This is a genomic window from Candidatus Yanofskybacteria bacterium, from assembly GCA_016181175.1.
In the GTDB taxonomy this organism is placed as follows: domain Bacteria; phylum Patescibacteriota; class Minisyncoccia; order 2-02-FULL-40-12; family IGHO2-01-FULL-4-A; genus 2-01-FULL-44-17.
In genome coordinates this window covers 57,672-115,342 of record JACOZV010000001.1, presented here as the reverse complement: position 1 = coordinate 115,342, position 57,671 = coordinate 57,672, and the positions used below count along the sequence as shown (strand labels likewise).

Sequence of the window (57,671 nt, the reverse complement as noted above, 5' to 3'; positions counted from 1 at the left end):
ATAGTCGAATTTGCATACTGAAATTACTTTCAGTAGGCCCCATGCGGTGTAACGAATACCGCGTTAAGGCAACAGCCCCAGTTAAACTACCCACCAGGCACTGTCTTGATGTAACCCTAGGAAGAGGCAAATAAAACTTGCCTAAAAATAGGGCGACTTAAACTAAAATTGGAAGTTACTATATTCAATTTGAAACGAATTCCATTCTGCTAAAAACTTTTTCCATTTTTCTGGGTCAACTCCTTTTGGACTTCTGTCTTTGATTGAATCTATTAGATATTCAATGTTCGCTCTGGTACTCCTTATCCTTTCTGTCATCAGATCACATTCATGTTTTAGATTCATTAGTTCTTGCATCCAATATTCTATTGGTTTTTTATCAGAAAACATATTTTACCTCCTAGGGTTACACCAGTTAGAATTACAAGTCTTTAAGATGGCTGTTTCATTGTCGCCTCCATCACATCCAAGAACATGACTTCAAAGGCTCGCCACTACACTACGCATAAAAACTCGTTTACTGACATTGCATTTTCACCGGGCTATTGGCTGAGACAGTCCCCCAGTCGTTCCGCTATTCATGCGCGTGGGAACTTACCCCACAAGGAATTTCGCTTAAGTATGTTACTCTGCATGTCGCCATGCAGTTCGGACTATATCTTCCCGCTCAAATTTTTGGACTATTGACACTAAATTTTAATTGATTTATACTTACCACTGGGTTTCTTCGCTCGCATTTACCCCCGAAGTGCAACATCTGATTTGTCCTTATTTTACAATAAAAATCAGCTAAAAGACGAGTAAAGTAAAGGGTTATCCTTATTTTCCTCATCCTTTTACAAATCAGGGCGAGTAGGGCAAACCAGTAAACATTTAGTTTATTGGTGTTGCATTTCAAAGTTCATTTTAAATCACAAAAGAAAGGTGGAAAATTCATGGAAAAATTAACTCTTCGTGTTCATGTACGCTGGGTAGCATCTCTTATTATATATTTTATAGAATATGGCATAGTAGAATTTAATGTTAAACTCAGAAACAATGATATTATGCTGATTCAATGTGAATTACCACGAAATACCATTAGGAAAATCCGTACCGACAGTAGATTTAAAGGTATAGATAAGCGGCACGAACAAGCTCCTATAATTGATTATTAATAGCAAATTCATCGAAACCTCAGTTGAGGTTTTTTTTATTTAAGTCCAAAAATTTGAGCGGGTTCGACGTTTAGTCTCTGAGGATTTCTGAAAACTTGGGTCTTTTTTTACGATTCATCTGCAAAGCTAGAGAGGCAATTTTTCTAAGTCCTTTAAGGTTAAGGTGGTCCTTGCGACCCATCATTTTTAGGATTTCCTTAAAGATTATAAAATCTCTTCGCTTTGCGGTTAGGAGTTTGTTTTGGGTAAAGAATGGCACAATTTTGGTTTCTAGATCCGACAAAGATCTCACACAGTATTTGAACATATCTTCGTGGTGGTTATCGTTCCTTTTATTTTTTATTATATAACCACAGTTGAAGTAGTTCTTGATCAGTTCGAGAACGCTCAAGCTCTTCTCTCCTTGGGAAACTACAAACTCAGGGAATACTTGCCATCCGAGCTTGCGTTGAGCTTTGTAATTCTTGAATATACTGACAGTAAAACATCCTTCCCCATCAACAAAACCTGTTATCCAACCCATCATTTTCAGACTTTCCTGCTGATCGTCTGCACCACTAACATTTTTACTTGGCATAGATATATTTTATCACCAAAGGTAACATCATACCATAGTAGTTGTGGATACTCAGACTTTCCAGCATATGATCGAATATATTTTAAGACATCGCGTAAAACTTTCGTCACGCGATAGGCAGCTACTTTTGTTTATCAATATAAATTCACTACAATCGGCCAAGTCCTTTTGAGAACTTGCCATCTGACAAATTCTCAAAACCTTTGGACGATTATAGTTATCGCCGTCGTTCACTGGCGCTTCGGGCGTTGGCAATACACATTGCTGCATACCACCTCCACCGTTAACGTTCCAGCACTGGACAAGCGTCACCCTGTATACAGCGCCTTTCGGCTTAGCACAGAGTTGTGTTTTAGATAAACAGTCGCCAGGGGTTCGTTAGCTGCGACCCAACCGCGCCTCGCTATGCTCGGCTTGTTAGAATTTTTAATTTCCAATTTTTAATTTTTAAATAAATCTTAATGTTTTTAATTTTTAAACATTAGAAATTATTTATTAAAATTATAAAATTAAAAATTTAAAAATTCGTGCCGAACGCAGTGAGGCACGGTCAGGTAGGCCTTATACCGAAGGTACGGCCACTTTTTTGCCGAGTTCCTTAGCCAATAATCACCCGTTCGCCTTAGTGCACTTACACTAGCCCACCTGTGTCGGTTTTAAGTACGTTTCCCATATGCATAATTTTAGAAGTTTTTCTTGGAAGGCTCTTCACTGGAATCCCACGGTTACCCGTGATTTCTTCAAATTCGTATTTTGACATTAAAGTCAGTCGCCGGATTTTCCAAACGACAATCCTGGAATCCAAAAACAGAAATCCAATAATCTGCTCCAGCTTATATCCTCCGTCGCTCCATCAATACATATGGAAGGGCCGGAATATTAACCGGCTTAGCATCGGCTTCCCATGCCCGTAGGCACGGTTATCCTTAGCGTCGCCTAACCCTCCGGTGATTGACATTGCGGAGGAAACCTTAGGCTTACGGCGGCGAGGGTTCTCACCTCGCTTGTGGTTACTCATTCCAACATTCTCTCCTCCAAGCGCTCCAGCATGCCTCACGACACACCTTCGCAGCGGCTTGAAGTGCTCCCCTACCACTCATCCCGATAAATCGGGACGGTCCACGCATTCGGTACTATGCTTAGCCCCGTTGAATCTTCGGCGCCACTTTCCTCGTCTAACCGAAATTAGAATTCGAGCAGTAAGCTGTTACGCACTTTTTAAATGATGGCTGCTTCTAAGCCAACATCCTACCTGTCTAAGGAAAATGACTTCCTTTAACACTTAGCATAGATTTAGGGACCTTAAGCGGTGGTCAAACGGCTAATCCCGTCGCGACTATGAAGCTTTGCCCTCACAGTCTCACTACCGGCGATTACACCGCGGTATTCGTAGTTTGTTTGGTAAGCCTACCATTGCTGGCACGGCAAACCATTCAGAGCTCTACCCCCGCGACTACTCACCGGCGCTGCCCCTAAAGGCATTTCGGGGAGAACCAGCTATTACCAGGTTCGATAAGCTTTTCACTCCGACCCACAGCTCATCCAATGATATTGCGCTATCAACTAGTTCGGACCTCCATTTGTCTTTCGACAAACTTCATCCTGGCCATGGGTAGCTCACCTGGCTTCGGGTCTTTTACAAGCGATTAAGTCGCGCTTTTAACACTCGGTTTCCCTACGGATGCACCCTATACGGGCTTATCCTTAATCCAGCCTCACTTTTGGTTTTAACAATGAATTGCTGATTCTCTTCTTCAATTCATGTTTAGAACTACCGTGGTCTTTGAGTTTTGACTCCCGTCGAAAAGCATCTTCTTTGCTTCTATAAGCTTCCGCGTATATCAAAATCCATTGACCGATAAGTCGTCTTGTATAACCTTTATTTGTTTGGCTGTTATGCTTTTCGACTCGTTTCTTGAGATCATTTGTACAGCCAATATATATTTTTTCAGTTAGATTGTTCTGAATAATATAAACTATCCACATAAAGTCATCATAAACCAAAAGTGAAGCTGGATAAACCACTTGTAAAAACTCGTTGGATCATTCTTCAATAGGCACACCGTCACCCTGACCGTCTTGCGACGGGAAGGGCTTCGGCTCTTTGTAGGCATATGGTTTCAGTTCTATTTCACTCCCCTAACCGGGGTTCTTTTCACCTTTCCCTCACGGTACTGGTTCACTATCGATCACCAAAAGTATTTAGTCTTGGACCGTAGTAGGCCCGGCTTCGCCACGGATAGTCTGCTCCATGGGTACTCAGGAGAGGATTTTCCAACCGAGCTCATAACTCCTAAAAGTTATGTGCTCGGTTGATTGAGATTAGAGGTTTTGGTTTACGGGACTATCACCCTCTTTGGTCGGCCTTTCCAGGACCGTTCAGCTAACATCTAACTTTGTAACTCAATCCTAATTTCCTGGATATCCGCACAAGAGTATATGCAGATGTCCAGTGTTTAGAAAAAAATCCTTCCTACAACACTCCCACTCACTAAGTAAACTTAATAAACAAGAGTTTAGACTGTTTCCCTTTCGCTCGCCGCTACTTAGGAAATGTTCCCCGCACCTTTTAAGCACTAGTGTCAATTAGATTCCGAAATGTAGTGCGCAAACAACAAATAATTAATATCCGTCAGCCACGCATCACAATGCGGATGCCAAATAAAATCTTGTGCTCAAAAGGTGCGGGGTTTGTTTTATTTTCCTCTGGCTACTGAGATGTTCCGGATCAAAGCCCGCTAGACGGCTCCCCGAAGCATATCGTCGTCACGCCACGTCCTTCGTCGCCTTTTGGTGTCAAGGCATCCTCCATACGCCCTTAATAATTCCTTACAAGATTAAATCCTCGATCTCTATTGATAGATCGAATTCAATCTACTTATTCTGCATTTTGGAACTCATTTCTAAATGCAGAAATGCAATTTTTTAATCCCGTTAGAGGTGGATTGCCACTTGTGGCAATCGCAAGCTCTAACCGGGATACCCGCTAACTATTTATTTTTTAAATTGCAATCTATTCAATCGGTTTAGTGTTAGCTTCCGTCGGGCACCTCCGTAAGGAGATGCCCGACGACAGCCAATAATGGCTCTAATATATTCAATTTTGATAAAAAATCCGCGATTTACGCGGCTGCTTGTAAACGCAAATTAAGAACTTGGCTTCAGCCGCTTTTTGTTATGAAATTATTGTGGAATTTATTCATATATTTGATTATGGCCATTGTAGCAAAACAAAAAAACAGCGTCAACTAGTCATGGGATAGCTTGTTGATAAAAATCACAACACCCGCTTTAGCGGGTGTTGTTTTCAAATGGCTATAGTCTATAGTCACTTAACTCTGGTTTCTTTTATTCTCCAATATGCCTTCTCATTTTTCCTATCCATTCATCGGCATGCGCTCGTCCGCCCAAACCAAAAGCCAAACCGAAAGCTAACGCGCCACCGGCAACTACTCCCATAACAACAATCCTGATAATCTCTTCGGCCACCATTAATTGGCTCAAAGCTACTAGCAATGAAAAGATAATCACTGCCCACTTGGCCAATGAACCGAGAAAATTAGCCGATGCCAATTGCGCTGCCTTGACTGAACCTCTAACCACTCCCTCCAAAAACTTTGCGACCAAAACACCGATTAACAGGACAAATGCCGCGACGAAAACGTTTGGCAAATAATTCACAACACTGCGCAAAAATCCTGCTACCTGACCCAAACCAAGAATATCGGTTGCGGCCATCAAAAATACAACTATGAAAAACCACTTTACGAGTTCATAAAAGAAAAGCGGGCTGTTCAATTTGTAACCGCTTCGCTCCCAGACTCTTCTGAAACCGACACCTTCAAGCGCGCGATCCAATCTTATCAATCTAACAATGTGCCAAACCAGTTTGGCGATAAGAATCGCCACGAGCCAACCAACTAAAAAGACCACAATGGCGGCAACCAAGCGCGGTAAAAATCCCGCGACGTTGCCCCAAAGGGTCAACAAGGACGCCCTCACCACATCTGATGCTGCTGTAACTTCTAACATACAAACACCTCCCTTCCTTCGCCCTCCGAAGCTTTAGCAAAGGAGGGGCTTAATAAAAAATTAAGTAATACAGGTAAATTTTAACATTTTATTAAGAAACAAGATAAGTTAGTTATCCACAAACCTCGCTCCAATATTATACTCAAGTTTTTTGACTATTGACAAACTGGCATACAGGGTTTATGCTTTTCGTGCGGCTTGTTCTTTAAAATGGAGTGATAACCATGCAGTGGCTGATTTGGTTCTTGGTTTTTATTATATTGTTATTTAAGATTGTTGTTGATATTCGTGAAATACGAAATAAAAAAACAACGCTTCGAGAGGTTATAAAAAGTTGGGGTGGTATTGTAATTATTCCTCTAACTATCTTGATAGCATTCCATGTGTTGCATTTCAGTCCTGTTGGATCGATAATTTTTGGACTATTTACATTGTGCATTTATATCTACTTCACGTCACACCCCACGAATCTCAAAAATCGTGTTTAGAACATCGAGAGATGTTCTTTTTATTTCTAATCCAAAAATTTGAGTAGACTGATTATTTGCAAAAAAAGGCCGTCCGAGGACGACCAATTGGTTGAGGTTTGATTCGTAAAATTAACCCCAGGTTTATGATTACGAGTATAGCAAATCCGAAATATGAAGTCAAGCCCTGTTTACCTTTTCTCTGGCAGTTTAAAATACTGGATACCGCATTTTTTGCAATGAAACGGTGTAAAATCTTCCACGTATTGTGTTTCTTCTATAACTCCCATTACAAAATCACGCAAGCTTGGCGGAATATATACTCTCCAAAATTTTATTCTTATGACATCGCCGCCGCAATGACATTTTCTGCCGGATCTTTCTTCTGTTTCCTTTTTTAAAAGTTTTTCTGATTGCTGTTTGGACACTTCTCATGCTCCATAATTTTAAAAAAAACACAAACTAAACTTAACAAAAAAATAACTGTTGCGCAACGGTAAAATTACTTTTGCTTTTAGAACAAATGCCGAGCCAAAAACATCGGCGCGAGAACAAGAGTCAGGGTTGAGAGTAATTTAATTAAAACGTGAAGCGAGGGACCGGCGGTATCTTTGAACGGATCGCCAACCGTATCGCCAACTACTGCCGCTTTGTGCGCATCGGAACCTTTGCCGCCAAACTCGCCAGTTTCAATCCATTTTTTTGCATTATCCCATGCTCCGCCCCCAGTATTAAGCACCAGCGCCAAAATCACACCCGCAATCGTACCAACCATTAAAGTTGCGCCAACCGCTTCCGGACCAAGTATGAATCCAACACTAGTTGGTACCAATACCGCAACAAGACCAGGCGCGACCATTTCTTTAAGCGCGCCGCGGGTGGCAATATCAACCGAACGTGCATAGTCAGGCTTTGAAGTTCCCTGCATAATTCCTGGATTTTCACGGAATTGCGCCCTAACATCATTAATAATGTAGTAAGCCGCTTTGCCTACTGCGCGTATTGCAAGAGCCGAGAATAAAAATACCAACATGGCTCCAATTAGTCCTCCGATAAACACCAGCGGCTTGGCCAAGTCAACCGCAGAAAGATGGGCGTCCTGCAAATAAGCCGAAAATAGGAGAAACGCCGCCAGCGCCGCGGAACCAACGGCATATCCTTTAGTCAGAGCCTTGGTTGTGTTGCCAACTGCATCCAATCTGTCAGTCTTGCGGCGGACTTCTTCCGGCGCTTGCGACATCTCAACTATGCCTCCGGCATTGTCCGTGATCGGACCAAATGTATCCATTGCAAGAATATACGCGGCAGTTGCCAGCATTCCCATCGTCGCCACAGCGGTCCCATACAGTCCTCCGCCCGCAACGCCAGTCTTTAATCCCAGAAAATAAGAGCCGGCAAGTGCCGCGGAAATTACAACCACAGGCAAGGCGGCCGACTCAAGGCCTACGGCAAAACCAGTGATAATGTTAGTCGCCGGACCGGTTTGCGATGCTTCAGCGATTTCTTTTACAGGCCTATATTTATATTCTGTATAATATTGCGTCAGATGAACAAAAATCTGGCTGGTAACAATCCCGACTATACCGGCCAAAAATAACCATAACCAATGTTCGTGCAAAAGATAATACGTCGCGACAAACAAACCGACAGCGGCAAGCGCGGTTGTCAGATAATAACCGCGATTCAAGGCGTGCATCGGATCTTCGTTTTCTTTTGATTTGACGGAAATAATGCCGATCATTGATGCGATGAGCCCAAATGCTCTGGCAACCAAAGGGAAAATAATACCGCTTACGCCGAAAACTGGAAACAAGATGATACCCAAAATCATAGCACCGATATTTTCAGCCGCAGTGGACTCAAACAGATCAGCACCGCGCCCGGCACAGTCACCAACATTATCGCCAACCAAATCGGCGATAACCGCCGGGTTGCGCGGGTCATCTTCGGGTATACCAGCCTCCACCTTGCCCACTAAATCAGCTCCTACATCTGCTGCTTTTGTATAAATGCCTCCGCCAAGTTGCGCAAAAAGAGCCACAAAACTAGCACCAAAACCAAAACCTACGATCTCAAGAGGAACAAGAAGTGGGTTCTTAAGGCCGCCGAATAAAACAAAAAGTCCGGCAACACCCAAAAGCGAAAGCGATACCACTAAAATACCGGATACGGCTCCACCGCGGATGGCGGTCCTCAGTGCTTTGTTTAAACTTGCACCAGCGGCTGCAGCAACGCGAAGATTAACTCTCACCGAAATATACATCCCAATAAATCCAGCCGCACCAGAAGCAACTGCACCAAGCGCGAATGCCAGGGCGGTTTTCAAACCCAAATCGGTTTTACCGGCTAGCAAATATAGAACAAAAATAACAACAGTCAAAACTGCCGATAAAATAGCAATAGTCGTATACTGCCGCTTCAAAAACGCCTGTGCTCCTTCCTGAATAGCTCTGGCAACCTCGCGCATTTTATCCGTTCCAGTATCCTGACTCAAAACATGTCGCGCCAACCAAAAAGCCACCCCTATCCCCAAAATACTTATCGCAAAAATTACAGTAATCATATTTTTATTAAAAAATTAATTTAACAGATTCCCCTCATTTTTGCCATCCCCCTTGCCATCCTCAAGCTCAACCACATTCTGCACGCGATCTACCATGAGTGTAAGCCGCTTTTCCGAATCATCATAAGATCCGCGAGCGTCAGATAAGTGTTTTCCCAGCCGTTTGAAGTCATCACCCAACTTGCGACCATCAAGAGCTATGCGCTCCAACCGCTTCATTATATCTTTGGTCTGCTTATTGAGCTGGACATCTTTGAGCCAGTGCCCGATCGCCGAAACCGACAACATAAACGTATTAGGTGAAACCAAAAAAACTTTTTTGCTCAAAGCATAAGCCGGCAAATCAACATCTTTGATATTATTTACAACCTCATAATAAACCGTTTCTGCCGGCACATACATCAAGGCAAAATCAGTCGTGCCCTCTGACGGCAAAAGATACTTGGATGCGATCTCGTCAATTTTTTTCTTCACATCAGACAAAAATGTTTTTTTGTATTGTTCGCGCGCGATATCATTATCGGAATTTACCATCTTCTCAAAATTTTCCCAGTTGAATTTGGAGTCAATCGGCAAAATTAAATCGTTAGGCAGTCTCAAAACAGCATCCACGGCTTCACCCGATTTGAAGTAATGCTGAATTTCATAGCGATCCTTGGGAAAATACTGCGCCAGCGATGCTTCAAGCGATGCTTCACCCCAAATACCGCGAAGTTTGGGCGCTTTGAAAATATCTTGAAAAGAGGAAACGTTTTTCACGCTCTCGTGCACGCTTTTAAGATTTTCACTCAACTGCGTCAGACCCGTAGTAAACCCCTGCACCTGTTGATTGACTGCCAGCGATGACCTCTCCACCGACTCGCGGCTATCTTTGAGCTGATCGGCCACCATTTTCACCGTGTCCCGTAAAGCTTGATTCATTGAAACACTAAGAGTGTCTAAACGCTGATTGATCGTCTGTAAACCTTGATCATCCTTTGAATGCTTACTCGACTTAAAAACGACTAGAACAAATAGGGCGCCAACGATTAAACTAGCAAAAATATAAATTGCGTTGACCATAATTTTTAATTTTGTAATTTTATAATTTTTAAATAAATCTTAATGTTTAAAAGGGTTCAAAAACTAACTCTTGCTAATTTTGGCAAAAATTAACGTCAACTCATGGGCCTCTTGCCAATGTTTTCTACAACTTTCTTTGTGATTCGGCGAAGCAACAGCAATCATTCTTAGCCAATGCTTGCTCTCATTAGCTTCTTTTTGGCTATTTCTTGTTTTATTAATAAAATCTTTTTTGGATGCAGCCTGATTTGCTTCCATGTAATTGGCACCGATACTTGTAGCCGATCTGATCAGTTGGCCAACAAGCGGCCGATTAATTTCATCTTTTTTTAAACCACTCAAAAATAAAATTATATTTTCACCAAATTTCGCACACCTTTCTTCAAGATCATATTTCATTGTTTTAGATTTAGAGTTTATTTATAAAATTAAAAAATTAAAAATTAAAAATTACTACACATGCCGGTCCGCAACCTTATTCGCCGCATATGAATCGGGTTTGATACGAGCCGTGAAGCCATTACCTGTAATCATGCCGACTATTTCCTGAATCATAGTTTTGGTCGGGCCGTTATTGCCGATATCAAGATGGATTTCAAAATCGTACAATCGATCATTTAGTTTTTCGCGCAAATGAGCAACAACTCTTTGCGCAAGTTCCAATGAATAATACGCCTCCTTCAGCATCCTATCGTGCCTATCAAATGTTTTAACATCAGAGATTTTTTTCCAAAAATATCTGCCGTGCCTGCCCACGCGATGAACAGTAATCACGCTGACAAAATTGGCAAGGCCGGCATGCCCGTTGGGCGTTATCGTTTCCTCAGAGTCGGTGCCAACGACAACAACGTATTTGCTCAACGGATCTTCATTAACAAAATCGGTTATATCGCTTATTATATCCAAAAATTCGCGTTGACCGCGCGAGGGACTTATAAAAAATTCCTGCTGATAGGAATTACCTGCTTTTTCTTTTATTTCCTGCATAGAGTATAAACTTAGCAAAAAAACTCTTGGCTTTCAACCCAGAGCGGAGAATGATAAAATAAAAACAATGTGGTACGACAAATTATTCAAATATAGGCGTTTAATTTATTCGGCTATTGCTGGACTTGTATTTTTTGGTGCTTTTCAGTTGCTAGGGCCAATATACTATCGTATCCGCCAAAAAGAGTTGGCACAAAATTTACGGGCGCAAATTTATAACTTACAGAAGCTCAGCACCGAAGGGACGGCAAAAATCAAGAAAATTTCTGAAACTAAAAAAATATTAGCCGATATTACCAAAAACTCTCGGCGTCTATCGTTAGATGTTTTGTCATACGAAAAAAGTTATCTTGCTTTGGAATCGTTGAGTCAATATTATAACTACCGCCAGGAGTTTGGCGACTTGCTACCTAAAATTTTAGAATATAATCCTGAAAATGACTTGAACAGCCGTTCGGTATCAGAAAATAAGGGCGACTTCATGTACCGCCTTTCCCTCACTCAATATGCCCTCAAACAAATAACGATCCGGCTTAAAAAATATGACGACACTCCAGAACTAGCCAACTACACAAAAAAAATAACTGCCCATTTCCAACCCATTATTGATTTAGTAGATAAGCTGGTTGAGGCAACCAACAGAGACCAGTTTAGAACCAGTAATCAACTCCGCCTTAAATACATTCAAAACATCAAACAACTGCAATCCGATCTCCGGCCTTTATATGAGCAGGTGCTAAAAGAGTTGGACCAGATAAATCAAAAATTACTGGCAGAAATTAAAATTTAGTTTTATAAAAAATTAATTTTTTCTAAATTCCTGACCAGTAATACCCTTGCTCAACTCCTTCGCTGAAGAAAGCACCGTGGCGTAAAATCTGGTCGGTTGACGGGCCTAGTATTACTTGAGGATACCTGTTATAGGTTTCGAGGGTTGTACCGGAATTACGGATAATACGAAAACAATATGCCGCGCCGGATACGGCACCATTATTTTGAACAGACCAGTCGTGTTCCATGCGCTGGCCGCTGGTTACGGCATTGGGATTGACTGCTGATGGATTGCCCTCTTCGTAGGTAGCTCGCGCGCCATTATCAGAATTGGATAAAAGGGTGCCGCCGCTTGATAGGGCCGTGCCGTCAGTTACGCTTCCATTAGATCCAAATCGCCAGATTGTATTACTTGTAGACGCCCCTACTGAAGCCCAACTGCCACCGGATAATGCTCCGCAGTTGAATCCTTCCGCATATTGCAGTTGGAATGTTTGCGAGGCGGCATTTAGAGTAGCCGTTCCCACTAACATGTTGGTTCGCAAACGCATAATACTGCCGCTGGCAATGCTTGCAAAATGCGCTGACATTGTGGCGTTTTCGGCTAAATCATTAGAGCTAGTTGGCCAAGGATCGGTTGGAGAAATATTGTCAACATTTATATAGAACCTGAAGAAATCTTCGGTATAGGTTGGAACGGAAACTCCAATCGTCCCCGTCTGAACCTCCGCATATCTCTGATAAGTGAACGAAGTACTCGCCCCGCCATCAGTCAAGCGGAAACAATAGGTAGTCGTGGACTGGGCGTTGGTATTCGCCTGCAAAGCATATTCAATCTCGGTATAGTTATTGCCATTCAAAGCAATGGCGCTGGTGGATGATGCGGAATCTATGCCTTGACCCGCTACAAAGGTAGGGTCGCTGGCACTCAATGATGCTGTTGTCGCCGCCCCATTGCTGAAGTTGGTTGAATCTTGTATATCAAAAGCGTCTGAAGCAGTTACCGAATCAGTATGTATCTCCCTGTAATTCCAACCGGCGGAAAGCGTAGCTTGAGTGCAACCAGAACCTTTTTTGGCAAACTCCAGCTGGAAATTACTGCTTTTGCTCCCTGCGCCTTCGTTTGAAATCTCAACCCTCAATCTCTTAACTGAACCGTTTGTTAATCCCGTTAATGTCGCATCCTGGGCGGCAGCCGCAGTCCCAGAGTTCAACCCCGCATCGTCATTCAACCATTGGAAATGCGTCTGGGTAGGGTTGGGGAATAGGTCGTAGGCCATCATAAATGCTTGGTTTTTGCCAACATTCGTTAAATCTTGAGTTATTGCATTACCATTATTCAAGTTATTAAAAGTAACTGTGGTTTCGCTGACACTGGCTTCATAAGCAAAGAGATTGGTATTATTGTCACTTATAAGAACTGTTGCCGTGTTTTTCTGGTTTGGATTTGGTTCAACCTGAAAACTTCTTTTAGTACCAGTGGTATGCGTAAATGTCTGATTTAGCGTCCAAGCGCCAGCAGTATCATCCCAGTACTCATAATCAACTTGGTTGCTGCCCGCACTAACATTGATAATAATTAGCCCCATAGCTCTCGTATCAATAATCCAATTGACTCCGCCAGAAATAAGTAAACCGGCGGCAACAGTACTTGTTGTAGTATTTGAATTCTCGTTGTTAGGCGCCGAACCGTCCCATATAAACGACCACACGTCATCTGCAAAACCATCATAAGCAAGGCATACCGCCTTATTCTTCGTAGTCGTGCCGTTGAGCGAAAAAGGAGCTGGAGCGCAACTAAGATCATTGGCACTATCCCCCGTTCCGCTGCCGCTACTGAAAGAGGATGTTGCCGTCCAACTTGAGCCATCCCAACTTGAATAGGTCAAAACCACACCACCACCATTTGTGGTATGTTCTATACCCGAAATTTCTATAAGATCTCCAGAGCTTTGCTCGTAAAATACTGAAACGGATTTTCTATTATTTAATGAATCGCTTTCTCTAAGCACCGCATTGCCCCAGGTATTTGTAGTCCCATTCCAGACTGCACAACCGGTTTCGTTCAATCCGCCGGTAACATAGCAGAGTCCAATATCATTTTGATTTGAACCGCTGGCTGGGTGTGATGCCATTTCAATCCAAGCAATCTTGTTTGTGGTCGGCACGGTGAAGCTTGTTGACGCTCCCCAACTAATCCCATTCCAAACTCTGTATTCAATAAGACCAGTTGTATCGTTAGTTTGGGACCAAGCCGCCACCGCTTCACCGCTATTTTCATAAGCAATATCATACGCTCTTACATCAAGCGATTGTGAACCAACATTGTTTTCCGTCCAATCCAACGCCCAAGCGGTACCGTTCCAGCGCAGCATCTCAAGATTGCCAGTGCCGTTAAGGTCGCCTACCAAGTGTTCATTGTCCGAACCGGAGGCCTGACTACCGCCAACCGGACTGGCACGATTAACCACCCAAAACGGATTAAATGTGCTCGCTGAAACGCTGGCAAAAGCTCCCAAGTTATTTCCTGTAGCATCGGTAGTCACAAAACTTGTCTGCATATTCCCTCCTCCATAAGCCAGTATCCCCGAACCCGGAGTAACCTCCGGATCAATATCAAAAGTTACAAACCCGTCAGCGCTTAATTCTGAATTGGTGCGTACTGTGCCAAGAAAGTGGAATATCAAAATACCAGTGCCGGGATCACTATTCCTGAAATCAACAATATAGTCACGATTCTCAACCATATTTTTCTGGTTCATGTATGATCTGATTGCGCTAAGGTCTGGGTTGTTCCATTCGTGAATTTCAAATACCGGATGGAATCTTGCGATTTGTGAACCGTCCATTTTGAATACTACATGATTTTTACTGCCGGCCGAATCCATTTCATAAGAAAAATATTGCTGATTGACCTTTCTGAAACTGCCGACCGTGAATTCTGGATTGTCGGGATTGCGATAATCATTCGCTCTTTCATCTATTGAGGTTTTATCAATCATGCTCAAATCCTCTTGCATCAAATCAATCATTTGGTATTCAGTATAGGTCCACGGCTGACGGTTTAATTTCGCAACGGTTGTATATGAACTATCCGTTTCGCCTGCCTCAAAAGAAGAAGAGGTCAACAAACTTGGATTTTGCCAAACCAACATCAGGTCTTTGGAATTGGGTTCCAGTTTGGTGTTTAAAATCAGCTGATTGTAGTTATAACCCGCTGATAAATCAAAACCGGTTTTGGCAGCATTGAGATACCACCTTTCCTCGCCAGTTTTATATTTATCAAAAATCGTTTGTTTTATTATCCGGCCGGTGGCATAAATTGACCACTTTTCGGCTATGCCAGCCTCCGGGCCAAGTCTAAAGGTGTTGTCTATGACTATCCTGACCTTGGATTGCTCAATCACTTCCAGGGTTGAACTTCTGGTTTCCGCTTGGGAAAAATGATCCTGCTCAATCAATGTCAGCCCCCCCGATCCTGCCTGCGGAGTCGCCACTTTGTTGGTATGAAAGTCGGTGCCAAGATACAACTCATCAATCGCGCCGCCGTAGCTGGAATTGAAGTGAAGTTTGAAATCTGTTGATTTACTGCCATCGCCCGAAGCTATCCAGATACCGGTGTTATAAACGGCCACACCGATATCTGAAAGTATAACTGAAACCCCGTTGTTGCTGGAATTCAAACTTACCTCTGTTGTTAGGATGTTATTATTCTCATCTATCTGGAGATTGCTCCCACCCTCGTCTCCTAAACCAAAATTTAATTCAGAAATGGTGGTTTGAGTAACAGAAAAAAGATTCAAACTATTTAATACGTTTGCAATTTGGGCTGGAATTGATTGCGGCTTTTGGGGGGGCTCCGAAAGATCTGAGCTTGCAACAATAGGTTCTTCAAAAATAGTTACCGGCTCGCTGTTAGAAACTGTCTCCGGTTCCAAAGTCGGCAATGATATACTCGGACTTTCTGCAAAATTAGTTAAACTATCGGTAACTTGATTAATAATACTTGAAGCACCCTCAATCAGTGGTTGGAGTATCGGTTCCGCTATAATAGAATTCGCAGTTTCATCGGTATCAGTTTCCGACAAAGTAGGCTCTTGTATTTCGGAGACTGGATTAGTTGTATTTTCTGGTATAATGACCGGGTCTATGCTTGCTTCTACTGGTTGCTCTGTCACTTCTTCTGCATTTACAATATTGATTCCAAAGAATTTATTTAATAGCGAGGTGGGGCTTGGTTCAGGCGTGGTTTCGTCTTGATTGCCAGTAGTTTCCGGCAGGGACGTAGTAATCGGCTCCGGCGTCTGCTCCGGTATTGATTCTAGGGCTGGACTCTCGCTGGATGGGGTTGAAGTAATCTCAAAATGCGGAGTCGGGATCGTCTCTTGTTCTTCAGACAAAGGGCTTGCTTCATTGCCCGATTCTGACACAGATGCAGCCGGAGTAAGAGACGGCTCGGGTGTCGAAATCAGCGAAGGTTCTGTGGTGGCGCTTGGTAATTGAGTTACTTCTGGTTCCACTGGTATCGAACCGACCGTAGCTTCTGGTAATATACTCGGCGTTTGAGATACCGAAGCCGTTGGATTTAGAAATAAATTGTCCAAATCTATGACATCCTCAGCTGTATTACTTTTTGGATTCTCTATACCAACTTCCAAGTTACCGCTATCATTTGTCTGATGTTTGATTTTACCCGCAAGCACAGTCTGCAGTCTAATTCTAAATTCATCTGCGGGTGTAATATTTTCCTGGCCTGATACGCCGAAATTCCAGGAGTTAATATAATCTGAACTATCAAAACCAAGTTTTACCTTTAACCAAGCGTTGTAATTTTTTTCTCCTGTAATAAAATTGCTATTTTGTTTGATTTCTATGTAATTGTCATATACTGACCAACTGGTTGATACTGGATTTGTAAAAATAATATCTTGCCAGCTGGGTGTTGACTGAGGTTCTTCCACGGTCCCCCAATTTTTTATTTGAAATTTCGGATTAACGGAAGCCAATTTCAAAAAACCTTTTTGTTGTTTTTCAAAAATAGAATACTCGAAACGATCTCCGGCTAAAGAAATTATTTGCGTCCCTTTCTTGGATTTGAGTTCAACTTCGTAGTCCTTACTGCTTGAAGACAAAAGCAATCTGAATGGCACGTATGGTTTGTCGTTTATAGTAATTGATGCTGGCTCAATAATTTTATTGCCAGCGAAAACAAATTCTTGGTAATTATCGTGGCTTGTAAAGGTAAGACCGACAATTTCATCAGCTCTGTTTTTAAGAGACTCTAAATAATATCTGCCGGGATTACTGGTCGGATCTCCTGTCTGACTGACAAGTGGTTTGGGAACTTGTTCGTTTTCGCTAGCTAATGTGACTAGGGCATAATAAAGAGTGCCGTAAAACACCGACATTAAAATCGTCGTGCCGGCTATAAACTTTTTGACCGCTAGAATCAAGCGGTCAATCGTTTTCTTTTTGAGCAGTTTTTGGAAAATTAGATTTAACATTTGTCATCTTACTGCCCCTCACTTGACGAGGGGATTATTCCCATCTCTATCCCCGTGGTTATCTCTTCGATGGGTTCTTCCTCCCCCATCCCATACAACTCAAACTCGTCCTTGGTAATAGCAATCACGTCTTTTAATTTATATTTCTTGGTCTTAAACTCTTCCTGGGTTTCAATCCATTTAAGCTGGGTTTTGTCTACAAGGTAAACCTTGTAGTTATCTTTTAATTTAACCAGGGTGCCGTCAGCATGGATGGTAGCCGGAACTTTGATTTGTAATTTGCTGGGTAATGTTTCATCCTGCTTTTCAATATCTGATCCTGTTGGGTAGGCTTCTATTAATTCTTTAGGCAGGGTAGTTACGTCTTTATCAATGTATTTGAAGCCCAGGAAGAGCTTGAGGGTTTTGATCCATCTCTTTTGGCCATCTTGGATTATGTAAACCTTGTAACTGTCGGGAGATTTCATGAGAAAACCATTTGGAAATGTTTTAAGAGTTAATTCTCCTGCTTCAGTTAGGGCATCCACGTCTTCCTGTTTGGTTTCAGATACGTTTTTGAATGAAAAGCCGTAGGAATAGAATACCGCAAGCGTGGGAATGGTTTGTTTGGTCTTGTCTATTGTATTTACCAGGTAGACAGTCGGTTTGTCTTTGGTTTTAACCAAAGCTGATTGGGCGGTAATTTCTTTTGATAAAGAGGTGATGTCTTTTTCTTCAAGAGGAGCGGCAGATGAATAACCGTCTATCAGTTCTTTATCCAATACCGTTAAAACCTTGTTTGGATTGTTATTGGTCAGTTTAAGGAGGGTGGCATAATTGGGTACCAGTCTTCTCTTGCCGTTTTCTATGTAATAGACGTTCTTATCAAAGGCGTATCTGATTAAAACAGCTTTGGGGAATATCCTTGGCCTGAAAACGGAGAAGTCTTCTTCGGTTATTATCTTCGGGGCAATGTATTGGGTTGTTTGGGCGACATCAAGCGGCTCTATGTTTTCGGCGAAAGATAATACTCCTTCTTGGGGGACAGCTTTGAGCTTAACCGGTTCGGAAAAGTTTTTGGCCAAGTCCAAGGCGTAGATATTAAAATAGTAGGTTTTGCCGTTTCGCAGATTGACATGGAGGAATTTGGTAGTGTTTTCTTCCAGTATTATCCTGCCGTCATCCTGATTTAACGGTTGGCGGTTTTCGTTAACAACAATTTGTACGCGGACAAAGTCCTCATCGGTTGGATTACGCCATTCTAACAGAATCTGACTGTCGGCTTCGCCAATTCTGGAAATCTTAACCGGCCCGGGCGAGGCGTCAAAAGAAGAAGCTCCGCCGCCTCCGCCGCCAGTGGCGGTATCGGTTTTGGTCTTAGCGCTTATCACATTTGATAACGCTGAAACATTATTGCTTTCATCTTTTGTTTTTAAAGCAAAGTAGTAAGTGATGTTAGCCGTTAAGCCAATGGCCGTATATGTCTGGGTTGTGCCGGCCGTTTTTGGCGCAGGCAAACCGGTAAGAATATTGGCGGAACTCCAGTTGGAGTCAGTTATAGGGACGGTCAGCCAGCGCATATCATAGGAAGTAGCGGTGCCGGTATTACCGTCATCGCCTGGAGCAGTCCAGGATAAGTCAACGGATGTTCTGGTTGTGCCGGTGCTGGCCAGATTGGTAACCGCGGCGGGGGCGGTGGTATCGGAAGCCGATGTTGTTGAAAAGGTTTTGTTGGTTGAAACCGCTCCGCTGGATTTGACCCGGTAATTATATATAGTGCCGGCGGAAAGGCCGGTTAGGGCAACGCTGTGACTGGTAACAAGAGTGGAGTCAAGAGTTGTGGATGAGCCATAAGCCGTGGTGGTACCATATTCTACCTGCGAATCAGAGGATATGTCAGTCGTCCAGGTTATGGTGACTCCGCTTGTAGTAATGTTGGTGGCTTGGATATTGGAGATGACGGGTAAAGCCGAGGCGGCCGTGGTAAAGGTGGCATCGGAAGAAACGGAAGTTAAATTGCCTGAATCCGATGATTCAACCTGGTAGTGGTAGAGAGTAGAAGCAGACAGGCCGCCTATGGATACGGAGTGGCTGGTTACCAGAGTCGTGTCTTTAACCGTGGAATTGGTATAGCTGGAAGTCAAACCATAGTTAACCTTGCTGGTCGTGGCTCGATCAGTAGCCCAGGTAATAGTTACAGAGGTAGCGGTGATATTGGTAGCTTGGACGTTTGAGATTACCGGAGGGGGTGTGGCGGTGGTAAAGGTAAAATCTCCTGAGGTGGCTAGGTTGCCCGGGGTATCCTGTGATTTAACCCTGTAATGATAGGTTGTTTGTGATGTTAGGCCTGATAATAGAACTGAGTGGTTGGTAACCAATGTTGAATCAAGAGTTGTAGATGAACCGTAGCTGGTGGTTAAGCCGTATTCCACCTGTGAATCTGATGATTTATCAGTAGTCCAGGTGATGGTAGCGCCGGTAGTAGTGATAGATGAGGCAGTTACATTAGATATGACCGGAGGAGTTGGAGCCACTTCATTATTTACGTTTACGCTGACTCCTGAAGAAGTTGTTGTATTGCTGGATGGATCTCTGGCTACGGCGGTTATGGTATGAGAGCCGTTGGTATATGTGGTGGTGTCCCAGTTAATAGAGTATGGGGATGATGTATCTTCGGAACCTAGATTGATTCCGTCTATTTTGAATTGGACGCCGACTACCCCGATATTATCTGAGGCATTGGCAGTTATTGTATTGGCAGCGCCGGAAAGGGTTGAGCCGTCGGTTGGAGAAGTTATTGAAACTGTGGGAGAGGTTGTGTCTGCTACTGCGCCTGATGGATACTCATAGGCGCCAATATCAAAAGATGCTCCTTGTGGACGAGAGATACCATCAATGTCAAAGAGGGCGGTGGTGAATACACCGGCATCTTTGGCGGGAGAGGTGGATTGGAGGTGGAAATCCGGGGTAGTTGTGCTGATGAAGAGGGGGTCGAGGGTGAGGTAGGGGGTTAGACCAGTAAATCCCGATAAATCTTGAGCCGAACCAGAAACCATAGCAAATAGGTTTTTACTACCCGTAACTTGGGCGTTGATATTGTTGTTACCAGAAGACTTAATATAAACCTCTCCTGAATTTTGCAAAATAATATTGTTGCGGAGGTTTATTATAATATTCTCATTTTGACCAGACTTATTGATCGCCCCGCTGTCGCCTGAAGTTGGGTTATAGGAACCGCAATCGTAGAGTGTGTTATTGTAGACTTCAATTGTTCCAGCCCCTGGAGAGCTTCGATTATTATCACCAGAATAAATGCACGCAAGATTACCGATGCCATCATGTGGAGTTGGCCCTGTCCCGACATGGTAGATCAAATTGTTGTAGACCTCGACTGGCCCAGTATTGGGGTCCACGGTGTTGAGGTCGATTCCGGCACAGGTTTGATGATGAATGATGTTGTCGTGGTAAGAGAGATCGTGCTGTTGGTGCCCACCGGTTGTACCGGTCGAGTTGGTCAAAATCCCACGACAGGAGTTATTGTTGTGGATGTAGCTCCACCCAATTTCGATGTGATCACTGTTATCCACATAAACAGAGTGGTACTGCTTCGATGTTAATCCGTAACGAAACTGAAATGTCGAATCCGTAACATCAGACGTGAATGCGCTATCGAGTATCCAGTTTAGGTTATTTGGTCCAGCCGCTACGATATGACGAACTTGCCCTGATGCGCAGGTCGTTACGCAGATTCTAGCACCGAGATTCACGCCAGAAGTAAAACCACTCAGCGTCAGTGTTGTGCCAACTGTCGTGATTGTGTTTGCGGGGCTAATGAGTTTACAATTCTGCGTTCCCCCTTCTTTGCAGCCAGCATCCGTAATCTCGTTTCCTAAAAACTCCAGGTATTCCATGGAACCCGGGGAGGCACAAGCGGACTGCCCATCACCCCCGGGACAGGTCAGATAATTGCCGATAAATCTCCAGTGTTGTGCGCTGGGATATGTGTTACCAGAAATTGAGAGCGCACTACTAAAAGTTTTGAATGTAAACCCGGCGATGGTAATATAGTCTGCATTGCTGGCACTCCCCAGTACCTTAATACCGCCCACAGAACCCACCCAGTCGCCGCTACCTATGGCACCTAAAACAGAAGTGCCACCTGGGTAGACAATCAAAGCCTTCGGATTCCCCAAATTTCCACCGTTAGAAATTTGAAGTGCTACTCCCGTTCCTGGTTCAGGGGTTGTCTGGTTCGCACCATCCAGGATATAGGCGATGTCACCTGCGGCAATTGTATTTTTTGCCTTGTATACATTTAGCCAACATCCTTGTACGCCAGCTGATGGCGGTGTTTCGGTAGTAAATTTTCCATTATTGGAGTCTGCACCAGTCATTGAAACGCAATAAACATTACCCGCTCTCACAGTAAATGGTAAGTTATTGGATGAGCCATATGCATTAGTAACTATGATATTGCCAGAATTAGTACTCGCTCCTAATTGAATTGCCATTTTTTCATACCAGAGATATGGGGTTGAGGTTAGTTTAATAATTGCTGATCCTCCTCCCACTGTAACAGTACTGCCGGAAAGGTTTTTGCCGTAAATTGTGACAAAGGCGCCATTGTTGTTCTCTCCGCCTGTGTTGGGACCCGACTCAAGATCGGTAAAGAAAATAACGGGAATACCAGTTGCCGGCAAAGGTGTAGGGGTGGGGGTAGGGGTGGGGGTGGGGGTGGGGGTGGGGGTAGGGGTGGGATTGCTTACTGTAACCGTCACGGCAGATGAAGTAGTTTGATTGCCTGATGCATCACGAGCGGTAGCGGTAAGATCATGAGAGCCATCGGTAGTAGCGGTTGTATCCCAGGTTATTGAATATGGGGAGTCAATATCTTCTACTCCAAGATTTACTCCATCTAATTTGAATTGGACGCCAGATACTCCTACATTATCAGAGGCGGTGGCTGAAACCGTGGTATTGCCTGAAACTGTTAATCCTGCTGTTGGGGAAGATATTGAAACTGTGGGAGGGGTGGTGTCTCCACCGGGGCAAGCAGAGAATGTCCAACCTGTATTGCCTGACACATTCGTGGAGTTGGCTCCGGCATACCAAGAGGCGCCACCGCTAACGGTTGAGTCTTTAATACTCATGTAGTCAACGCAAACTGTTCCCGACGCTTTTGACAAAGTTGCAGTACTACCCGATGTAGTAGTTTTAAGAATCGCTAAACTTCCCGCAGATCCATTAGTCGTAAATGATCCCATAATAGTCTGTGTCTTCCCTACCCCCAAGGCTAACCCATTTGTCAGGCCAGCATTATTAATAGCAAAATTATTAAAAGTATTGGAATCCGAAATGTTGATATTGTCCCCCGAAAAAACAACATTATAATATGTTTGTCCCCCACCAGCGAATGTTTTTCCGCTACCGTTCGTACTAGAAATCACAATCGTAGAGGTACCCGCATTCAAACTAAGACCCGTGACGGTTGCGAGATTCCAAACGATAGTTCCGCCATCTTGAAGCTTCCAAGTACTAGATCCCATTGTCAGCGTACGAGTATTGGAATTACTGGAAACAAAAGATCCCATTGTCACATTAAAATTATTGGAATCAAAGTTACCACTAGTTAAAATAATTTGCGAAGCGGTACCTGCAGCATTTAAGGCATCCTGTAATTGCCATGATCCTCCCACGCCATTAAAAGTTATCTTACCGATAGTCTTCCCTGCTGTTGTTATCATCGTAGTACCCGATGTGCCGGTAAAGGAAAGGGCAGAACTCGTATTACCTCCTTTTGTATATGTCATCCCCGATGCTAGTTTGAAAACTACCCCGCTCCCAGAAATCGTCAGGGTAACACTGGCATTGTGGGTCAGGGTTCCAGTATATCCAGTAGCATCAAAAGAGTTGATGGTAATAGATGCAGAAATTACGGAATTACCGGTACCGGAACTGGAATTGAAAAAAACATCATCAGTAGAATTGGGAACTGTGTCATTATTAGTTCCTCCTGATGTGGCTGACCAATTAGTGGGGCCGGTAGCATTCCAGTTTGTTGATGATCCCCCGCCTACCCAATAACGGGATGCAGCAGAAGCAAAATCTGACTTCATAGTAAAGCCAGCGACCAAGAAAAGTGAGAATATTATGATTTTTAGATGTTTGGACACAGTTAAAAAATTATTTTTTAAAACTTACTGTAATAATCAAAACTTATTGAACCTAGCCGTACCCTCTGGCTAGAGCTAGAAAGCATTTCAAATATGAAAATCATATCGCTGCCCGAAGCATAAGTACCTGTTGGTGTTGAAGATGTGGTTAGTGTCCAGTTTTCAGCCGAGGTCGCCACGCTAACACTGGCAATATTAGAAATGGCGTTAGCCGTATCCCTTATGCTAAACAAAATCCTCTCATTAGCATTACTCTTATAGGCACCGACCTTTACTCCAGTATTAAATGCACTGAAATCGTTGGGTACTGGAACCTTCACAAATATTTTGTATTCCTGTGTTGTAGCTGATGTCGCAGTCCATTGGTAATAACTCCTGAATGAAGACGAAGACTCATTATCAGAAGTCATAGTTCCAACACTATTTGTCGTATTGCCAGTCATTACTGCTCCGGCAAATTCAGGCCACATTGTAAATCTTTTAATATTTCTCGCATTACCTTCCAAGCGAAAACCAGAATTGTTGCCAGCGTTAGGCCTAATCTTAATTACGTTTGCTCCGCTTCCTACATCAAAATTAACTGCAACACTTGCACTGGCATCAAAGAAGGTGTTGCTATTAATTTCCAACATTCCGCTTACAAGCAAATCAGAGGCGGCTATTAAATTGTGGCCGGTGTCATCCAGTCCGAATCTGGAAAATGTCTTTGAGACTCCGCCGGCAACTTGAATCGCACCAACGGTTAAGAAATTAGATGCTGAAGCAGTACCTTGGACTTCAAATTTTGTAGTTGGACTGGTTGTACCAATACCAACATAACCAGAAGGATCAATGGTCAATCTTTCTACACCATTGGTGGCAAGACCCAATTGATTTGCGGCTGACCTGAATATTCCTGTATCTGTATCATTACCGAAAGCGAAAGCAGGTAAAGCAGCTGTCCCTGGTTGGGCATAGAAGTAGGAGGCGGAGGCGAAGCCGGTACCGGTGAGTTCTAGATTGGAGGAGATTGATGCATTGCCAGTAATACTAACTAGGTCAGCAGATCCGTTGTTTAGGGTTATGGTATCTGTATCAGTAACTGTGAATACTGTTGAACCGGCATCTTGGATAACAAAGTCACCTGTTCCATTTAGATTGATGTTGAAATTGGTGTTGGCTACGGATACTGAAGCGGTGCCGTTTAATTCTAGTAGGTTATTGAATTGGGTGGAGGCAGAGTTGAAGAGCCATTTGCCGGCTACAGTCTCATCCTGTGATAAGGAAGCGGGACCGCCGGCTCCCCAGTCAAGACGGACATATGAAGAAGAGGCGCTTAGGTCGGCAAGAGATACTGTAAAATGGCTGGCGTCAAAAGATATTGAACCGTAATGGGTGCCAAAGGCAGCTCCGGAATTTACTATCTCAATGCCTAATGGAGCGCCGCCACCACCGCCACTATTTTGATCAGAACCGCAGGAAAACTTGCCAGTGGTGGCATTGTATAGAAGTTTGTCAGCAGAAGCACCAGAACAACCAGTTGTGCCGGTCATGGCGTTAAGCCCGGCACCGAAAAAAGCGGAAGCGGAAGCATCACCGGTTAACTCAATATCGTCACTAATTGATAAATCACCAATAAAAGAGTGTGACGATGCGGTGGAAGCAGAGAGTAAGCCCGTTACGGTTAGGTTGTCTGAAATAGTCGTTGTGCCACCGCCGGAATCAATAGAAAAATTACCGGATGTCGTACCAATTGAACCGCTATTAACCACTGTGACGCCAACCGTTAATTTAGAACCGGCAACTTGGGCGTCGCCCCCACCAACCGTGGTTGTACTACCACCACCGCCACCACCTATGTATTGGAGTGGAGGCGGAATTTGATTGACACGCGAAACCAGATCAGCAAGTTTTTGATTTAAGTCATCAACGGAACCTTGGACTGAAATAAGATTTAGAGGGGTAAGCGCAGATTTTTCTTCATCAAAAAATTGCTTTACCAATTTTTTGATGAAACTCTGATCAATCGGGGTGGCAACATATACTGGACCGGATGACTTTGCCGGAGAAAAAGTAGTCGGCGGCTTGACTCCTGCTGGCGATGATTCTGGCTGACTTATTTGATCAGGAAAGGTTGGTGACTGCTCTGTTAAATTGTCACCGTAGTTGGCAATATCTTTGAGCGGAGACAGGATAATTTCTTTAAGATCCGAGAAAAAACCAGTTACTCTGTCAGGCAATTTCGGCAAGAACGAAAAAGTGTCTGCGGCTTGGGACAAGTCCGCAAAACCTTTGTTCAAACCACCTGCCAAACCTTGAGTTGAAATGAGATTAAGCGACGGCAGCGCCAACTTTTCGTTATTTAAAACTTGCTTAAAATTTTTAATAAAACTTTGATCTGCAATAGAATCTGCGATAGAAGCAAAATTCGGACTAGTTATTTTTACTTGTGAAAAAAGAGGTACTGATTTTGTCTCTGCCGGCAGTATCTCTATTTGGCTCATTTTGCCCCAAATGATTAAAATTTGTTCGGTAAAACCAACACTGGAATCAGCGAGTTTTTCGACTGGAGCAAAAAATAAATTTTTAAAATTGTATAAAAATGAAAAATTAATTTTCGGCTTGGGTTGCGGAACCACTGTCAGGTAAAAATCTTTGGGAGCTACCAACGGCGACAGAACCGGTCCGTTTTCATAAAAATCAAAAAATTTTTCAATTGGTTCTTCAATAAAATCCTGGTAAAAAACGACGGCAAGATTAAGATACTGACCGGTTGGTTTTACCGGCAAAAACGCAGGTCTGGAAACAGTCCCATGATTCTCCAGAAAAAATGTCGGGACAGCCGAAAGTTTGCTTGTAAGATCCTTAACCAAACTTAAATCCTTAGGCAAAACTGTCATTCCAAAAATTAACAAAAATATAAAGGCCGCTGTTGCAAACATTGCCGTAACAGCGGCCTTAAGGCGAGAACTAGCTGAATACTGACTGTGAGTATGAAAATTAGAAAGAACTGATTCAGAAAGAACTGGTGAAGAAACTGCATCGTTATCAATTGAGATGTCAGCAGATTCCTCTGAAAGAACTGTACGGCCTGTTTCGGCAAGCCGCAACTGACCCGCTTCCAAATCTGTTTCAACAGAAATTGCTTTTTCCTGGGGGGCAATTGTGGTTTGCTGAATAATTGGTTTGACTAAATTGGCGCTTTTTAAACCGGCGAGTTTTTTATTCAAGTGCGCCTGCTCCTGATATTTTGCCAAAGATTCCTTAGTAACGTACCAGCGCCTTGATGGCTGGTCGTAAAAAGAATCAATCTTATTTTGTCTAGCCAATCTTGCAACATGACCCGGTTCGTAGCCAAACTCTTTGGCGAGAAAAGACGCCTCAATAAATCTTTTTCCGTCTTTAACAAAAAAATTAACCGACGAATAATCGATTGATTCCAATGATTTTTCTAATTGTTCCTGCGTCTCAAACAAAGTAATAAAAGACACAGAGAGTACTCACTAATTTCGCCTTATCAAACATACTCGTAAATTAAAAGTTATGTTTGATATTTTTAATTATACCACGCATTTTAAAATCAAGAAAAAACTTATCCACAGCAAACAAAATCACGGTATCCAAACAAATCCTTAAAAATTAAGTAGAATAAGGGTATTTTTTACTTTACTGATAAATACGCTAAACGGCAAAGAAAAACTTACCCGGAATGGTCTTCATGCCCAATTTCTCACTGTAATTTTAAAACAGTTTGTTGCTGTTAGAGATTAACAAAAGTCTTCTATGAATTTAATATATACCGCATATGCTTACATACACGGTTAAATTTAAAGAGGTTTAAAAATATTTTATATTTTGAAATTGATATCACGATAACCAAAATTAAAAGCTTACTAAACTTCCATAAATAATTAAAAACATTCTATTGCCACGATATTTCATGTACATCAAACATATCCCTATTTTTTCAAATTAACTGTGGACCCGGGGAGAATCGAACTCCCGACCCGGCAATGCGAATGCCGTATAATACCATTTTACGACGGGCCCATTGACACACATCTTTGCTATTCTACATTTTTAGCCTTGAAATGGCAAAACTAAAAATCCGCGTTTTGAGCGGATTAATTTATTTTCGGGAACACTACTACGTGGTAACAAATGTTTTCTTCTATCGGTTCGGTTTCAAACTCAATTCCTTTTAGCTTATCGGCGATTAAACGATCCCGCATCCACTTAACTTCTCTGGACGACATGGATATCTCTTTACGCCGGCCGCGGACAATCGTGATCACCTTGCGCGAAATATCAATCGTGTTGCCTCTCACGTGAAGTGACTCCTCAAGATAATTTTTTACTTCAGCGGCATAAGAGGTGTAATAACACGATCCCTCGGTTCTCATGAGAAGTTGTTCTTCAAGACTTCGCGCGCCTGATGTTACTTTTAATTTCTTGCCAAACTCCAGAAAAAAATCACGAGCCAGCAATTCAACATAGGCGGCCGTAAAATCAAGAACGAAAACTTTATTCTCTTTTGGCGGACAAGTAATTATTTTTTTGCCGTTGCGCTTTTTTTTGAGCGGTGTAACTCCCCTATCAACAAAATAATACTCTGCATCCTTTAGCTCTACCAGCAAATTATTGGTTACCATTTTAAGCAACTCTTGATCGGTAGTTATTTGTTCAAAACCCAAACCTATAGCTTTAGTGTTTTGCTCAATTCGTTGTTCTCTGGAACCGCGAAGTTCGGCCGGACGACGCTGTCCGTTTGCGTTTGTTGCTATTAAACATAAAAAAAATGCCAATATTATTAGCCTCATTTTTTCCTCCTTTCATTTGTTACTTTAATTTTTAAGGTTCCGCTATTTCAGCTTTCTTACCTCATAATCCAAATGCATCTTGGGAAGCATTACTTCGGGCTGCCACATTTTCTTCAGCTTTTTAATATCTTGCGAGAGTTGGTATTTCCCACCCTCACCAACATAATCAATTTTTTTCGTTGCTAACGGAGCAACTTCATAGAATACCATTTGGGCTATGCGCCGACCAACCACAAGAGGAATTGTATAGTGTTTGGAATTATTTGTTACTTCCATTGTCCAACGGTTAAAGTACCCGACATCGCCCCAACCGGCGTCTTTGCATACTTCAACAAAATTACGGCCCAAAGAAGAACGGGCATACATCTTGGCCACGCAAATTTCGCGTCCGCCTATAAATTCCTGCGTGTGCGCCAAAATGGTCTCGCCGGGAGCAAGAAGAATTAATCGCGCTTTTTCGGAAATATTTTTAAATTCTGCGGAAAGACATTTGCGTATGGCACCGGCCGACTCGGCGCGAAACGGCCCCTGCCAAACATTGCTTGTTGAGTTGGCATCGTAAACATTGTGTATGGTCGCCCTTCCAGACGGATGACCCTCGCGCCAAAACCACTCGCCAAGCGTTACATCATAACTGGTCGTTTTTAACTGGCGCTGATTAAACGGCTCGATTACAATCGTGCCACGACGCAGGTGTTTTAAAATTTGGTCTCTTGATAAAAGCATAACTAATGACGAAATAAATTAAATCTATTGTCGGGGATGTGGGAGTCGAACCCACCATCTCATCGTCCCGAACGATGCGTGTTGCCGCTACACTAATCCCCGAGTAAGATTATTCCACATAATATTTCGCTTTAATTTTTTCTATTTCTTTTTCTTCTTCGGTTAAAGCTTTTTGTTTACCTTTTTTGCCGAATTCAGCAAGTTCAGTTTCTGAAAGTTGATTTAATTCTCTGGCTCTTGCTTCAAGAGATTCTCTGGTATTTTTACTTGGTTTGTCCAGCACTTCATTCATAAGTGCATGTACAATCATGCCAACCTTTACACCCGGCTTAATGCCCAGCAATTCCATTATGTCATTTCCATTTATCTTGAGCATCTTGGGAGAAATAGGATCCCGCGCCACCTTGTCTATCATAAACTGCAGATGGCGCAACTTGTATGGCTTAGCCTTAGGCACACCCGAACCGATTCTATCGGCTTCACGCACTTTTATCAAATCTTCAACATTTTCTTTGCCAATATTCGCGACAAGACGCCTGACCGACGATTCCGTAACCTCGCCAACATTGTAGTAAAAAAGATGATAACGCACCAATTTAATAATTTTATCGGCTTGCTCCTTGGAAAATTTAAGACGATCCATAATCTGTGCGGCCATGAACGCACCGATTACCTCATGACCATAAAAAGTAGAATCTGGTCCCTCCCCTCTTTTACTCCTGGGTTTACCGACGTCATGAAGCAATGAGGCCATACGAACTTCAAACGAATAGTTTTTGTCACAAGCATATTTGAGAGCTAGCAGATTGTGCTCCCAAACATTATAAATGTGGTGTTTGTTTTGACCGACGCCTACACCTTCCAACAGTTCCGGCAAAACAAATTTCAGCAATCCTGTTTCGCGAAGCATGTCTACGCCTTTGTAAGCATCCTGTGAGTTGATTACTCCAACAAACTCATCGCGAATGCGCTCCTTGGATACAGCCGCCATAAGTCCGTTATTTTCCCTGGCTGCTTCAAGGGTGTCGTGTTCAATTTCAAAACCAAGCTGGGCCACAAACCTAACCGCTCGCATCATACGCAAAGCGTCTTCGCTGAATCTTTCACCGGGATTACCGACTGCGCGAATAATCTTATTTTTTATATCCTCACGACCGCCAAATAAGTCAATAATTTCTCCGCTGCTGTTCATTGCGAGGGCATTAATTGTAAAATCCCTCCTTTTCAGGTCGTCTTCAATTTTATCGGCATACTTAATTTCATCGGGATGCCTTTTGTCGGTATATTTAGACTCAATGCGATAAGTCGTAACCTCCACTACTTGCAAAACCGAATCGTCGCTACGGGTTTTAATACCAACAGTTCCGAATTTGTTTTCGTAAAAACTATCGGGAAAAAGTTGTTGTATTTCTTCGGGTTTAGCGTTGGTGGTTATATCCCAGTCATTCGGCTGTTCGCCCATTATCAAGTGTCTCACGCTCCCGCCGACAATATGGGCTTCGTAGTCCGTGCTCTCAAGTTTATTCAAAACCTCCCTAACTTCTTTAGGAATTTCGTAACTTTGATTTTTACTTTTTGATTTTTGCACTAATAAGTACCCCGGGCAGGATTTGAACCCACAACCTTTCCCTTAGGACGGGACCGCTCTTCCAATTGAGCTACCGGGGCAAAATTATTTCGTTAACTAAGCCGTTAATTAATGATCGGACCAATTTAAAAAGATAGCTACTTTTTTTTACTCCAATCCGACACATTCCAAATTCTGTTCTTCCCCTGTGATAACCATCGTTATAATACATTCTAATACGATTTTTGGAAACTCCTGTAACTTTTGACCAATGCTCCAGACACTTATTTTGATCCATGCCTGTAAAGTATCGAACCGTTATTAATAATTGATTTCTTTTCACACCCAAACATTTATCCAGTATGTGTATTACGAGTTTAATCATGCCAGCATTGGTATTGACGAAGGAAAAATTATTTTTGTTATCACCTTCTGCCCAATAGAGCATTGCCAAAATACTCACATGATACTTTAGATTGCTATTAATGATTTCTGATGCTTCTTTTTCTGCTTTTTCTAAAGCCAGTTTTTTACGAGCACTACTAGTTCTACCTCCAGCAGTCCTAAGTCGTAATATAATTTCTGGCGGTAATTTTATTTTATGAACATGGTGCCATATTGTTGTTTTCGGTAAAGAAAATTTGTCCATTAACTCATGTATGCTGTACCCCTTTTTGCGCAATAATTTGAGGTTATTTATGATTTGATCGCTATGAATATGCATGCTACAATTATAACATAGTACCCGAACTTATAACATAGCACTAGTTTATAAGTATCCTGTCTAAGGGGGCCCATAGTATAGCGGTAACACGCGATCATGGCATGATCGAGTCCGGGGTTCGACTCCCCGTGGGTCCACCATAAGATACTTTGCAAACACCCAACATGGTAAAAAACAAAGACTGCGTGTTAAACTTATATAAATAAATATATGCAAAAAAACTTCAATAAAAGAGTGCGGTTAAATAACCAAATCAGGGAATCGCAAATTCAGGTCATTGACGCCGACGGCAAACAGCTTGGCACCATACCCACACATGAAGCTTTGAGATTGGCCAATGAACGCGGTCTTGATTTGGTAGAAGTGGGACCGATGGCCAATCCGCCTATTGCTAAAATCATGGATTATGGTAAATATATGTACCAGAAGGAAAAACGAGAAAAGGGCGGAAAAACAACCAAAGTCCCCAGCCAAGAAATTAAAACCGTAAGAATCGGTTTTAGAACCGGGACTCACGACTTAATGGTTAGAGCCGGACAAGCAGATAAATTTTTGCAAAAAGGACACCGCGTTAGACTGGAGCTGACTCTGCGGGGACGCGAAAAAAGCATGGCCGACATTGGCCGAAGCAAGCTTGAATCACTTATCAAAATGGTTTCCGAACCGTTCGTACTGGAAGAACCAGCCAAAAGATCACCAGTAGGTTTCGGCGTGTTAATAAGACCGGAACATAAAAAATAAAAGTAAATATTTCTAATATGCCAAAACTAAAGTTAAAAAGTTCTAAGTCTGCCTTAAAACGTTTTAAGATTTCGTCTAGCGGCAAGAAACAGCATCGCCATTCACGCATTAATCACTTCAACGCTAGACAAGATGGAAGCGCAAGAAGGAATAACAGGGGTCAGGATGTGCTTGCCAAGCCTAATAAAAAAGATATTAGGAATTTGATGCCTTACGTTTAATAAAACATGCCCAGAGTAAAACGAGGAACAACTGCAAACAAACGACGTAAAAATTTGCTGAAACATGCAAAGGGTTTTATGTGGGGCGGGAGTACCAAATATCGTCAGGCCAAAGAGCGTCTTTTGCATGCCTGGACATTTCAGTTCAACGACCGCCGCAAAAAGAAAGGTTACGCCCGCCGATTATGGCAAATTCAGATTGGAGCCGCCACGCGGCTTGATGGTCTCCCCTACAACAAATTTATCAACGGACTCAAAAAATCCAACATAGAGCTAGACCGTAAGATTCTATCCGACCTAGCCCAACACGAACCTGGAATTTTTAAAAAAATAGTTGAAATATCACAAAATGCAATAAAATAAACGGCTCATCCAGATGAGCCGTTTATTTTACTAAATTAGCAACACGGAGAGTCGGCTTCACTTCTTGCCTCACCATCGCTCGACTAATTTGTAATGCCCAGCAAAATTAGCATAGATTAAATAGTTTGAGTGATACCATCAATTAATCCTTTAATTTTGAAAAACTCCTGTCGGTTATTAACCCGTAATTGAAGTGTTCCGTAGGGTAATAAATTGCTGGGCCTTTTACCTTGACTAGCACGACTCACTGCTAGCTGAGTACGAAAGTTTTTACTTGGAATTTGCGTAATATTTTGCCAATATTGAATTGCCTTTTGAGGGTTTATGCTAGGATAGATCATTATCTGACATTTGATCCTGTCCTTGGTAATTTTCAAAAACTTATACAAAAATATAACGAAAACTTTGATCATTGAGGGATCTGAATTACCCAAACACATATATGGATACCCGCCATTTTTAAGACCGAAGTTTTTGTAGCCCTCTCCCCAGTAAAGAGCAGCTCCCAGAACCATCAACTCACGATTATTTAATCTACCGATCTTAGATTCATACTCCCCTCTAATATTTTCGTTTTCCTTCTTTATATTTAGGGTCCTTATCTTATTAAACTCAACTAGTTTGTAATAACCATTTTTTTTCTTAGATTCTAAAACTTTTTTAGCCTCACTATCTATCTTTAAACTCGAAAACCATGTGCTAAGGGTGGATTTTGGTATTTGAAAACTTTTCCTAATTTCTCCGTAGGTTTTTCCTTCAAGTCTAAGAGCGAGTGCTGCTTGATAATCTCTTCTTGATTCCATGGCAGCCCCAAGGAGAATCGAACTCCTATTTGCTTCTTGAAAGAAAGCCGTCCTAACCATTAGACGATAGGGCCATTAGTACTACGGGTTTATTGTAGCATATCCTGTATCGCTAGTTCAAGCAAGAGTGTGTTGATAAATATACCCGGTGTGTTAAAATTTTAAACCATGAAGATCCTTGGTATTGAAACATCTTGCGATGAGACGGCGGCTTCGTTGCTTGAGGTGAAAAACAACAAAATCAAGATTCTTTCAAACGTCATATCTTCTCAAGTTAAACTCCACGCTCCCTATGGGGGCGTGGTTCCTTCGCTAGCCGCCCGTGAACATGTCAAAAATCTTCCCAAAGTACTCAAACTCGCTCTGAAAATAGGAAACTATAAATTGGAAAATGTTGATCTGGTTGCCGTAACTCGCGGACCAGGATTAGTTTCTTCTTTATTGGTTGGCACAACATTTGCTCAAGCATTGGCTTGGAAATATAAAAAACCGATTATCGGAGTCAACCATCTTGAAGGCCATATTGCTAGCAACTGGCTTCCATCTCAAAACTTAAAACTCAAAATTCAAAATTTAAAAAGTCAAAAAAACTACTCACTACTCACTACTCACTACTCACTACTTCCCGCCCTCTGTCTAATTGTCTCCGGCGGGCATACTGAATTGATACTGATAAATGACATTGGCAAGTATAAGGTAATCGGCCAAACTCTGGATGATGCCGCCGGCGAAGCATTTGATAAGATTGCCCGCATACTCGGACTTGGTTACCCAGGCGGGCCGGCCATTGAAAAAGAAGCTGCCAAAGTTCTAAATAAAAAGTTACGACTCAAAATCAAATTACCCAGGCCCATGTTAAAAACAAAAAATCTGGATTTCTCTTTTGCCGGACTTAAAACCGCTGTTTTGTATCTCGTCCGCGATTTAACCAAAACCTATGCCTTGTCAAAAATAAGAACTGCGGTCGCACAAGAAGCTCAACAAGCTATCGTTGATGTGCTTGTCACAAAAACTGTTAATGCGGCACGCGAGTACAAAACCAAATCAATAATGCTATCTGGCGGTGTCTCGGCCAACAAACTGCTCCGCCAAGAACTTAAAACTGCCGCTGAAAAAACAGGTCTTAAATTTTACCGGCCGGAACTGGAATACACCACTGACAACGCGGCCATGATCGCCTTGGCCGGTTTTTTAAATTATCAAAAAAACAAAAAGGTAACCGAAAAATCAATCAAGGTGGACGCTAACCTAAAACTGGGTTAAATTTAGATAAGCATGTCTGATGAGTTTTCAAAAACTTACGACCCTAAGTCAACTGAAGATAGAACTTACAAACTCTGGCTGGAGTCAGGATTTTTTAGCCCGGAAGGGCTACCCTCCGTAGCCTTGGCGAAGGAGGGCAAGCACGAAGAAACTAAGCCCTTTGTAACTTGTATCGCTCCACCAAATATTACCGGCGAATTACACATGGGACACGCACTTGAATACACATTGCAAGACATCGTAGTAAGAACCAAGAGAATGCAGGGATATAAGACTTTGTGGTTACCGGGGACAGATCATGCCGGCATTGCCGCTCAAAATGCGGTTGAAAAACAACTGGCCAAGGAAGGAACAAGTCGCCACAAATTGGGCCGAGAGATGTTTCTTGAACGCATGTGGAAATGGCGTGATCAATATGGCAACACGATTTTGAAACAGCTTAAAAAGTTAGGGGTGTCGGCTGACTGGTCCAGGTTAAGATTCACCATGGACCCCGATTACCAAAAAGCGGTGCAAGAAGCATTCATCCACTATCATAAAAAGGGATGGATTTATCGCGGCGAAAGAGTAATAAACTGGTGCGTCAGGTGCGGAACGTCAATATCTGATCTGGAGGTCAACTATCTACCCGAAAAAGCAAAACTTTACTTTATAAAATATGGGGCTTTTACTTTAGCGACCGTCAGACCGGAAACCAAGCTTGGCGACACCGCTTTGGCCGTACACCCCAAAGACGCGCGTTACAAAGATTATGTCGGAAAAAATTTAGAAATAGAATCTATAGACAACGGCGTGCCGGCCAGTGAACCTGCAAAAACCAAAAAAATGACAATAAAAGTAGTTGCCGATCAGGCAGTAGACATGGGGTTCGGCACTGGTATCATAAAGGTTACACCGGCGCACGATTTAACTGACTTTGAAATCGCCCAACGCCAAAATTTACCGTCACTTACAATAATTGATAAGCATGGGCGCATGAACGAAAATGCTGGCATTCGCTACCAAGGTATGAAAACCACCGAAGCTCGTGAACAAATAGTCAAAGACTTGGAGGCTATCGGCCTAATGGAAAAAATTGAAGACTATGACCACAATATAGCGCGCTGTGACAGATGCAACTCGGTCATTGAACCATTACCAAGCAAGCAATGGTTTTTAAAAATGAAAGAACTAGCCGAGAGAGCCTCGGAAGCAATACGCGGCAACAAAGTAAACCTGCACCCAAACCGATGGCAAGTAGCGCTTGAAAACTGGCTGGATTCTTCAAATATTCGCGACTGGAACATTTCCAGACAACTTTGGTGGGGACACCAGTTACCCGTCTGGCATCACGAATCCAAATGCATTCCACGACCCGGCCACGAAAAAGACATAGACAAATGCGAGGAAATTAAAATTTCCGCCGAAAAACCGCTTTGTGAATACTGCGATGCCAAATATGAACAGTCGGAGGACGTTCTGGACACCTGGTTTTCTTCGGCGCTTTGGCCGTTTGCCACACTGGGCTGGCCCGACAAAAAATCCGAAGACTTCAATGAATATTATTCGACGGATTTCATAACTTCCGATCGCGGCATTTTATTTTTGTGGCAAGCAAGAATGATTTTTTCAGGTTTGGAATTTACCGGTAAAGCGCCGTTTAAGGACGTCTATATCCACGCTACGATTTTGACTAAAGACGGTAAAAGGATGTCTAAGTCGTTGGGTACCGGCATTAATCCGCTTGAGTTGATTGAAAAATACGGCACAGATGCTTTGCGTTTTGGCTTGGCATCACAAGCAACCAGATTGCAGGACTTAAAATTCGGCGAAAACTTGATGGTTATGGGCAAAAAATTCGCAAATAAGGTTTGGAACATCGCCAGGTATACAACAATGAAGCTGGGCAGTGATTATGAATGGAAAATATTAAAATCGCCGCAAGATATCAAAAACGAAATAACCGTAAAGATGGATGCTGTCGCTATTTACGTCACTCAACAAATTGAAAAGTACGATTTTGCCGAAGCTGCCGACAGTTTGTACAAATTCATCTGGCATGAATTTGCCGATAAATACATCGAAGAAAGCAAGGACCACGAAGATCAAGAAACCAAAAATACACTTGCCTATATCCTTATCAATTCGCTCAAGCTTCTACACCCTTTTATGCCCTTCGTTACTGAAGAAATCTGGTCTAAACTGCCGGTTTCCAACAAAAAACTTCTGCTTGTGGAAGATTGGCCAGTATAGTTGTGTTAAAATTAGTGTGTGGCTACTTCCACTATTATTTTGCTGGTAGTTTTGGGATTTGTGCCCAGTTTAAGCTGGCTTTTATTTTATCTTAAAAAAGATCCGTACCCCGAGCCCAAATATCTAGTCTCAAAAACTTTTTTACTGGGTATCGTTATGGCGCCGCTTGCCATAGCGGCACAATGGGGATTCCGCGAAGCCGTCCTTCACTTCCAGCCGGGATATTTGATTCAAGTTTCGGTTTGGTTTTTTTTGTGGGCAGCGGCGATTGAGGAAATCGTAAAATTCCTTGTTGTAAAGTTCGTAGTTCTTCACGATCCTGAATTTGATGAACCAACCGACGCGATGATCTACATGATTTCAGCAGCGCTTGGTTTTGCGGCAATTGAAAATATTCTGGTGCTTTTTCAGGCGATACCCAATGGGACAAATGCCGCTCTCCAAATCTGGCTCCTGCGCTTTGCCGGCGCCACACTGCTCCATGCTGTCGCCTCTGCAATGGTGGGTTACTTTTTGGCTCTGGCATGGTTTTACAGCCATCATTGCAAAAAGCTAATAACCCTTGGCATTGCACTGGCCACACTTTTACATCTAATTTTTAACATGATTATTCTAAGTGCAGGCGGAAAACCAGAAGGTCTTATTTATTCAACAATATTTTTGATATTTATAGCTGTAATAATTTCGGCATTTTTTACCAAATTTAAAAACGCGTTGCAACTTGCCGCAAAAACATCAAATCCTTCCAGATAAAATATCAAATTATCAACTTGACTGGATTTGTATCAATAAAATAGGTGTTATAATTAAAAGGACGTGTCCCATTAGAGGTCCCGCTCGCCAAGTCTGACTTGGCGAGCCCAAAAGACCTTGGCGGGATTACCTCTAACGGGATGACTAACGATTTTTTCACGGAACAATTCGGAACTGAAGCAAATGTGGCAGAATCTGGCGAGGCTGGTTTAATCGCATCCAAAAACTCAATCAAAACAAACCGATCCGAGGAGGGTCAGTTAACAGTTGACGTTTATCAAACTGAAAACGACATTATCATAAAATCCACCATTGCCGGCGTAACAGCAGACGATATTGATGTCTCTATTACTAATGATATGGTTACCATCAAAGGCAACCGCAGTTCAGAGGAAAAAGTAAAAGAATCTGATTACTACTATCAGGAGCTATATTGGGGAGCTTTCTCTCGTTCTATAATTTTACCGGAAGAAATAGACGCCGATAAGGCAAAGGCGACAATGAAAAACGGCATTTTAACATTGCGCTTGCCGAAACTGGCAAAAAACAGAGTAAAAAGGGTCAGAATCGCGTCTTAGAGTGCTCGGGAAAAACAACCACCCGTCGGCCGGCTTATTAGTCGGCCGTCGGGTGGTTGTTTTGTTTTGGACAGAAGAAAATTAAACTCCGTGCTATAATTAAGCCATAGAACAAGATTATAAAAAAATCGTATTTTTATTACTATTCATGGTAGTTTTGATATCGGTTTTTATTTTTGGCCAAATTTTTTACTATAACAAAATGGTAAATGCCACAATTCGCGATACTCCGCTTGCGACCACCAGCAAACTGACTGCAAGTTTAACTAACACCTCGCAACAAAAATTCATATTTAGATACCAAGATAATGAGGTGTCGGTTAATTCAAATGAGTCTAAAACCTGGATAGAAAGTTATATTCGCAACTATACCGGCAAAAAAGAATTGCGGATTAATACAAATAAAATATTAGCTTATCTGGAAAAAATTTCACAGGAAATAAACATTCAGCCCCAAAACGCTAAATTAGTTATCAACGATGACGGGGTTACTGAATTTGAACCGCCCCAATCCGGCAGGATGCTTGATATTCCCGCTACTGCCAACAAAATTACCACCGCTTTGGCACATGGCAACAACAAAAACAGCAACTCCGAAGAAATTTTAAGCATAGAATTGGTAATTGATGAAAAACAGCCGGATGTTACGCTAGACAAGTTAAACAATCTCGGTATCAACACATTGCTTGCTCGCGGAGAATCAAATTTCGCCGGTTCGCCTAAATCCAGGGTTCATAATATTACCGTAGGTTCAAAAAAATTCACGGGCATTGTAGTTAAATCCGGCGAAGAATTTTCATTTAACAAATTGCTGGGTTCAGTGGATGCTTCAAGCGGTTATCTGCCGGAATTGGTTATTAAAAAAGGCGCTTTGATCCCGGAATACGGAGGCGGTCTTTGTCAGGTTTCAACGACATTGTTCCGCGCCGCAACACTGGCGGGACTGTCAATATTGGAACGCCATCCGCATTCACTGCCTGTTCGTTACTACAACCCGCAGGGTTTTGATGCCACTATTTATCCGGGGGTTTCCGACTTGAGGTTTAAAAATGACACGCCTGGCTATATTTTAATCCAGGCAGAAGTTGTGGGTGATCAAATGAATTTTGAAATTTACGGGACAAACGACGGACGCAAAACAACAATTGACGGCCCCAACCAATATGACATAAAATCTAACGGTTCGCTTAAGACAACTTTGACCAGAACCGTTCTCTACCCCGATGGAAGCGAAAAAAAAGACGTCTTTGAATCGTCTTACAAAGCACCCGGCTCCTTTCCGGTAGTTAGAAATCCGTTGGAATAAAAAATGTGCCGCTGGTCGGATTTGAACCGACACGGAATTGCTTCCACTAGGTCCTAAACCTAGCGCGTCTGCCAATTTCGCCACAGCGGCACCGCTTGTTATTCAAGATAAGCTTGTAATTATTTTACCTATTTTTTCTGACTTTAGCAATCTGAATAACAAGAAAAATCTAAGGGGTTAAAACACAAAACCCTCGCGCAAACGCGAGGGTTTTGTGTTTTAAGAAATAAAATTCTACTGTCCGGCACCAAAAAAACTTCTGGTAATCAGGCCGGCAAGAGTTCTCAAAATTACACCAACACCCAAGACAACCGCCGCGCCGATTATTCCATTTTTTATTGCTGTCGTAGCATCTTTAACTTGCGCTGCATCACCTCTAGCCATCATATACTTGATGCCGCCCCAAATTATATAAATAACGGCAACTACTACACCGATAACTATCAAGAAATTAGCAATTGTTTCAATTAGCGACTGTATTTTAGTTAAATCAAGCGCTGTACCTTCCGGAAGATTTACCGCCGCCAAAGAAGCAAACGGTATTGATACCAATGCCGCGCTAATCGCCCATCTTGTAATTTTAGTCATTTTATCCATAAAACACCTCCTTTTTAGTTAGGTTTCAGTTTCTAAGTTTTAGCTTCTAGAAATCTGGCCAGACTAAAAACTAAAAACTGATAAACCATTTTAATTTTTAATCTTTAACACACTAAAGGAATAAATGAAAAATCTGCTCCAACCGCATTGGCAACCGTAGCTATTATAACATAAACGCCCATTATCACCAATGTTCCCAACAACACCTGATTAAAATTTTTCTTGGCATCAGTCCATTTACCGGCATCACCGCGTGCGTTCATGAAACGCAAACCTGCCAAAACAATAAAAATTACCATCACTGCCACAGCAACTCGGCTAAGCCAACAAGCAAGTCCAGTAATTATATTAAAAACACCCTCAACCGTCAGATCCACCCCGGTCAATCCCTCTTCACTGGCCGCCAAAATATAGCCCTGACCTAAATATAAGACAGTCATTAGTACCGCAAAAAAAATTAATAACTTTTTTATCATAGACCTGAATTTACGGATTCCTCAAGCTCAAAATACTTTCAATTAACGTCACAAATCCTTTGCCTATAAAAATGATGGCCAATCCCAAAACCGCATACCACAACGCCTTGGAACCCTTTTGAAATTTTCCCGGATTACCGCCGGCGGTCAGCATTAAAATACCGGCATATATTATTATTATTACTGCTATGGGTATCGCCAAATTAAAAATCCATACCCCGATGACATTTACCAGCTCTTCAAAAGTATCTATACCAATCGGATTTTCAAGCGCGATTGATTGGTTACCACCACTATCGCCAGCACCCACACCCGCTTCACCATCGCCGCTGCTACTTCCGCTCATTACAGTGCAAGCGCCGCCAGTCCAACTGCAGGGCGGATTTAAATTACAGCTATTCCTGGAACAATCCTGCTGTGTGAGATATTGGGAGCAAGATGTTGTTTCATAACAAATCACGACTCTGGTATTTAGGTTAAACTCGGGTGAGGACCATGTTTGCCCTTGGGTACCCAAAAAACCCAGTAAGGAATCCAGTGCTGTTTTGGATGTACCCTGCGATGAACTCCAACAGTAAAAAATGCCAGCATACCGGTTACTCTGCTGGTCTGCTCCTGAACCGGAACTAAAGGTATAATTTTTAATTTGACCGCTACCCGCCGACAAATACTCGTAGTTGGTGGCGCTTCCGGCAATGTAATGTCTGACTACATTAAAAAGACTCCTACCGGAACTGCATGTGGGCGCCGACTGATTGGCCTCTTGATAAACAATAAAAGTAAGCCTAACCGACTGGGCCGGCTGGATACCGGTAGCGCCTTCGGCCAAATTGTCATCAACGCTAGTACATATGCCGCCGCTGCAGCTTGTGGAATTATTTGCGGCTTGGATATTTCTTGTCGGAATCGCGACAAACCAAAAACCGGCAATTACTATAAATACATAAAATTTATGTAAGATTTTCACAGTAGTTATTGAGCTTGGGGCGGCATTTGCGTGGGAAGCTGTCCGGATCCAACCCCTCGTCTTTTTTTAATTATAAACCAAATTACCAAAACGGCAATCACCGCAATCGCCCCGACAATCATTAACATGAGTTTAGTGTTGGAACCGCCGGCGGTTGGTAAAGGTGTCGTACTCACGGGCGGCGGTTTTAATTTGCAGTCGTTGGAGCAATTATCGCTATTTTCCCCGACATCACTGTTACAAACCTCGTCGTCGTTGCAAAACGAACTGCCGGATACATCTATAGTTAGGAGTAATTGATTAACGTCGTTATAGAAATTTACTGCGGAAGCATCAGCAAAATACGGCCCCTTCAGGGACAGCCTCCCTTTCACTATGCTCTGATCAAATTTAAAAGTCGCAAGAATTTTATTGTTGAAGTTCAAAATCTCACCGGAGTATGGACTCGCAGTTTTTAGAGCGGGCACCACATACGGTTCCGCAATAATATCGTATTTAAACCTGGCGTCTCGGTCTGCAAAAAGCTGACCGTTATCATAGTAGAGGTGGAAAAGATAAACAAAGTTTTCCCTGCTATCGACAACATCGGCATTAACAAAAAGGGGTAAGATAAAAACAAATAAGACCGCGGCACAGGTAAACAAAAAGATTTTGTTTTTGACAGCCATATCTAAAATCCTAAGTTATCTAAACAATAATTAACATAAGCGGCGCCTTGCTTGGTTTGATAAAAACCAGTATTGCAAACTGTGTGCTCACTGTTGTTGTAAGGGCACTCCCATCTTTTTACGGCTTCGCCGTCACAGCTTTGTTCACCTGAACAGTCACTGCTTACCACACAATTGCCGGGTCCCGCATTATAACCGGCATAGATGTTCCTCGGTTCGGCACCACAGCTGCCGGCGGCTATTGAATTAATAAAAGCCGCGGCAAGACAAATACTTTTATCGGCGTTAGCCGGATTTGTAAGCCAGCTGGAAGTAATAAGCTCGGTTATGCCGCACCGATTCCTATACTGGTTGGCAGTACTGGGCCGTATTTGCATTAAACCGTAAGAGGAGGCGGTTGCAGCTCTGATGTTACAATCCGACTCAATAACCATCATGGTTTTAAGAAGAGCTGCGGTAGCAGCTCCATCCGCGTAATTATCAATTGATGATGAATATTGACTACATGAAGAAGTGCCGCAACCGCCAGGTCTGGATTGGCCGGTACAAAGATCAAACGTAGAGTAATCAACCCCATTGAATGTGCAAGCCAAAGTTTCTCCACTCTCATTACCTCCACCACTAACGTCGCCGCTACTTCCAATATTTCCATCAGTTCCATCGCTAACATCGCCACCACCGACACCAGAATTAGAACAGGTTACCTTAAACCATTCGCTAGTAAACTGGCTGTCACCGGCAATAGATTTAAGAACAGTATTGGTTATCATCCAGGCACCAAAAACTATAAACAAGCCATAGGTAGTGGTTTTAAAAATATTTTTACCTGTATTTATCTGGCCAGGGCTAGCACCACCCAAAAGAATCATAAAACCGGCAACTAAATATAGGAGTACCGCAACCGCCGGCGTAATCGTAAAAAGAATAAAATTTATAATTGTGCTACCCAAAACCAATAAATCACAAGTTGTGCAAGGGTTGCTTTCAATTATATCCGTTGTGGTCAGATCATCTTCCGACTGGCCACAAGGCACTAAACCGGCGGCATCCGTATATGCTGGTACGGCCAGCAAAAATACAATACTTATTAAAAGTATCGCAAAGATTTTCTGATTTTTGATGCGAAATAAATTTTTAATTTTTAATTGTTCTAATTACCAAACAATAACCAATAATTAATACTCAATTGCGGGTTGGGTACTGGGATTTATTTAGGTTAATTAGAAATTAGATCAATTAGCAATTAACCTAGAAGTTACTCCGGCTACGGGACATCAATACACTAGTCTTATTCTCTGCTGACTGTATCGCATCGCGCGGTGAAGCACGGCCGAAGTTAACGTCGTCAATCATGGCGGCAAAAATAGTTTCTATCGCAGAATTATCTATCTGGTACCACGATCTGGCCGACAAACCCTGCACGGCAAATACGCCCAAATCGGGGTCGGTCCTTTGCTGTTCAATCAAATCCCTCCTGGCCGAGGGCCGATTGGCCGCATTTACGTAAAATGTGCTCCCCCTTGCTGAACTTAGATAAGTCAAGAACTTCCAAGCCGAAATTGAATTTTTTGATTGCTTGGACACCGTCGGCGCCCAATAATTAGCGAAGTTAACGGCAACTGGCGTGTTAGAGATTTGCGGCGCAGCGGCCACGGCAAAATTAAAACGAGCCGACTTGTCACGCATGGTCTTAATATGATGGGAGTAATTAAACATCATTGCCGTGTTGCCCTCTACAAACGCGTCTATTGAATAATGCTGACTATCATTCCAGGTGTAAACCTCGCTGGATTGCCTGGCAAAATCCGTATAATACTTGAGTGCTGTCTCACCGACATTAAGACCCTCGACTGATTTGGAAAAAGTGGCCGAAGTGTTTTCCACGTTTGTCATTTTGACCCCGCTTTGGAGCATAAGCAGAGCAAGAATATCGGTTGATCTGTTGACGTTTTCGGCGGTGCCTATAGCCGCACCAGCCCTAGTGATGTTGTTCCTATTATCAAAAACTGTAAGCTTTTTAACGACATCATTAAACTCTTCCCACGTGCTTGGCGGCGCTACAATACCAGCGCTATTTAACAGGTCTTTGTTGTAATAAAGAGCTAGCGTGTCAACATAAATTGGCAAAGCATAAATCTGGCCTGCGGAAGTAAGGTCTTCTACGGTTGTATCAACAAACTGATCCTGGAAATCTTTAAATGTAAAAAGAGGTGTTTTTTCTCCTTTGAGGGTTTGCTGCGGTAGTGGTTGGATTTTATCATAATGCTTGGGCAGCCAAGTATTATGTATTAACCAGATGTCCGGTCCAGTACCGGCGGCAAAAGAATCTATCAGCTGTTTTTCGTAGTCCTCAAAATTAAATTGGCGGTAAACTACCTTTATGCCTGGATTATTTTTTTGAAAATCACCAATGGCGTCGGAGTAAAAAGAGCTCGTGTCAAAAACGCCCCAAAATTGCAAGGTGACCTGTTGCTGGCCGCCACCGCCAAGACTTCCGATAACCAAAAACGTCAGTAGGATGATTACCGCTAAACCGGCTACCCCACCGATTATTAGAAGTTTAGTCTGACTCAATTAGTATAAAGGGATGTGTATTAAGTATTAAGGGTGGGGGTATTTCCCCCATAATACATAATACTAAATACCAATCCCTAAATCTTGCGGAATATCATTCCGTAATGAAAAACACCCGCGTCAATTTGGTTTTGGAACCGAAAACTGTCGCTATTTTGAATTAACTGTTTCATTTCTTCTTCGTCTGTTCTTAGGTCTTCGGGTGGACCAAAACCGCCGGTTCCTTTGCGCCAATCAATGACAATGAGTAAGCCGCTAGGTTTTAAAACTCTTCGGGCTTCAGCTACTATGGACTGCTTGTTTGGATTTTGAAAAAGTATGTTGGCTAAAAGAACCACATCTTGAGAATCGTCAGACAATCCCGAACTGCCAAAAACTTCTAAGTTTGATCTTACTGTTTGGATGTTGCTCAAACCTTCAATTTTCGCTTTGGCACGAAGGGTTTCTAGCGAGGAATCCATAATATCAACGGCCGTGACAACACCGCTTTCACCCACTCTTTTGGCGGACAGTATCGTGAAGTAGCCGGCACCTGAACCGAAATCAGCCACGCGCATTCCTTCTGCCAACCCAAAACTAGCCACGATTCTTTCTGGATCCATAAATCCGCCGCTACCCGGTATGTGCTGCGCGGGTGATGCCAAACTGGTTGTGTTCAATTGCGTTTCTATAATCTATTAATTTTACCACCCCTTAGCACAACTAAAAAGCCACGTTGTAAACAATGGGCTGTCTGCAAAAATATAAACATAATTAACAAAATAGTTTCCTACCGGCTGCGCGCACGTGTTTTGCTGGCCGCATACGAGGACAGGCGCAAAACGCGTGCGCCTCCGCCGGTAAATCCGTCGGGCTAGAACCTTTCTTATCAATATACTAACGATAAAAACCGCCGATTGGTATCGGCTTGGGGTTTATATTTTTATAATAAAACTCGACTAGACCACCACTACCGAGGCGACGGTGTCGCCTGGTTCCATTTTCATAATACGCACTCCCTGTGTGGCACGGCCAAGCACGGATATGCTTGCCAACTCAGTGCGTATCACCACGCCCTTACGAGATACGGCAATAATTTCTTTATTTTCTTCGTTGGTAACATGAGCAGAAACTAAATCACCAGTTTTGCTTGTAATCTTTGCGGTAAATATACCCTTCCCGCCACGCCTTTGGATTTTGTAAGCAGTCAGTGCTGTCCTCTTGCCGTAACCATTAGCCATCACCACCAACAACTGCGCTCCTTTTTCTAACTTAGGTGGAATCACTTCGGCTCCTACAACTTTCGCTCCAGGATCGAGACGCATTCCAATTACACCCGCCGCACCTCGCCCCATAGGCCGTACATCCTTTTCCTTGAATCTAACTGCGGCACCGTCTGAAGTTACGAGCACTATATCATCCGAACCAGAACTTATCTTGACCCATTTAAGTTCATCGTCCTTCTTCAACTTGATTGCCACCATACCATTGCGCCTGACATTGGAAAACTCGTCAACGGCAACTTTTTTAATAACTCCGTTTGCTGTTGCCATTACAATATAGCCGCTTTTTTCAACTTTTTTAGAAATTGGGACAATAGCGGTAATCCGGTCTTGCGGTGACACCTGTAAAAAATTAACTATTGCCTTTCCTTTTGCCTGCCGCGATGATTCCGGCACTTCATAACCACGAGTTTGATAAATCTTACCTGAATTAGTGAAAAACATGAGATTGTCGTGAGTATTGGCCACAAAAAAATGACTGACTATATCCTCTTCCTTGGTCGCCATGCCAACCAACCCCTTACCGCCGCGCTTCTGGGCGCGCAAAGTATCGGGGGGCATACGTTTGATATAACCACCATAAGTCATCATAAAAAGAGATTCCTCTTCGGGTATCAATTCTTCCTCGCCTATCTGTTTTAAAGCCGTCTTTACTATATTAGTTCGGCGTGCGTCGCCATATTTATCTTTTATCTCTTGGAATTCTTTCTTAATGATCCCGAGCATCTTCTTGGGATGTGCCAAAAGATCCTCAAGATAAGCTATTAGGTCTTTTTTTTCTTTTAGTTCATCGTCAATTTTTTTACGCTCAAGTCCAGCTAAAGTCTGCAATCTCATTTCCAATATGGCCGTAGCTTGCCGATCGCTAAATTTAAATTTTTTAATTAAATTATCGAACGCTTCTTCCTTAGATGCCGACTTCTTGATAAGTTGTATTATCTCATCAATGTGGTCCAGGGCTTTTTTGAGACCTTCTAGTATGTGCGCCCGGTCTTGTGCTTTGCGAAGATCAAATTGGGTACGCCTGCGTACTACTTCGCGGCGATGTCCCAAAAAATTTTCTAATAATCCCTTGAGGTCTAGGATCTGCGGCTGTATTCCATCAACTAAAGCTAAAACATTAAAATGAAAAGATTTCTGTAGTTCTGTGTATTTGAAAAGTTGGTTCATTACCTTACGTGGAAAAGCGTCTTGCTTGAGATCAATTGCAATCCGCAAGCCGTCTTTGTCAGACTCATCCCTTACATCCTTAATACCATCAACCTTTTTTTCTTTTACTAATTCGGCAATTTTAATAATAAGCTCCGATTTGTTCACCTGATATGGAATCTCGTTAACTATAATTTGGAAACCTTGCTTACTGGTAGATAGATTCTTTTTATCCGATTCAACTATTTCCGTCTTGGCTCGCATAATAATCGGCCCCTTACCAGTAGCATAAGCGCTGAGAATATCCTTCTCATTGTAAATCGTACCTCCCGTGGGGAAGTCCGGTCCTTTGATAAACTGCATCAGGTCATTAACATCGGCATCTGGGTTATCAATTAAATGGGTCAGACCATCCAGCACTTCGCCAAGATTATGCGGCGGTATATTGGTTGCCATACCCACAGCAATACCCATAGAGCCGTTGATTAGAAGATTAGGAATACGTGTTGGTAAAACAATCGGCTCCTGAGCCGTACTATCAAAGTTATCTCTGAAATTTACGGTTTCCTTATCAATATCTGCAAGAATCTCTTCGGAAATACCTGCCATTTTTGCTTCAGTATATCTATAGGCTGCAGCGGAGTCGCCATCTATACTGCCAAAATTTCCCTGGCCATGAACCAGGGGATATCGCAAAGAAAAATCTTGAGCCATGCGAACCATAGAATCATAAACAGCGGTATCGCCGTGAGGATGAAATCGCCCCAAAACCTGACCCACAACTTTAACTGATTTCTGAAATTTAGTATTCGGCCGCAAACCCATTTCGTGCATAGTATACAGAATCCTGCGGTGCACCGGTTTGAGACCATCCCTGACATCGGGCAAAGCGCGCGAAACAATTACGCTCATCGCGTAATCCAGATAAGATTCCTGCATCTCGGTTACTATCTCCCGAGGTTTAATTGTACCCACTAGGATAGCCATAAAAATAAAATTTTCAATTTTAAATGAAAATTGAAAACTAAAAATTGAAAATTGTTTATTGTGAAATTGGCAGTTTTTGTGGCGGTAATTCTATTTTTACGCTTCCCGTCTCATTATTATTTATCTCCAAGTTTGATTCCGATCCCACAAACAACTCTGAAATGTTTGCCTGAAGGTTACGCCAGGAGTCAAAAATGGTCGCAAACGGTGACGGCTGCTTGCCCTGAGGACGTTCGGCTGTGCTCAGTCGAAGCCCTTGTTGAAGGGTTTTTTCCTTTTCAGCCAACGCTCGTTCTTGCGCTTCCTCGGGATGCATCAAAGCCACAAACTGTTTGCTTGTTGAACGGAACCAAACAAAACCAACCGTAGAAAAAGCGATAATTACACAAAGCCACATAAACATATGCCTTATGTGTTCTGGCTGTTGGCGGATTTCTTCTAAAACGCTTCTCATAAATTTATAACTTGAAAGTTACTAATTTAATTTCCTCCGTAGGTAAATTCTTAACAGTTATCCTATATTCTTCGACTTCTTCTGGTTGTATGCCTATCTCTTTTAAAAACTTCTGCGAACTTTCTATATCAATACTCAAGCCGGGAACTTTGTAATGCATTGGGATAATAATTTTGGGCTCAACTTGCTTAACTATTTCCGCGGCTTCCTTACCATCAATTGTATACTTTCCACCAACAGGAATGAAGAGAATGTCAACATCACCGATTTGCTCAATTTGCTCATCTGTTAGCTTGGCTTGTCCAAGATCTCCTAAATGGCACAGTCGCATATCTTCTATTCTGATAACATATAAAGTATTCAAACCACGCTGTGTCCCTTGAACATTATCATGATACGACATAATACCCTCGAAATGGATGCCGGATTTCTCATATTCTCCGGGGCCACGGATTATAAAGGATTCTCCAGGCACTTCTTTTGTGTTGTTGTGGTCATAATGCTCATGAGTAACTAAAAAAATTGGGTCATTCAAACGTGGCGGCCGAAGACCGATTTCTTTAGAAAACGGGTCAATTAGGATGCTCGTTCCTTTGGATTCAAGTCTAAAACATGATTGTCCGTACCAAGTAATAGTCATATCTATTTATATTTATAATTATATCAAAAAACGTTGCCAAAAACAAATAAAAATGCTAGGCTCATTTAAATATGGAAATTGGTGCTCAAATTAACGGTGAGGGGTTCTCCATGAAGGACTTGCTTGCAAAGTCTGGTTTTGATTTGCCCAAAATGGGCGCGGTAATGACCGGGGAAGTTTTAAGTGCAAGCAAAAATGCAGTGATGATTGATTTGGGTCCACTAGGCACTGGCGTTGTTTACCCGGGAGAATTTTATGACAATCCGAATTTACAAAAAACACTTAAGCCCGGCCAGACGGTTTCAACTATTTTGTTGGATCTTGAAAATGAGGACGGCTACCGTGAATTGTCACTCAAGCGTGCACAGATGACAACTGCCTGGGAAGATATCAAGAAAAAAAGAGATGATGGAGAAATTATCACCACTAAAATTGCGAACATTAACAAAGGCGGCCTAATTGTAGAAATTGACGGCATTCAGGGTTTCTTGCCCTTATCACAACTGTCGTCCGAACACTATCCTAAGGTTGAAGGTGGCGACACAACCAAAATCGTCCAGGCACTGCAAAAATTACGCAATCAAGAAATACAAGTTAAAATTATAGATTTTTCAGAAGATGAGAACAAGCTGATTGTTTCAGAAAAAGCAATTAACGACGCCCAACTTAAAGAAGAGTTAAGCAAATTTAAAATTGGCGACATAGTAGATGCCAAAATTACCGATGTAACTGATTTCGGAGCTTTCGCGTTGATCACACTACCGTCGGAAGATAGTTCAAAAATTGAGGCATCACAACAACCAGAACTCTTGCAAGAAGAAAATAGTAAACCGATAAGTGAAGTTGAGGGTTTAATACACATATCCGAAATCGATTGGAAGCTAGTAGAGAATCCGCGAGATTTTTTACAAACTGGACAAAAAATAAAAGCAAAAATAATCGGCATTGATGGCAACAAAGTTTCCCTGTCTCTCAAGGCGCTTAAAACAAATCCCTGGGAAAAAATTGAAGAAAAATACCAAGTTGGCCAAACAGTCTCCGGCCATATTGTAAAAATGACACCTTACGGAGTTTGGGTTAAGCTTGATGATGAAATTGCCGGCCTCCTACCAAATTCCGAATTTGGCGAAACCAAGCCCACAGAAATGTTTAAGATCGGCGATGAAATTTACGTAGCTATAATCTCAATTGATATTTCAGATCACAAAATCTTGCTTACGATACATCCCAAACGAGACCGCGAGGGCACACAGCGTGCCTCTGTCTCGTACGGGATACAAAAAAATGTCCAGTAAAAAAATCACCCGACCCCCAAGTATTAAAATCTCGCGGGGACCGATTAAATTAAAACCGGTGCAAATACATAAAACTAAAAAAACATACAACAGAAAACAAACTAAAATCGAATTAAAATCTCTTACTAAAACTCCCGCGTAACGCGGGAGTTTTAGTAATAAAAATCCCGTTGCTCGCGCGATACGCGAGCAACGGGAAATAATTAAAAATTGACTAAACCGGCTAAACCTCTGATACGCCTCTCAACTGTACTCCTTTGGGCGTACGCTCAATACGAGCATATTTTATAATTTGACCTGGTTTGAATGCGGGAAATATTTGATCTTCAACCGATGTCCTATGAAAAATCGGGTTCTGTTCTTCACCGGGAATCTCTGCAAAACCGAAACCCCTGGCCTGATTAAACCATAGAATTCTTGCCTGGTTACCGTTCACGACTTCCGCTTCATTAATTTTCTCAGCCTGTTTTTGGTATTCAGAAAGCGGTCTAAGAAAAAAAGGGTCGGTTCTTGTATTAAGCAATACCTGCAAACTCTCCCAGTCTTTGTAGCCCGGAAATTCCTCTTCGGGAACGTAGATGTCGCCATTGGCCGTAAACATTGCTGCCGTATAAACTTCCTGCAACGATATAAAATATTGAGAGCGGCCGCCAACCACAACTGTTACAATGGCTATTTCCCACATACGAAGTCGGCTGTCAGCAGTAGATATTGCCCAAACACTGTTTCCCTGTCTGTCGTTACTCTTGGTAACATATTCCCCGCATAATGTCTTGTCAGTAGGAATACGCTTGGCATAAAATGCCGTCCTGGTATCATCTGGCGTCTCACCCCGAAGAATTCTAATTCTTCGGTCACTACCCTCGGTCCAAACCATAAGAAGATCAACATTATGCTTAACTTCAACAGCCAAAACGAAGGTTGTTTTCAGTTTAGCATCGTAGCTAACGATAAGCCCTTGATCGTTCTGCACTGGCAGTTCGACACCTCCAACCAGTTTATCGCCGGGAAAAGTTTTTTCATTGGAAATTTTGTAAACCCTTATCCAATTTACACCCAATTTTTGTAAGAGGGCTAATTGCTCCGGAAAGTTATACATTTTTCCCTCCCCCACACGCTTCTTTCATATGCAAATACTTCAAGAAAACCCGTCTGTGGTTTGGTAAAATACCTACGATTAGCTCTTTTTTTTCGATTTTTATCCTGAGTCGCCCGTTGGTCTTACAAACATTCTGCAGGGTTTCCTCATCAACAAAAACGATTGCCGTAATTGGCTCATCCTTGGTTGGAGCAGGTCTTGGCCTACCACCTACATACTTCACTTCGTAGGCAGAAAAAAGATGTTCTTCTTCGCCAACTTTGTGTTCCGCCACCGGAGGCCGATCGGAATTTAAAACTTCACAAATCAGTCCAGTTTCTTCGGGACTCTCTTTTTGAAGTCTGGCATGCGGTGATTCGCCTATCCTAACTCTACCGCCAGGAAAGCCCAAACCAAATTCTTCGTTGTCCGGGAACATCCTCTTGAACTCGTTCAAAACGAGGACATAACCCTTCCTCTTACCTCTCGAAAAATACTGGCCAATACCCACAACGGTTTGGCGTGAAAAACATTCCAATTCCGCCGAAGTCATAGCATTTTCAAAATATTCTTGTTCCAGCTTCAGAACCTTAGCCATATCACTGGCACTTTCTGGTTTAAGGGAACAATTGAAGTCTTGGGCTGTACTCAAAATTAATTCTTTATTTATGGCCCCAGATTTTCCATCTAGACGCGCTTCTTTTTCAGCGGCTCGTCTTAGTAAAAATCCTTTTTTTCTTGACCTTTGTAATGACTCTTGTGTTGGCATGAGCCACCTCCTGTTAAGGAACTGGCGGAGGCAATCCGCTAGATTAATAATACCATTAAAATTGTTATCGTGTCAATCTAAATTGCTTATTCACTTTCTGGGATTTATAAATAAAAAAACCGCCCGAGAGCGTCAGCAATATTTTGCTGACGCTCTCGGGACGGATTATGTGACTAGGAAGTTCTAGCTATTCCTAGTCACGGAGGCTAGAGATCTCAATCCCGTTGCCTCTGGAACGCGCCGACGGCTTGGGAGCAGTGAGCGTCTTCTTCCGGGTCGTCTTCCTGGCAGGCTTAGCTCCCGGAGCTTCCTGCACGATCCCCTGCCGAGAGGAAACGACTGCCGCCGCTTGGCCGACAACTTGCCGACCCTCACTCGCCCGCTTGAGGACGAATGTGATCGGCCCGATCGAGCCGGGGTGAGCGATCCCCTTGTCAACAAGCTTGCCAGATTCGGCATCGGCAAGCGCGTCGGCCAGGTTGGAGTAACCGGCTGCCGTCAGAGCCTTGGCCGTCGGCTCTTCCAAAGAAGCTCCGAACCAGTTGACTCTCGGCCTCTGTTCCCTTTGATCACGACCATTGCGACCGTAATCGCGGGGATCCCGATCATACCGGCGGCCATTACTGGGGCCGGATCCGACCGGGCGATTGGTGGGTCGTTGATAACGCTCCAGGATTTCGGCTACAGCAGATCTGTTCGCCACCACACCAATCCTCTTGTTGGCGCCAAGCAATCCCTCTCGCGCTGTTTCCAGCGCGAAAGTTGGAACTCCGAACCGGTCTTGAAGCATGCCCCGACACTCCTTGCATACCGGAAGTAGCTTCGCGTGGGAAGGTACGGGCTCGTTGCCCATTACCTCCGTCGTCATCGCATCGGACAACGACTTCACAAGCTCCGCCAACTCTCCACCCTTGCTGATTAGCTCTTTGAGAGTTTCGACTTTCAGGGTGGCAAAGTTCCCCCCGACCCCTGGCGTCTGATCCTTGTGAAGGAACTGGATCCGGACAGGCTGGAACGTCGTTCCGCAAATACCACAGTCACGCTGTGGCCCGTCCAGCTCGTAGCCGGCGAACAAGGTTTCTCCGGTCTTGAGAACGGTCTTGAGCCGTTCGACATCGAACACTTCGCCGGCCTGACTTACGGACTCACGTAACGTTCCCTCATCAATCTTTTTCAAGTTTGCGAAGAAGGCCTTGTGAGCAGCCTCATCTGCCGACTGTAGGTTGATCGTTCCATTCATCCCGCGAAACTCTAAGTTCGCGGGAAAAACGGTCGGAAGCGTCTGGCGCGGATCGCGCCTACGAGAATTGTACTTGTTATACATGGTATCTCCTCGAGGAGACCCAGTTCTTCAACAAAATTAAGAACTGGATCGCAAACCCCCGCACACCGGTTCCCGGTAAGGTACGAGAATAAGCAAACCGAACGCAAATTTACTCACCATTTTTGTATTCGCTTTGCTTACTCCCGCAACCCTCTTAAAAATAGTTTTAAAAAGTGTGTTTTAAAGGTTCCTACCTGTTTTCTATCTTATTGCTTAATTATAGCAAATTAAAAAACCCTTGTCAATCCCACTATGCCTTGGCGGCAAACAGTGAGATTAAACAAGGGCTTTGGCTATATTAAGCCGGTTTTAATTTAAATTTCAATCACGTCCCCATTTCGGGGTAAGTATACGTCTCCACCAAAACCAAGAGACTCAAGATTGTGCTTCAGCCCCTCACGGCCGCTATCTTTACCGTGATTGATAAAAACTTTTTTGGGCTGAAGGGTTTTAACAATATCAGCTATTTGCAGACCGTCGGCGTGTGAAGAAAGCTGTAATCGCGGCGGCACATCGGCCTGAACTTGTATCAACCGACCCCCTAAATGAATCGGCCTTCCCACCGAGACGCCCTCTTCTATCTCTCGCCCCTCAGTATTCTCGGCCTGGTAGCCGGTTAAAAGCAACCGGTTAAAACTATCTCGTAGAAAACCGTTTCGGGTAGCGTATTGATAGGCACAACTGCCCTCAACTATCATTCCGGCGGTTGTTACCACACTAAATCCGCTCCCCTCGTAAATTAAATCTTTGCGCTCACCGCTATTTCCTACGTACTTTATTCCTGATGCGGACAAATCAACATCAGACAGATGATCCAGCTCACACCAGAATCCTTTTTTTGGATCTGCGCAAATATCGAGTGAGTCCCTCCCCATGCCATCAACATATAGGGGTGCAACTCCTCTTATCTCTTGCGCTAGAACGGCATCAGGACTACGGCCGACTCCAAATGCCGGAGCCAGGCATATTCCTCCCCGACCAATGGTTTCCTTCGCCAGATATGCCATTCTGTCTTCTTCTTCCGATCGCGGTATCAACACGCGATCACCATATGTTGCTTCAACAAAAATTGCATCAAGTTTGCCGATAAATTCTTCCGGCACCTTCATGCCTTTAACTGTCGGGCTATCGTAAACCGATATGTCGCCCGAAAACATCACTAGCTTACCATTGGCTCGCACAACAATGAACGCCGATCCCCTGATATGCCCATTGGGACCGAAATACGCTTCAACGCCGGGGAAAATTTCCGTCCAGCCGGGTTTTGTAACCAGGTTCTTCCCCGCCTGTTCGAGAATCATCCTCATACCTTCGGTAAAATTGGCCTCATAATCCAAATCAACGCTGATCTTTCCATTGGCCATTAAGAAAGAGGTGTTGAACCAGAGATTACCAGCGATATAAAAAGTAGGTCTGGTCATAAAGACCTTAGCCTCGGGATTGGCCGCAATAATTCCCGGCCAAAGGCGAGGCAAATTACCATGATGATCACTGTGTCCGTGAGTAATCAGGACACTGTCAATTCTCACGTCTGGTAAAGCGTGGCCCTCGGTTCGTCTTACTAGACCACCGTTATAACCACGGTTATTAACCATGCGGACACCGGAATCAATAAGAATATTCCGGTTAATATCCGGAAATTCAATTTGGGCAGATGAGGCTCCAATTTCATTAATACCTCCAAGACCTTTGATTCTTAAACTGGGCATTTTCTCTCTCCTTGTAATACAATTGTAAAACAACAACGAAGTTATATTGTATCATTTAATAAACATTGCGTCAAGCAATAAAAACCCCGCTGACCGCAAGCGGGGGGTGAAAAACGTTGGGCAATTTGCCGGTCTTGCCTTTCGTAAGTTATTGCTCTTTGACCTGCTGTTCAAGCAGGTCAAAGATTTCACGGGCTTCTCTGGTATTGATGGGTACCAGCAACCAGCGTGGAATCCAGATGCCACATTCCACACTTCCGTTCCGCCCACCGGCACTATCAGTCCTGAAAACTTGTTTCGGACGACCGGTTTTACGCTCGTAATCCCAGGACCAATAATGGAAAGGCAACTGGACGTATATCCAGTTGGGGTCAGCGATCACGCCGAAGTTAAACTTCGGCTGTTGGACGAGCTTGCAGCACCAGCCCTGGGGAAAGTTTACCCTCGCATCCGGCGGAGGGTCTTCCTCATATCCGCCTTCTTCCCATTGGTTGTCCTGCATGGCAACCTCCGGAAGATCTACCCGGAACCACTGCTCTGGGACAGGTTCTGGTTCGGGCGGATTGTTGAGGATGGCTTGGATTTCCGGCGAAGCTTGCGGCAAACTTTTCAAAAACTCTCGCCGCTTTTCTGTATCACTGGCCGGAATCCACTGAATCGACGGCCGAGACGGTTTTGGCGGCTCGACATAAAAGAACCGGAATCCGCCGGCACACTGATCAGAATGGTGTCGTTGCTCTCGCGGTGTTGCTGTTTTGATTATGTTTGGAAGGGGCGCACCCTTCTCAAACCTAATCACTGTTGGGATAGACGGGTATCGGCCAGTTTCTACCCACCGTTCCGTCGGAAAACCGTCTTCGTCAGTTAACCGAACCTGACGATAGCACGACTGTCCGGTATTCCGATCCGTTACCTGCTGATCAGGATCGGCCTGCTCAGCAGAAACCCACTTCTTCTCCCGACCAACCCAGACTTGGACTTCCTTTCGCCAACGCTCAAGATAGCCTTCAACTATCTCGTGAGTGAAACCAATGGCCATCCTTAGGTAACGACGGCGGGAGTGGGTTTGTGGAACTTGTTTTCTCGTTTTGGTGGTGCCGCGCACGCGTTGCCGTTTGCGCGACACCACCGCTTCCTGATCGCAAGTCGTTTGGGCTACCTGCAAGCCCATCTGTGAATTCATATTAACTCCTTAGTTGTGAACGAACTTACTTTCTTAATGTTATCAAATTATACCATAAAAGTCAATGGCAGCTTGAATCTTTTAAATTTTAATGTTAAAGTACTTTTAATTATGAAATCATTAATTAAATATGTCCTTATCGTTTTCCTGATATTTTTGGTTATATCAGGTTTTGTCGCGATTATACGCTCACCTCTTTCTCAAGAAAATAACGAAATTTCACTGACTACCCTGGTTAACCAAATAAACCAAGGCCAAGTTAAGGAAGTTACTGTGCGCGGAGAAAAACTAGATATAGTGCTTAATGACAGCAAAAAGGAAACATCCAAAAAAGAAGCCGGCTCATCAGTTAGCGATACCCTGATAAACCTGGGTACTGAAAAAGATAAGTTAACCAAAGTTAGTCTGGATGTAAAAAATGAATCGGGATTCGGATTCTATATTGTGAACTTTTTGCCAATAGTTCTTCCGTTCCTTTTGGTTGTCTTTTTGTTTTGGTTCATGTTCCGCCAAGCTCAACGGGGATCAATGTCTGCTTTTACTTTCGGAAAAACTAAGGCGCGTCTAGCTGGCAACGACGGCAACGGCAAAAAGAAAGTTACTTTTGGTGACGTGGCTGGACTTACAGAAGCTAAAGAAGAAATTACTGAAGTTGTGGAGTTTTTGCGTGATCCCAAGAAATTCCAAAAACTAGGCGCTCGCATTCCTAGAGGAGTACTACTTGTAGGATCACCAGGTACAGGCAAAACTTTACTTGCCAAGGCAGTGGCTAATGAAGCTGGGGTTCCTTTTTATTATGTGTCCGGTTCTGAATTTGTAGAAATGTTTGTGGGAGTTGGCGCTAACCGCGTACGCGATACTTTTGAAGTGGCTAAAAAAACCGCGCCGTCGATTGTTTTCATTGATGAGATTGACGCCGTTGGCCGACACCGCGGAGCAGGGCTTGGCGGCGGCCACGATGAACGCGAACAAACCCTCAACCAAATACTTGTTGAAATGGATGGATTTGATACAAACGATGCCGTCATAGTAATGGCAGCAACTAACCGACCGGATATATTAGACCCGGCATTGTTACGTCCGGGACGATTTGACCGACGCATAATACTTGATGAGCCGTCCATGAAAGACCGTGAAGCAATACTCCACATACATGCTCTGGATAAGCCACTCGCCAAAAATACCGACCTA

General features: G+C 43.1%; 44 protein-coding genes, 6 tRNA genes and 2 other annotated features (2 of these 52 cut by a window edge). Of the genes, 13 read left to right on the top strand and 37 right to left on the bottom strand.

The window, feature by feature from the left end:
- Nucleotides 1-616: a sequence feature (possible 23S ribosomal RNA but does not have good blast hits on one or both of the ends), on the bottom strand (it extends 2,143 nt beyond the left edge of the window).
- The 4 genes from HYT61_00605 to HYT61_00590 all read right to left on the bottom strand — a co-directional run bounded on the left by HYT61_00605 (nucleotide 163) and on the right by HYT61_00590 (nucleotide 5,766).
- The gene (locus HYT61_00605) at nucleotides 163-357 is read right to left on the bottom strand and encodes a hypothetical protein (protein ID MBI2062728.1); all 195 of its coding nucleotides are present in this window, start codon (nucleotides 355-357) and stop codon (nucleotides 163-165) included. (Overlaps the previous feature by 195 nt.)
- Before the next feature lie 611 nt (nucleotides 617-1,227).
- On the bottom strand, nucleotides 1,228-1,734 hold the full coding sequence (locus HYT61_00600; GenBank protein ID MBI2062727.1) for an LAGLIDADG family homing endonuclease: 507 nt from the start codon (nucleotides 1,732-1,734) through the stop codon (nucleotides 1,228-1,230).
- A gap of 199 nt (nucleotides 1,735-1,933) precedes the next feature.
- Nucleotides 1,934-4,559: a sequence feature (possible 23S ribosomal RNA but does not have good blast hits on one or both of the ends), on the bottom strand.
- The gene (locus HYT61_00595) at nucleotides 3,439-3,720 is read right to left on the bottom strand and encodes a GIY-YIG nuclease family protein (GenBank protein ID MBI2062726.1); all 282 of its coding nucleotides are present in this window, start codon (nucleotides 3,718-3,720) and stop codon (nucleotides 3,439-3,441) included. Its footprint overlaps the feature before it by 282 nt.
- A gap of 523 nt (nucleotides 4,560-5,082) precedes the next feature.
- Nucleotides 5,083-5,766 (bottom strand): hypothetical protein, encoded by a 684-nt coding sequence (locus HYT61_00590; GenBank protein ID MBI2062725.1) that lies wholly within the window; start codon nucleotides 5,764-5,766, stop codon nucleotides 5,083-5,085.
- A 224-nt stretch (nucleotides 5,767-5,990) separates the two neighbouring features.
- Here HYT61_00590 and HYT61_00585 point away from each other — a divergent pair, with 224 nt between their 5' ends.
- Nucleotides 5,991-6,254, top strand: coding sequence for a hypothetical protein (locus HYT61_00585; protein MBI2062724.1), 264 nt, complete (start codon nucleotides 5,991-5,993; stop codon nucleotides 6,252-6,254).
- Between the two features lie 170 nt (nucleotides 6,255-6,424).
- Here HYT61_00585 and HYT61_00580 read toward each other — a convergent pair whose 3' ends face one another.
- The 5 genes from HYT61_00580 to HYT61_00560 form a co-directional block, all read right to left on the bottom strand.
- Complete coding sequence (locus HYT61_00580) at nucleotides 6,425-6,661, bottom strand: hypothetical protein (protein ID MBI2062723.1); 237 nt, start codon at nucleotides 6,659-6,661, stop codon at nucleotides 6,425-6,427.
- Between the two features lie 86 nt (nucleotides 6,662-6,747).
- Entirely contained in the window at nucleotides 6,748-8,796 is a 2,049-nt protein-coding gene (locus HYT61_00575; protein ID MBI2062722.1) for a sodium-translocating pyrophosphatase, read from the bottom strand.
- 15 nt (nucleotides 8,797-8,811) lie between these two features.
- Entirely contained in the window at nucleotides 8,812-9,858 is a 1,047-nt protein-coding gene (locus HYT61_00570; GenBank protein MBI2062721.1) for a DNA recombination protein RmuC, read from the bottom strand.
- Between the two features lie 63 nt (nucleotides 9,859-9,921).
- Nucleotides 9,922-10,257, bottom strand: a complete 336-nt coding sequence (locus HYT61_00565; protein ID MBI2062720.1) for a four helix bundle protein — start codon at nucleotides 10,255-10,257, stop codon at nucleotides 9,922-9,924.
- 54 nt (nucleotides 10,258-10,311) lie between these two features.
- Nucleotides 10,312-10,845, bottom strand: coding sequence for a ribonuclease H-like YkuK family protein (locus HYT61_00560; GenBank protein MBI2062719.1), 534 nt, complete (start codon nucleotides 10,843-10,845; stop codon nucleotides 10,312-10,314).
- A gap of 67 nt (nucleotides 10,846-10,912) precedes the next feature.
- Here HYT61_00560 and HYT61_00555 point away from each other — a divergent pair, with 67 nt between their 5' ends.
- A complete protein-coding gene (locus HYT61_00555) occupies nucleotides 10,913-11,635 on the top strand; it encodes a hypothetical protein (GenBank protein ID MBI2062718.1) in 723 nt (240 codons plus the stop codon).
- A gap of 22 nt (nucleotides 11,636-11,657) precedes the next feature.
- Here HYT61_00555 and HYT61_00550 read toward each other — a convergent pair whose 3' ends face one another.
- The 10 genes from HYT61_00550 to HYT61_00505 form a co-directional block, all read right to left on the bottom strand.
- Nucleotides 11,658-17,120, bottom strand: a complete 5,463-nt coding sequence (locus HYT61_00550; GenBank protein ID MBI2062717.1) for a hypothetical protein — start codon at nucleotides 17,118-17,120, stop codon at nucleotides 11,658-11,660.
- A gap of 8 nt (nucleotides 17,121-17,128) precedes the next feature.
- Complete coding sequence (locus tag HYT61_00545; protein ID MBI2062716.1) at nucleotides 17,129-23,215, bottom strand: fibronectin type III domain-containing protein; 6,087 nt, start codon at nucleotides 23,213-23,215, stop codon at nucleotides 17,129-17,131.
- A 74-nt stretch (nucleotides 23,216-23,289) separates the two neighbouring features.
- Nucleotides 23,290-26,742, bottom strand: coding sequence for a hypothetical protein (locus HYT61_00540; GenBank protein ID MBI2062715.1), 3,453 nt, complete (start codon nucleotides 26,740-26,742; stop codon nucleotides 23,290-23,292).
- 488 nt (nucleotides 26,743-27,230) lie between these two features.
- A tRNA-Ala gene (locus HYT61_00535) sits at nucleotides 27,231-27,301 on the bottom strand.
- Between the two features lie 74 nt (nucleotides 27,302-27,375).
- Entirely contained in the window at nucleotides 27,376-28,071 is a 696-nt protein-coding gene (locus HYT61_00530) for a hypothetical protein (GenBank protein ID MBI2062714.1), read from the bottom strand.
- A 42-nt stretch (nucleotides 28,072-28,113) separates the two neighbouring features.
- Nucleotides 28,114-28,797, bottom strand: coding sequence for a hypothetical protein (locus tag HYT61_00525; GenBank protein ID MBI2062713.1), 684 nt, complete (start codon nucleotides 28,795-28,797; stop codon nucleotides 28,114-28,116).
- A 30-nt stretch (nucleotides 28,798-28,827) separates the two neighbouring features.
- A tRNA-Pro gene (locus tag HYT61_00520) sits at nucleotides 28,828-28,899 on the bottom strand.
- A gap of 7 nt (nucleotides 28,900-28,906) precedes the next feature.
- Complete coding sequence (locus HYT61_00515) at nucleotides 28,907-30,385, bottom strand: HD domain-containing protein (protein MBI2062712.1); 1,479 nt, start codon at nucleotides 30,383-30,385, stop codon at nucleotides 28,907-28,909.
- A gap of 7 nt (nucleotides 30,386-30,392) precedes the next feature.
- Nucleotides 30,393-30,465 (bottom strand) — tRNA-Arg (locus HYT61_00510).
- The gene (locus HYT61_00505; protein MBI2062711.1) at nucleotides 30,456-31,013 is read right to left on the bottom strand and encodes a hypothetical protein; all 558 of its coding nucleotides are present in this window, start codon (nucleotides 31,011-31,013) and stop codon (nucleotides 30,456-30,458) included. The genes HYT61_00510 and HYT61_00505 overlap by 10 nt, the downstream gene beginning before the upstream one ends.
- Before the next feature lie 141 nt (nucleotides 31,014-31,154).
- Between HYT61_00505 and HYT61_00500 the strand changes: the two genes are divergently transcribed.
- The 4 genes from HYT61_00500 to rplT all read left to right on the top strand — a co-directional run bounded on the left by HYT61_00500 (nucleotide 31,155) and on the right by rplT (nucleotide 32,413).
- Nucleotides 31,155-31,228: transfer RNA gene (locus HYT61_00500), tRNA-Ala, on the top strand.
- Between the two features lie 70 nt (nucleotides 31,229-31,298).
- Nucleotides 31,299-31,829, top strand: a complete 531-nt coding sequence (gene infC, locus HYT61_00495; protein MBI2062710.1) for a translation initiation factor IF-3 — start codon at nucleotides 31,299-31,301, stop codon at nucleotides 31,827-31,829.
- A 17-nt stretch (nucleotides 31,830-31,846) separates the two neighbouring features.
- Entirely contained in the window at nucleotides 31,847-32,050 is a 204-nt protein-coding gene (locus HYT61_00490) for a 50S ribosomal protein L35 (protein ID MBI2062709.1), read from the top strand.
- Nucleotides 32,051-32,056: 6 nt separating this feature from the next.
- Nucleotides 32,057-32,413 carry a 50S ribosomal protein L20 gene (gene rplT, locus HYT61_00485; protein MBI2062708.1) on the top strand — a complete coding sequence of 119 codons (357 nt, stop codon included), beginning with the start codon at nucleotides 32,057-32,059 and terminating at the stop codon, nucleotides 32,411-32,413.
- Between the two features lie 116 nt (nucleotides 32,414-32,529).
- Here the strand turns inward: rplT and HYT61_00480 are convergent, their stop codons facing one another.
- Together HYT61_00480 and HYT61_00475 are read right to left on the bottom strand one after the other, a co-directional pair.
- Nucleotides 32,530-33,216, bottom strand: a complete 687-nt coding sequence (locus HYT61_00480) for a hypothetical protein (protein ID MBI2062707.1) — start codon at nucleotides 33,214-33,216, stop codon at nucleotides 32,530-32,532.
- Nucleotides 33,216-33,290: transfer RNA gene (locus HYT61_00475), tRNA-Glu, on the bottom strand. Before HYT61_00475 ends, HYT61_00480 begins: the two co-directional genes overlap by 1 nt.
- Before the next feature lie 94 nt (nucleotides 33,291-33,384).
- Between HYT61_00475 and tsaD the strand changes: the two genes are divergently transcribed.
- The 5 genes from tsaD to HYT61_00450 all read left to right on the top strand — a co-directional run bounded on the left by tsaD (nucleotide 33,385) and on the right by HYT61_00450 (nucleotide 39,348).
- On the top strand, nucleotides 33,385-34,479 hold the full coding sequence (tsaD, locus tag HYT61_00470; protein ID MBI2062706.1) for a tRNA (adenosine(37)-N6)-threonylcarbamoyltransferase complex transferase subunit TsaD: 1,095 nt from the start codon (nucleotides 33,385-33,387) through the stop codon (nucleotides 34,477-34,479).
- A 12-nt stretch (nucleotides 34,480-34,491) separates the two neighbouring features.
- On the top strand, nucleotides 34,492-36,711 hold the full coding sequence (locus HYT61_00465; protein MBI2062705.1) for a valine--tRNA ligase: 2,220 nt from the start codon (nucleotides 34,492-34,494) through the stop codon (nucleotides 36,709-36,711).
- 18 nt (nucleotides 36,712-36,729) lie between these two features.
- The gene (locus tag HYT61_00460; GenBank protein MBI2062704.1) at nucleotides 36,730-37,464 is read left to right on the top strand and encodes a PrsW family intramembrane metalloprotease; all 735 of its coding nucleotides are present in this window, start codon (nucleotides 36,730-36,732) and stop codon (nucleotides 37,462-37,464) included.
- A gap of 140 nt (nucleotides 37,465-37,604) precedes the next feature.
- The gene (locus HYT61_00455; protein MBI2062703.1) at nucleotides 37,605-38,042 is read left to right on the top strand and encodes an Hsp20/alpha crystallin family protein; all 438 of its coding nucleotides are present in this window, start codon (nucleotides 37,605-37,607) and stop codon (nucleotides 38,040-38,042) included.
- 148 nt (nucleotides 38,043-38,190) lie between these two features.
- Entirely contained in the window at nucleotides 38,191-39,348 is a 1,158-nt protein-coding gene (locus HYT61_00450; protein ID MBI2062702.1) for a VanW family protein, read from the top strand.
- Between the two features lie 6 nt (nucleotides 39,349-39,354).
- Here the strand turns inward: HYT61_00450 and HYT61_00445 are convergent.
- The 11 genes from HYT61_00445 to HYT61_00395 form a co-directional block, all read right to left on the bottom strand.
- Nucleotides 39,355-39,438, bottom strand: a tRNA-Leu gene (locus HYT61_00445).
- Nucleotides 39,439-39,582: 144 nt separating this feature from the next.
- Entirely contained in the window at nucleotides 39,583-39,945 is a 363-nt protein-coding gene (locus tag HYT61_00440; protein MBI2062701.1) for a hypothetical protein, read from the bottom strand.
- Between the two features lie 104 nt (nucleotides 39,946-40,049).
- On the bottom strand, nucleotides 40,050-40,421 hold the full coding sequence (locus HYT61_00435) for a hypothetical protein (protein MBI2062700.1): 372 nt from the start codon (nucleotides 40,419-40,421) through the stop codon (nucleotides 40,050-40,052).
- Between the two features lie 10 nt (nucleotides 40,422-40,431).
- On the bottom strand, nucleotides 40,432-41,388 hold the full coding sequence (locus HYT61_00430; protein ID MBI2062699.1) for a hypothetical protein: 957 nt from the start codon (nucleotides 41,386-41,388) through the stop codon (nucleotides 40,432-40,434).
- A 5-nt stretch (nucleotides 41,389-41,393) separates the two neighbouring features.
- A complete protein-coding gene (locus tag HYT61_00425; protein MBI2062698.1) occupies nucleotides 41,394-42,056 on the bottom strand; it encodes a hypothetical protein in 663 nt (220 codons plus the stop codon).
- A 2-nt stretch (nucleotides 42,057-42,058) separates the two neighbouring features.
- Entirely contained in the window at nucleotides 42,059-43,129 is a 1,071-nt protein-coding gene (locus HYT61_00420; protein MBI2062697.1) for a transglycosylase SLT domain-containing protein, read from the bottom strand.
- A 175-nt stretch (nucleotides 43,130-43,304) separates the two neighbouring features.
- On the bottom strand, nucleotides 43,305-44,630 hold the full coding sequence (locus HYT61_00415) for an extracellular solute-binding protein (GenBank protein MBI2062696.1): 1,326 nt from the start codon (nucleotides 44,628-44,630) through the stop codon (nucleotides 43,305-43,307).
- A 77-nt stretch (nucleotides 44,631-44,707) separates the two neighbouring features.
- Nucleotides 44,708-45,232: a class I SAM-dependent methyltransferase gene (locus tag HYT61_00410; GenBank protein ID MBI2062695.1), complete on the bottom strand. Its 525-nt coding sequence runs from the start codon at nucleotides 45,230-45,232 to the stop codon at nucleotides 44,708-44,710.
- Nucleotides 45,233-45,568: 336 nt separating this feature from the next.
- Entirely contained in the window at nucleotides 45,569-48,028 is a 2,460-nt protein-coding gene (gyrA, locus tag HYT61_00405) for a DNA gyrase subunit A (GenBank protein ID MBI2062694.1), read from the bottom strand.
- A gap of 55 nt (nucleotides 48,029-48,083) precedes the next feature.
- The gene (locus HYT61_00400) at nucleotides 48,084-48,482 is read right to left on the bottom strand and encodes a hypothetical protein (protein ID MBI2062693.1); all 399 of its coding nucleotides are present in this window, start codon (nucleotides 48,480-48,482) and stop codon (nucleotides 48,084-48,086) included.
- Between the two features lie 4 nt (nucleotides 48,483-48,486).
- The gene (locus HYT61_00395; protein ID MBI2062692.1) at nucleotides 48,487-49,122 is read right to left on the bottom strand and encodes an MBL fold metallo-hydrolase; all 636 of its coding nucleotides are present in this window, start codon (nucleotides 49,120-49,122) and stop codon (nucleotides 48,487-48,489) included.
- A 71-nt stretch (nucleotides 49,123-49,193) separates the two neighbouring features.
- Between HYT61_00395 and HYT61_00390 the strand changes: the two genes are divergently transcribed.
- A complete protein-coding gene (locus tag HYT61_00390; GenBank protein MBI2062691.1) occupies nucleotides 49,194-50,417 on the top strand; it encodes a 30S ribosomal protein S1 in 1,224 nt (407 codons plus the stop codon).
- A gap of 223 nt (nucleotides 50,418-50,640) precedes the next feature.
- On the opposite strand, the gene HYT61_00385 is transcribed toward HYT61_00390, so the two are convergent.
- The 5 genes from HYT61_00385 to HYT61_00365 all read right to left on the bottom strand — a co-directional run bounded on the left by HYT61_00385 (nucleotide 50,641) and on the right by HYT61_00365 (nucleotide 56,480).
- Nucleotides 50,641-51,516, bottom strand: coding sequence for a cold shock domain-containing protein (locus HYT61_00385; protein MBI2062690.1), 876 nt, complete (start codon nucleotides 51,514-51,516; stop codon nucleotides 50,641-50,643).
- Nucleotides 51,509-52,264 (bottom strand): NUDIX domain-containing protein, encoded by a 756-nt coding sequence (locus HYT61_00380; protein MBI2062689.1) that lies wholly within the window; start codon nucleotides 52,262-52,264, stop codon nucleotides 51,509-51,511. Before HYT61_00380 ends, HYT61_00385 begins: the two co-directional genes overlap by 8 nt.
- A 193-nt stretch (nucleotides 52,265-52,457) precedes the next feature.
- Nucleotides 52,458-53,588, bottom strand: a complete 1,131-nt coding sequence (locus tag HYT61_00375) for a hypothetical protein (GenBank protein MBI2062688.1) — start codon at nucleotides 53,586-53,588, stop codon at nucleotides 52,458-52,460.
- Nucleotides 53,589-53,902: 314 nt separating this feature from the next.
- Complete coding sequence (locus HYT61_00370; protein ID MBI2062687.1) at nucleotides 53,903-55,297, bottom strand: MBL fold metallo-hydrolase; 1,395 nt, start codon at nucleotides 55,295-55,297, stop codon at nucleotides 53,903-53,905.
- 148 nt (nucleotides 55,298-55,445) lie between these two features.
- Nucleotides 55,446-56,480 (bottom strand): hypothetical protein, encoded by a 1,035-nt coding sequence (locus HYT61_00365; protein MBI2062686.1) that lies wholly within the window; start codon nucleotides 56,478-56,480, stop codon nucleotides 55,446-55,448.
- Between the two features lie 111 nt (nucleotides 56,481-56,591).
- Here HYT61_00365 and HYT61_00360 point away from each other — a divergent pair, with 111 nt between their 5' ends.
- Nucleotides 56,592-57,671: the 5' portion of an ATP-dependent metallopeptidase FtsH/Yme1/Tma family protein gene (locus HYT61_00360; protein MBI2062685.1), read on the top strand. It continues 741 nt past the right edge of the window; 1,080 of the gene's 1,821 nt are visible here — the first part of the coding sequence; the start codon lies at nucleotides 56,592-56,594; its stop codon lies beyond the right edge, outside the window.

Excerpts from the sequence above, each read along its gene's own strand:
- HYT61_00605 (MBI2062728.1), bottom strand. The coding sequence starts at position 357 with ATGCAAGAACTAATGAATCTAAAACATGAATGTGATCTGATGACAGAA.
- HYT61_00600 (MBI2062727.1), bottom strand. The coding sequence starts at position 1,734 with ATGCCAAGTAAAAATGTTAGTGGTGCAGACGATCAGCAGGAAAGTCTG.
- HYT61_00595 (MBI2062726.1), bottom strand. The coding sequence starts at position 3,720 with ATGTGGATAGTTTATATTATTCAGAACAATCTAACTGAAAAAATATAT.
- HYT61_00590 (MBI2062725.1), bottom strand. The coding sequence starts at position 5,766 with ATGTTAGAAGTTACAGCAGCATCAGATGTGGTGAGGGCGTCCTTGTTG.
- HYT61_00585 (MBI2062724.1), top strand. The coding sequence starts at position 5,991 with ATGCAGTGGCTGATTTGGTTCTTGGTTTTTATTATATTGTTATTTAAG.
- HYT61_00575 (MBI2062722.1), bottom strand. The coding sequence starts at position 8,796 with ATGATTACTGTAATTTTTGCGATAAGTATTTTGGGGATAGGGGTGGCT.
- HYT61_00570 (MBI2062721.1), bottom strand. The coding sequence starts at position 9,858 with ATGGTCAACGCAATTTATATTTTTGCTAGTTTAATCGTTGGCGCCCTA.
- HYT61_00565 (MBI2062720.1), bottom strand. The coding sequence starts at position 10,257 with ATGAAATATGATCTTGAAGAAAGGTGTGCGAAATTTGGTGAAAATATA.
- HYT61_00560 (MBI2062719.1), bottom strand. The coding sequence starts at position 10,845 with ATGCAGGAAATAAAAGAAAAAGCAGGTAATTCCTATCAGCAGGAATTT.
- HYT61_00555 (MBI2062718.1), top strand. The coding sequence starts at position 10,913 with ATGTGGTACGACAAATTATTCAAATATAGGCGTTTAATTTATTCGGCT.
- HYT61_00550 (MBI2062717.1), bottom strand. The coding sequence starts at position 17,120 with ATGTTAAATCTAATTTTCCAAAAACTGCTCAAAAAGAAAACGATTGAC.
- HYT61_00545 (MBI2062716.1), bottom strand. The coding sequence starts at position 23,215 with ATGAAGTCAGATTTTGCTTCTGCTGCATCCCGTTATTGGGTAGGCGGG.
- HYT61_00530 (MBI2062714.1), bottom strand. The coding sequence starts at position 28,071 with ATGAGGCTAATAATATTGGCATTTTTTTTATGTTTAATAGCAACAAAC.
- HYT61_00525 (MBI2062713.1), bottom strand. The coding sequence starts at position 28,797 with ATGCTTTTATCAAGAGACCAAATTTTAAAACACCTGCGTCGTGGCACG.
- HYT61_00505 (MBI2062711.1), bottom strand. The coding sequence starts at position 31,013 with ATGGACAAATTTTCTTTACCGAAAACAACAATATGGCACCATGTTCAT.
- infC (MBI2062710.1), top strand. The coding sequence starts at position 31,299 with ATGCAAAAAAACTTCAATAAAAGAGTGCGGTTAAATAACCAAATCAGG.
- HYT61_00490 (MBI2062709.1), top strand. The coding sequence starts at position 31,847 with ATGCCAAAACTAAAGTTAAAAAGTTCTAAGTCTGCCTTAAAACGTTTT.
- rplT (MBI2062708.1), top strand. The coding sequence starts at position 32,057 with ATGCCCAGAGTAAAACGAGGAACAACTGCAAACAAACGACGTAAAAAT.
- HYT61_00480 (MBI2062707.1), bottom strand. The coding sequence starts at position 33,216 with ATGGAATCAAGAAGAGATTATCAAGCAGCACTCGCTCTTAGACTTGAA.
- tsaD (MBI2062706.1), top strand. The coding sequence starts at position 33,385 with ATGAAGATCCTTGGTATTGAAACATCTTGCGATGAGACGGCGGCTTCG.
- HYT61_00465 (MBI2062705.1), top strand. The coding sequence starts at position 34,492 with ATGTCTGATGAGTTTTCAAAAACTTACGACCCTAAGTCAACTGAAGAT.
- HYT61_00455 (MBI2062703.1), top strand. The coding sequence starts at position 37,605 with ATGACTAACGATTTTTTCACGGAACAATTCGGAACTGAAGCAAATGTG.
- HYT61_00450 (MBI2062702.1), top strand. The coding sequence starts at position 38,191 with ATGGTAGTTTTGATATCGGTTTTTATTTTTGGCCAAATTTTTTACTAT.
- HYT61_00440 (MBI2062701.1), bottom strand. The coding sequence starts at position 39,945 with ATGGATAAAATGACTAAAATTACAAGATGGGCGATTAGCGCGGCATTG.
- HYT61_00435 (MBI2062700.1), bottom strand. The coding sequence starts at position 40,421 with ATGATAAAAAAGTTATTAATTTTTTTTGCGGTACTAATGACTGTCTTA.
- HYT61_00425 (MBI2062698.1), bottom strand. The coding sequence starts at position 42,056 with ATGGCTGTCAAAAACAAAATCTTTTTGTTTACCTGTGCCGCGGTCTTA.
- HYT61_00410 (MBI2062695.1), bottom strand. The coding sequence starts at position 45,232 with ATGGATCCAGAAAGAATCGTGGCTAGTTTTGGGTTGGCAGAAGGAATG.
- gyrA (MBI2062694.1), bottom strand. The coding sequence starts at position 48,028 with ATGGCTATCCTAGTGGGTACAATTAAACCTCGGGAGATAGTAACCGAG.
- HYT61_00400 (MBI2062693.1), bottom strand. The coding sequence starts at position 48,482 with ATGAGAAGCGTTTTAGAAGAAATCCGCCAACAGCCAGAACACATAAGG.
- HYT61_00395 (MBI2062692.1), bottom strand. The coding sequence starts at position 49,122 with ATGACTATTACTTGGTACGGACAATCATGTTTTAGACTTGAATCCAAA.
- HYT61_00390 (MBI2062691.1), top strand. The coding sequence starts at position 49,194 with ATGGAAATTGGTGCTCAAATTAACGGTGAGGGGTTCTCCATGAAGGAC.
- HYT61_00385 (MBI2062690.1), bottom strand. The coding sequence starts at position 51,516 with ATGTATAACTTTCCGGAGCAATTAGCCCTCTTACAAAAATTGGGTGTA.
- HYT61_00380 (MBI2062689.1), bottom strand. The coding sequence starts at position 52,264 with ATGCCAACACAAGAGTCATTACAAAGGTCAAGAAAAAAAGGATTTTTA.
- HYT61_00375 (MBI2062688.1), bottom strand. The coding sequence starts at position 53,588 with ATGTATAACAAGTACAATTCTCGTAGGCGCGATCCGCGCCAGACGCTT.
- HYT61_00370 (MBI2062687.1), bottom strand. The coding sequence starts at position 55,297 with ATGCCCAGTTTAAGAATCAAAGGTCTTGGAGGTATTAATGAAATTGGA.
- HYT61_00365 (MBI2062686.1), bottom strand. The coding sequence starts at position 56,480 with ATGAATTCACAGATGGGCTTGCAGGTAGCCCAAACGACTTGCGATCAG.